The sequence below is a fragment of the Stieleria neptunia genome (assembly GCF_007754155.1).
In the GTDB taxonomy this organism is placed as follows: Bacteria; Planctomycetota; Planctomycetia; order Pirellulales; family Pirellulaceae; genus Stieleria; species Stieleria neptunia.
Genome location: NZ_CP037423.1, coordinates 7,034,637 through 7,092,307, shown reverse-complemented (window position 1 = coordinate 7,092,307; position 57,671 = coordinate 7,034,637). Strand labels below are relative to the sequence as shown.

Here is a 57,671-nt window from a genome sequence, read left to right as displayed (position 1 = left end):
CCAGCGCGCCGTCGACGCGCCGTTTGCGGCCGAAAGTTTCAGTCTGCCGTCGCCGATCGAAACGAGGGACTCGCCCGTTGAGTTTCCCACGACGGGATGCATCAGGTCCAAACCGACGATCGTGGCCGGGTCCAATGCGGCAAGAGGAATCTGCTGGGGCGTGTCAAAGACCATTCGTCGCACAGCCTGGCGAGAAAACTGCAGCGATTGTGGCTGGATTTCTGGCGTCTGGGCAAAGCCATCGATCATCAAGACGCAGTGTAAAATAACGCACACCAGCGCAGCAATCGGCCGGCAGGATGGGGCGACTGTGCAGTTTGTCATGGGAAGCGATATTCCGGGGATAAACAGGGGATCTTGGGCGGGCTGACGCAGGTGGCAACAACATCATGGGGTTCACGATCATCGTCCAGCTGCGTCATTTGACTTCAGTTAAGCCAAATCCGCGACGGTGTGCAAAGCCGCGGTCCTTGACTTGCATCTCCTTGAAGACGCGTTCGCCGAGCACCGGCGTATCGCTGATCCCGTAGGTTTCTCGAAGGCGAACGATCGGCTCGATCATCTGATAGCTCAGCCAGGGAAGCCAAACATCGACACCGTGGCCGCGACCGTGGTCGATGCTCAAGTTGAGGGCTTCGGTGCACAATCCCGATTGGCCGTAGCCCAGTGAGCCGTCGATATCGACGTGTCGACGGGTGCTGTGGAGCAGGAATCGGGCCATCTCTGCATAGTGCGGGTCGCCAGTGCCCAGGTAGACGCGGTACAGCAGAAAGGGAGCCCCGGCGAGATACAGATCGGCGCCGGAATGGCCCGTTGCAATCAGACTGAAGCCGCTGGTCGGGAGGTCCGTCGGAAAAACGAGTTCCGGGTCGTCGCTCGGCAGCGGGACGTTCCAGCAGTACGCCCAAGTCTCTGCAAAATCGGCGGCTTGCGCGGCGGCATCCAGGTAGCGTTTTTCACCTGTCGCGTCCCACAATGCAAGGAACGCATCGATGGCGAGCAAGCCGGCCTCTTTGTCGAGGACGTTTGGGTTGTCAGGCGTGCCGCCGATATACGCAAACTGCTGGTGGATGTTTCGCCAGCAGAAATCACCGGCGCGGATGGCGGCGTCCAGATACGTGCGCGAACCGGTGGCGTGGTGCAGGTCGACCAGAAAACGAATCGGGTGGGTTGTGTTGAACTTGCTGTCGTGCGAAACCGAACCATTCCAGCGGTACGCGCGGACCCATGATCCGTCCGTCTGTTGGTGCTTGACCAACCAGTCACCGAAGTCCCCGCAGAAACGCAGCCACTGTGGACGATCGCGACCGTTGCGTTTCATGACGTCCCAGGCCATCAACGCGCCAACCATCCCGTCCGAAGCGATGCGGAGGAATGTATCGTATTGCCTCCAGTGCGGCTGGGGCCATGTATTGAACCAAACCCGCGGCAGGCCTTCGTCGGTCGGCGACTTTTCCACCCAGAACTCCACCATGGATTCGCCCTGGGCCAGCAACTTCGGGTCGTCATGAATCAGTCCGTGTCGCAGCAGGTGATAGGCGATGGGGAGTTGCTGGCCGACAAAGCCCATTTGGTAGGTGTAGTATTCGGGACTTTCCAGCCGGCCCTCAGGCAGCGCCAGCCGGAATGGGATTCCCGGCGCGCCGTCGACGTCCTTCACCCAGTCGGACAGCAGCTCGAGACTTGCTTGGTAAACGGCGTCCAGATCGACTCGCTCAATCGATGGACGGATTTCACGGAAAACGCATCGCCATGCCGTCCGCATGGCCTGCGGAAAATCGTCCGCGGTTTGCAAGTGAAGCAGCACGGCATAGCGGTGTGAAAATCCTTCGCGGATCGGATGGAACCGTTCCACCAAGCGTTTCGATCCGCGTCCTTCTCGCCCCGGCACATAGCTCCGCTCGCCTTCGGTCGCCGGGTAGGCAAGGGTCACCGCGGTTTGTTCCTGACCCTCGATCCCGAGGCTTGCGACCCGAATTCTCTCGTCGATCACCCTCTGGGCGGAAACATCCGCCCGGCAGGTTGCCCCGTCAGGATTGAGATGAGCCAACGACAGGGCAACGCCGCGTTTCAAATCACGCATCATCACCAACGGCAGCGGCATCCGGTCCTCGCGGATCAGGAATGACTCGTCGGTTTTCGATGTACCAAGAGCCCCCGGACGGGCTTTCGAATTGTCACGGTACCAGATGCCCGGAATGAAGTATTCGTGATCAGCAAATCCTGCCGACGACGCCAACCGGAATCGCGATTGGAAGCCGTCCGCCTTGCCAGGTTGCGAGACCGTTATCTCGCGGGTGAGGCGAAAGGAATCGGGATGCGGACCCGACGCGTACACGTCCCGAATGGAGAAGGCAGCCCCGGAGGAATTCGTGAGCACGGCGGTGCAGAGGAGCTGTCCGTCATTGCGACTCACCATTCGGTAGGCTCCTCGCAACGTGGTGGCTGGTTCGCTGCCGATTGCCAGTCGAAGGTCAATCGGTGTTTCACTCGAAAAGCGTACCGTGCCCATCCGCAGGCCGATGCCACCGGTATCAATCTCCAGCGTGGAGCGACCAGAACGAATCTCTTCTGCACTGGTGGACGTCACCATAAGGGCGAACGCGAGGAAGGTTCCAAGTCTCATGAGGCGGAATTGCATGAAGGAGGCGAATCGACCCCAGTTTAGTTGCTTCGCGCGGGCGAAGCTTGACCTCGCCCCATCCATCCGACGTCGTTTTTTTGCATTTCCCATTTTCGCTCTCTTGGATTTCACGAAGTGTGCGTCGCAGCGAATTCGCGCGCCGCAGTCGGCCGAGGCAATTGCGTGTTCGACCATGCCAGATGCTCCGGCGGCCAACGCGTCTTTCGACGACACGCTAAACTGCCCCGAGGGAAATGCTCATGCCATTCTTTCCGTCGCCCGTCAATCCGCAGGCTCCGAATCCATGATCAGACCATTTTTCGTGTTTCTTGCACCGCTTGGCTGCCTTCTGATGCTGTTGTTCACGTCGTTGACACCGTTTCGGATGATGTCGTTAATCGGTGAAATGATGCAGCCCGAATCGCGTGTCTCAAACGTGACATGGATGGCACCGCTGGGTGGACTCGGCGCGGTGATGTTCGGCCTGGGCATGATGTTCCTTACACTCTTACGGCGAAAACCCAGAATAGTCGCCCGGACGCTACTTGCATTCGCAGCGTTGTTGATGGTTGTCGGCGCGGCATCCAACGCATTCGGTGATTGGTTGATGATGTCCGCGTTCCGCAACTTGGCAACTGCCGAGAGTATCGACTCCGAAGGATTCTTGAGTTCTTTTCTGTCGGCTAAAATTCCGATGTTGGTCGGATATGCTCTACTGCTGGTCGCGACGACAGGCATCGCGGCGGCGGCGACCATGATGACAGACAAAGGGCGACTCGCGCGACGCTCGGTGATGATCGGTGCGGTCAGCTTCGCCGCTTTGTTGATCATGGTCTACTGGGGGCAGGCATCGATACTCCCATTCTCAGAGACCCTCGCGCGAAAATCGGTGGAGCCGAGTGCTTTGGCAGGAAGCATCAACGGCATCCTGCTTTCTGATTTCCTTTTCCAAGGATCGGTCTTTGGTTTCGCCGTGTCCACACTGCTCGTGGCGGTCGCCGGTGGCAAAGAACAGAGCGGTGATTAGAAAAAATGGATGACGCAATGGCACGGGCATGAGTGTTGGTGTGCAGGCTTTAGCCGTCCAGCTAAAGGTGACCGCTTTTCGCACGTACGATGGCCCTTCCGGGCCGTCGTCCGGAGGGCTCGCCCCGACGACCTAGAAAGGACGTCGTACAACCATCCGCTGATCGCATCACACTCCATCGACGAGATCGTTGGTCTAAGTCGCGTTTCGCGTGATTCCTAACCCGGATATTGCATCCGCTGATTCAATTCCCCCTATACGAAGGTCGGTTCTATTCGTCCGTGAACAGCGGCTCGAGCCAACGCGGTCGGTCTGGGGAGGTTGCCGAATCGAGCCGTGTCTTCCATGACTGATCGTCGACAATCGCATCGTCGGTGAACTCAAAGTACGGAAACACAGCTCCACGGCAAAGCAGTTCTTGGCCGTGATCAGGGTACAACACATAGATTGCCTGGGGACGAGCCACCGCGATGTGAACGTGATTGCCATTGGCTTGCGTCAGGACGCTGACGCAACGCATCGCATCGTCGAGTGGATCCGAGGCTGAATGCAATTCGTAGTTGAGTAGAGCAGCAAGTTCTTCGCCGTAGTTTGTGATGAATTGCTCGTCTGCGGCAGTGAGCGATTGATTGTCCAGTTGCTTGCTGGCCAAGTCCCCAAGCCGCTCGCAAATTTCCGCTAAACGCAGCCAACGAACGCGATTTGAACTGCGTTCGCCCCTGAGGATCGCCCCGCGGGCGGCGCGATCGTTCGGCAGCTCCCCTCGTTCGAGGTGGTCGGAGACTTGAACAATGGCGGCCAAGCTGAGCTCGGAAAGTTCTTCGTCCAGTTGGCCAAAACTCAGCCAGTTTTTAGGGTTCGATTCTCCCATTTTCTCGTAGGCATCGTAGACAAACTGACGATCTTCACGCGTCAAGTGTGTCCCTAGTTTATTGATCCCTATCCCTTCCTGCTCGAGTGCGCGAATCAGCATGAAGAAACGGGCGGATTCGTTTAATCGAAAACGCATGTGCTCGTAGCTGATTTCAAAGGCGCCCAGTTCATCCAGCGAGTTTTCGATTCTGGATGCCAATCGTCCGAGGCGGCGGAAGAACTCGGGATTGGGTTCGACGAAACCCGCCCCGACGTGTGATGATTGGTTGAGCACGATGCGGTTCTGCTTCGCTTGCAACGCAAAGGTATGACGCAGTTGGGTCCACCCGCCCAAAACGGTCTGACAGCTCTTCAGCTGCCAGCGTTCGGTCGACATGAATCCCGGTGATGAATCGATCGGATTTAATAACGTGGCGAGGCACTGTAGGTATTCGCCATAAACGGAATCGTCATCGAGCAATCTGCCAAGCGAATCGATTTTGGCAATCGATTCCGACTCGTTCGATTCGGCAAGCCGCTGGCGAGCAAGTTTCGAACCCAACGCGGTGCAGAGGAGCAATCCGACGGACGGCGGAGTCTTCGTCCAATCAGCCGTCGCCTGGAACAAGATTGCTTCGGGAGTTCGATACGCGGACAAGACATGGAGGGACAAGCTTTCAGAGTTACGCGGTGCAAATTCCTCGGCGACCCGATCGTTGATTTTGCTCGGCGGCCCTTTGGCGTCGAGGCGTTGCAAAAGTTTGCTGCGGAGCGTGTCGATCGAATCCGGCGAATCGCTGCGGTCTGGTTGCAGCGAATTCAACGTCTGCAAATTCCAGTCGTCGGTACCACCGAAGAACTCGCGATACGTCTCCGCGAATGACGCCCAATTCGTGCCGTCGGCCGCCTCAGCTATCAGTCTGAACGAAAGCAGATGTTCGTCATCGCCCACGTAAAATGGAATGGTTTGCAACCATCGGACCGACCGGTAGTGACGGCGAAGCACATCGCTGCGGGTGTGGAGTCCCATGGGCGTAAAACGCGAATAGTCGATGGCAAGAAACGACGGTTTGGGTTCGCCGAGCCAGTCGGGCATGGATTGCCCCGATCCGCTTTCCACACGTTCCGTTTCTTCTTGTACGATCCGGCGGATCTCGGAATCGGGTTCATAGCTGGGATCGATCAGCTGACGAGCAACGCCGATGACCGTTTGTGCGCGACGACGGGCCGATCGGTCGACTTCGGAATCAGCGGACCGCCGCGTCACAGCAAGCCGCTCGTCAAGGATCGGCAACAGTCTTTGCAACCGTTCAATCTGGCGAAACTCCAGTTTGAGAATCGAGTCTTCGAGAATCCGATGAAACGCATTCAAGATCGAGTCAGACGTGATGAATACCGGATGGTCTTGATTGGCGTACGCTTGATAGAAGTGTCGGAACTCTTCCGTCGTCACGGCGACTTTGCGCGTCGGATCTTCCTGAAAGACGGCAAGTTCCTCGCGACGCTTCACCGGTTCTTCCCGTTTCATCACATACGAACCGACCAGCGCGGTCTGCTCAATCGCACGGTCTGCGTCTCTCTCGTTGGAGGGATCGAACTCGACCGAGATTCCTCGAAGTCGTTGTCGTTCGTCATCTGAAAGATCGAACTGACCGGCTTCCCAGCGTTCTTGCAAATGTCGCGGAGGCGGACCGAAGACACTGAAGCCGCCGAACCAAAATACCAGCCAGGCGACGCCAAGCACGCCCGCGACGCCGACCAACAGCCATCGCGTCTTGTCGCTGGACTTCCGGTTGACATTGTCGCTCATCATTAGCGATCCCCCATTGTTTGCTTTAGCGTGCCAACGGCATCTCGCGCGGCGGTCAGCGTGGCCAGAAGTGAAATCAGTGATCCAACGGTGGTGGTCATGGGACTTGCCGGAGAGAACGCTGTTGTGGCGTGCTGTCAATCGATCCATTTGATCCGACAGTCAGTATTCTCAACGAGTGCCAGTTTACTGCACAAGTCTTTTGCAAGGGAATCGACGATTGTCTTGGGCAGGTCGCCTTCGATGGTGACCGTCAAGTGTTCCATTTCATCGGTATAACGCACCGGCACACCCTCAATCGTGACCTTCTTGGTCCGCCAACCGTCTTCGTTTTCAGGATCCTGATCAACCGGCGAATGTGGAACCGGCGGCTTGTATAGCGCGTCATACGCCTCCATGTTCGGCTCCGCACCGATCTCATCGGCCAAGTCGTCCTCGCGGTCGAGTCCGGCACCGGGATGTTCGAGCGAGAATTTCCGCATGTCATAGTTCCATAGATGCAGTCCCGTCTGGTCGGCCCGTCCAACTTGGAATCGAATCCACTTTCGCAGGGTCAAACGAGTCCAACGAAAATCGGCAAGCGTCAACGACCAGTCGTCGATACTTTCTAGCAGACCGTCCTCCGTCATGACCTCGCCGCCAGAAATGATGATCGACGATTCGTCTTCACTCAATGTTGCAGTGTGCTTGCTGATCCAGCCGGGGTGATTTCCAGTCGATGCGATTTCGTCGATTTGAAAGTTTTCCGTATCAAGAGCGTAGATTGGAGTCCGGCCGATGTCCCGTTGTTCGGGATAGCCGATGCTGCCGATCAGCAGGATGGTTTTTTCGTCATTGACGAGCGTTGCGGAGTGGAAGTCGGTAGGCCGGAAACTCGTTTCAGGGTATCCATAGATCTGAGTATCCCCATCGGCTTGCTGGACGATGACATCGTTGTAGATGTAAAAGTCTGGATCGTAGAAATCTTCGTGTTCCCCAGCGATCCAGAAGAGACGACCATCTGATAGCTGAGTTCGTGACTGTCCCAGGCGACATCCCGCCCACCGGGGTTCATTGGGAAAGTCGATCGTGCCCAGCATCTTTTTCAGACGCGATTTGAATCGTTCGTTCGCATGATAGGGATCCACGCGACCGCGAAAGAGCCAACGCCAAACAGGGTTGGTCATGTCTTCCGCCGGGAACCGCCCACGTCTCGCCATCTGCCACTGCCGGAAAAGTTTCCGCGTGACGTCGGGGCCCGGTTCTCGGTCTTTGGCTGTTACTTCTTCTTCGTCAAACGACATCGCGACTCCCTCGTCCAGAGGCATCTTCCGACACAAACTCTCAAGCCGTCACGACACGATGCGACTCAAGCAAGTTCGCGGATCGGTTTTGCATTGAGCGCCGTTTCGATGATTTTTGTAGCCTCGCTGGCGCCGTCGACCGAGGCAATCGCCGCTTGAAAGGCGTTGGCTTTTTCGGTGTATTGCGGGTCTTGCAACAACGTTTGCAGAGTCGTGCGGATCTTTGCCACCGTCAGTTTTTGCAGCCCGATGACGCGGCCCAAACCGTGATGTCGAATCCGCGCGGCGACGCCCGGTTGGTCATTGGTGATGGGGATGGCCAACATCGGGACACCATGCGCGATGGACTCGAGCGCCGTATTCAGTCCCGCGTGCGTGATGCACACCGAGGCCTTCTGCAACAGCTCAAGTTGTGGGGCGTAGCCGACGGTGATCGGGTTCCCCGGCAGGTGCGCATACTCGTCGGGAGTGACTTTTGCACCGAGCGAAATGACCAATTGCACCGGCAGCTCCCGGCAAGCCTCGGCAATCATCTCGAAGACCCGGCGAATTTGGTTTTGCAACGTCCCCATCGAGGCGTAGATCAATGGAACCTCGTCCGACAAACGGTCCCAGGGAAAGTCCACCGGCGGACGCGACTCTCGACTATGAAATGGACCGGTGTAGTGAAACGTTTCGTCGATCTGACTGCGGCGAAAGTCGAACTGTGGCGGAAGCTGGGTCACCTGGGCTAACTCTGATCGCAGCTCCGTAATCGACCTGTAGATCGGCAATCGATTCGCCCGCTGGTATTGGTTTGCGATTGCGACAAGCGGTTTTGCCAGGTGGTTTTGTAGACCGTTCAGCAAACGAATCCCGAGCCGATCCAAAGGACCGCGAGCCGGTCCACGGTGGCTGAACACCGGAGGGGCGATCGCGTCGAGATTCATCGGCAGTGCATTCGACAATGTCACAAACGGAATGTTTTCTGAACGAGCAATCACGGTGCCGGCGGGTACAACTTGGTCAATGACCAGCCCATCGATTTGATCTTCCCGAAAGCACATTGGAAGTTCACGCAGCCCAATGGTGATCCGGCGTTTTAGCAGTTCGACGGTGAACCGCACCGCCCGCAACCCCGTCAGATTTCCGAGTTCGCGATAGCTTTCCGCAATCGATTCCTCTCCAAGCTCATGCAATCCATAGGGGCGCACTCGAAAGCCGGCCGCTTCGATCTTCGCCACTCCGTTGACGAGCGTGTAGAACGTCACCCGATGACCTCGTCGCTCCAACTCTTTCGCCAGCGTGATCGAGGGATTGATATGTCCCGGAGACGAAAATGTTACGATCCCAATCTTGCTCACATCATGCCCCTGCGCTGATGACCTGTCATAGTAGGTGGCATTCGGCGGACGGCCCCCGGGCGAAACGTTGCCGCCGTTGGGCCGCGATGCCGATCAGATGATACATCATTTTAGAGCACGATGCGGGGCACGCGAATCCGTGGCAGACCAAGGCAGCAGTCTGTGTGGAGATTCGTCTGCCAGTCGATTCGTCTGCCACCTCTGATGACCGATCAGCATCCTAGCCGATTCCAGTTGTGACGGAATGGCAGAATCATGCGGGGCAGAATGATGAAGACCGTGCGTCACATGCAACATCGCTCTGCCCCGAATCATTCTGCCAAAGATACCGCCGCCGTGGATCCGCAACGTGCACCGCTGGTCTGCCCCTGCGGACAGCCGAACACGGTCTGTCTTTTCGCTCTGTCCGGAATCTCAGGCTAGAGCGGTCCGGACTCTGCGAGTCTGTGAGGGCACTCTAGAGAATCTTCGTAGGCTATACTTCAACTGGAAATCCCACGCTCGGAGACGAGACACATGCGTAGCCTTTGCCGAATTGCAGTCGCTGTTGTGGGGTTCGTGCTCTTCGCTATGGATCAAGCAACAGCTCAACCCCTGATCGAAACGGCTGAGAGCCTGGAAAGTTTCGTCATCAACGCTGACCGTGTTTGGGTTGCGAGAATCATTCGGGTCCGCGACGAACCCATCCCCGGTGGCTCGAGGAAGCCCGGCATCACGATCGCCGTGGAGGAAACGCTCAAATACCCGCTCTTCGAGCAACGCCATGAGAAAATGGGACTGTTCGTCGAACACCCGACGGCACGATTCAAAGCGTTTGAGGAGCGTACGAGCCGATTGCTGATCGCACACAGCGATCATCACCCATTCTCGCCGAAGCTGATTGAGTTGGCGCCGGGTAAGGTCGAACTTTTTTTGGCTGACTTTACCATCCTGCGCAAACCTGACGCGATCGTCCAGGCAGCCAGGGAGATCATCAGCCGCGTGCCACCCCACGTGCGGCAGCTGCATACCGTTCGTCTGATGATTCCAGCGGAGGTGCTGGTGGAATCTAAGCTGGGCCCCTACGGGCAACTCGTCGTACCGGTCGACGAGCAACTGGAGAAACGTGCGATCGGCTTCCTGAAATCCACGAGCTCTTCAAGGCGATCGGAAGCCGCCAAGGTGCTGCGGTACTTTAAGTCCGATGCCAACATCGACCGCCTGCGTATGTTGCTTGCGGACTCTGGGTACAGCCGGCGGATGGCCGACGATCGGACTCGCTCGAAGTATTTCGGCGTCCGCGATGAGGCCTACCAAACTCTCAAGGCCTGGGGAATCGAGGTCGAACGCCCCGTGATTGTCGAGCCCGACAGCCGGCAACCGTGACCGGCACGGAGGCCGATCAGCATCCCAACCGTTTCCAGCGTCACGGAATGGCAGAATCATGCGGGGCAGAATGATGAAGACCGAGCGTTAATCGCAACATTACAATCAGTAAGCACTTAACACGGTTTGAATCGCAGCATCATGACGCGTCTTTGAGTCATTGGCAATCATATTGTCGGTCGGTGATAGCGAGTTGATGCTCTCCTGCAATTCGGCGAGCGCACTTTCGAATGAGCTTTCCGATGGTTGCTCGGCTGCCGCGTTGCCCGTGGTCATGTCGGTCGATGCACCGGGATGCAGCACGGCGCTTGCGCTGTTGGCATTCGACGCGGTCTCGAAGTGACGCGAAAAGTCCACTTGCGATGCCAGGATCGCGTCCACGTCGCCGGGTTCGATCGGCGTCGACGCGGCAGGCACATCGCCTTTGATGGCCGGCCCCTGGCCGAATGGCGATCCGCTCGACCGATCGCCGGCACTGCTGATCGCAAAGAAGTACACGTCGGTGATGTCAGCTGCGGCCGTGTCGAGTTCGATGAGGGGCGGCTGAGCGACGCTGATCCCGGTCATCACGATGCGATTTTCGAGGTTTTCAATCTGGATTCGGGATCGCTTGAGACGTGACGATGCCATGGTATTCTCCGAAGGTTGGTAGTAGCAAGTTCCCGTGATGCCAACTACTGACCGCATTCCAGGTCAATCCTGCGCGCTTTCCGAGAATTTTTTTGGGTCGAGCGCAGAATCTACGATTGGACGCTTCGAAAATCCCGAGCACTGAAACGGGCATGGCTCACCCCTTCGTTTCTGGCAGGTACCGGCCAAAACGTCTCGGTTCCCACGACCTACTCCGTGTACCGAATCACTCATCTCCGAAGGTCCCACCGCACTGCCGTGCGGATCGCCACCGATCACGAAATCACCTGGACGACTTGGGAGCTACATCCCGGCGGGCAGCCCCCGTGCAAAAAGAAATCAGATACATTCAGACATTGCTCCAAGGACGTCCACCCTACGGCCTTCCAAAACCCATTGTTTGAGGAGCGCGGCATTGTTCGGGCCATTGGACCAAGACATCATGAAGATCCTTTTCCTCCACGGCTGGAACAGCGTCGTTGGCGGTGTGAAACCGACGTTCCTGAAGGACGCCGGGCACGAGGTCATCAATCCGGCTCTGGATGACGATGACTTTGACGCTGCCGTACGCACCGCCCAAGCCGAGTACAATCGACATCCACCCGATGTTGTCGTCGGTAGCTCCCGCGGCGGGGCGGTCGCCATGAACATCCAGTCGGAAAGCACCCCGTTGGTCTTGCTCTGCCCGGCATGGAAGAATTGGGGCAGGGCCACGACCATCAAGCCGAACACGATCATCCTGCATTCACGCGTCTACTGGGGAAAGCTGGTCAAAAACGCCTCGCCGTCCCTGTGCTGGTAGCGATTGTGCTAGGCTCAGTTTTCGTCCGACCGGCACTACGAGCGGTAGGACTATACAAATTGAGATTTCAACCACATTGAGACTTCTTCGAATTCCATTCGATGACATGAAAGTTCAGCTCTTGCCCACTGTCACGGCCAACCCGTTTGGAAACGTGCAGAGGCAGGAATCCACGCAGTTTTGGGCCTGTTGGGAATGGTCGTTTGGGCACTCAATCATCAGGGAACCGTGACATGAATCACTGGGAATGCACTCTCGCAGGCCTGCTAGTCGTAGTGTTTGCAGCGACGTGTTCTCGCGCCTGTGACTGGGACACCGAGACCTTGCTTGAGGAACGTTCGCGGTTTCCGACTGCGCTAGAGATCATTCTTGGCAAGTTCCCCAGGCACACTCTTGCATACTACGAATGGCGATTGAAGGATCGGCTGGAAAAGCTGGAATCGGATCCTGAAAACGACCTGATGTTGGATGACGTGGCCGTTTCACTGGAGAAATTGAAACGCTATGACGAAGGGATCGCAGTTGTTAGGAAACAACTGGAACGAAACCCAGATCGCTACGAGTCGCTAGCCAACTTGGGAACGATTTACATTCACGACGGTCAATTGACCGAAGGCTTGAAGTGGATCGAACGGGCAATTGAGGTGAATCCGGACGCACACTTCGGTCGCGAGAAGTACCAAGTCATCTTGGTAAAGTACGTCCTCAGCTGCACAACGGATGATGGCCTGAAGTTGCCACTTGGGCGAGGACGGCTTCAAGAGGACCACGATTACCCGCTCCATGCGAAGCGAACCTTCTACACTTTCTTGCGAAACGAGTTGCATGGAGATCCAAACAAATTTCTTTCCACGGAGGAGTTGCAAGAAGCGACGAAAGGCATCCTCGGGATGATGCGGTTCTCCCAGCACAAATCGCCGATTCTGCTGGAAGCACTGGGTGATCTTCAGCAAGCACATTCGGCAGATCAGCTTGCCTTTCGCGCCTACTCCAGCGCCGCGCAAAATGTCCAAGACGAAGCGGCAAAGCGAGACTACAACGCGTTGGCTAGCCGCGCCATCTCATGGTCGCTGCAATCGCTAAACCAAGGAGCCAGGGTGGAAGTTAGCGAAAAGCTAGTAGCGGAAGATTTTCGTAAGGAGCAAGCCGACGCAAATGCATGGTTTGCGAAACTTGCTGAAGATGAACGGAAATGGATCGCGGCGGGTGAAGCCGTCGATTTGAAGTTCAATGAAAAGTACCGAGCGATTCCCGAGGCAGTCGTGACGGACCGATCTGCCGATGAAGACGCATACGTTTACCGCGACCCCGCGAAAGATACGTTCATTCTGTATGCAACGTTATGCGGGCTGCTGGTGATCACTGCGTGCGCTGTGTTGGCATTGTTTCTCAAACGCGTCGTGCGCTGCCATCGTCAAGATGCGCTTCCGGAGTCAAACCGTTAGTTCGAAATCATCGTTGGGCATGGGCGGCGCGCTGCTGAGACCAACGGGTAATTGCCATCGGCCTTTCACTCAATCCACCAATGAGTCAGTACCTTGCTAGACGACTTTGATTTTTTCGGCGATGTAGGTGGAACCAACAATTCCATGGGCTGTGGAGGGCTAATGATCATGTTCGCCATCGCTGCGTTACTGTTCGTCATCGTTATGGCTTGGATGTCGTGAGAACGCTTTCGTCTTGCTGAGGTTTCATGGACCGAGGCGGATTTGAGTCGGCCGAAAGTCGGGTCGGTCATTCAGACCTCGTCGGAGAAGGGCATCCCGATTTGGATACTCCGGCTTCATCGACCGGAGTTTGAAAACAACGCGCGTCGCCAAAGGCCCCCAGTCGATGATGTTGGAGCTTCAAACTGAATTCGAGTTCGAACCACGGCTTTGCGGCGTCCGTAGACATGCAGGGAGTTAGATTGCAATCGGCCGTTCTGTCGTCGCACGGTTTCATTTGAGCGTTTGTCACGAGAGCGGTAAGGGTCTGACAATTCCGTCTGGGCATTGCCAGGCGACCGCTGCACGGTGCATCATCCGCCCGAGGGCGGGACGACTACGGCTATCGAGTCGAATTTGTCAACATGGTGCGGATCGCGGCCGAATTGGCCAACGATCCAACAGCTGCGCTTAACGAATAGATCCGCAAAGCCTTTGTCAACAGCTTGGACTTCCACCGAGTTCTCCAACTGTTTCGAAATAAAATCGGTCGGCCGTCACGCACCGAACTTGAGCAATTTCGCCGAGTGTTGGCTTCGGAAGTCGATGCCACTGCCGTCACCAAGGATTCCGGATTCGTGCAGTCGGTGTGTTCTGAATGGGTAGTGCTCCGCCGTCAGGCGTCTGGTTCATCTAACGTGCGTTATCTTGAACTTCGTACTCGCTCAAGTAGGCATCGGCAGGCTCCCGCGAATCGGTCGATAACTGGACCGTCCAGTAAGCGATTCTTGTCTTACCAGGCTGCGCTGAACGTGATTCCACGACGGAGGTTAGCTCTACGGCGTTTTGTTGCAGAATTAGCCTATTGCCGCGCCAGCCCAAAACCTTCCAGCCCTGATCGACTAGCAATTTGCGAACAGCCTCCTTGGTTTCTTCGACGCCAACGCTCGTTTCATACGACGCGATGTTATAGTTCAAATTGACAAATTCCGCGCCCGCCGGCACCGGCAGCTTGCTCACGTTGACGTTGCCATTATTCCGCAGTCGCACCAGGACTTTGCCCGGCTCGTCGTGTAATTGGACGGTGACATAGAGGTGAAATCCCGAGCGGACGAACTGCCCTTCGGCGTATCCCGCGGAACTATCGGATTCGGACAACGCCTTCCACTGCCGCTCGAGCAGGTTGCGGCGTTGAAACTCATACTCGTTTCTCACATCAAACGCCTTGAGTCGAGCTTCATAGTCCAAGCAAGCAACGGTTCTCGTCGTAATTTCCCCAGCGTCGGGCAATAGTGGAAATGTCGAGAGATCGATTGCCGCTGCAGCTTCAGCCGCGGTAGCCGGTTTACGCAAATCTTCATCCGGTGGTTCCGCCGCCTCGGCGGCTGACTCTTGCGGTGCTGAATTTGGCACCGCGTTGGCGGCGGATTTCGTCGGCGCTGCGTCCGCCTGCGGATTCACGTGGGGGCCGCACCCAGAGAAGCAGCCAATCATCGACAAGCCCAGTACTAACCCGCAGTATAACTCTGACCGCATCAAGCAATCTCCCTGAAAGTAAGGCAATGCAGCGAAGGGGCTGGTCTACCGATTTATCGCCGCCCGCAACCGGAATACCCCGCACGCTCGCTCGATCGATCGTATCATGTCGCTACAACTCCGTGGCAAACAAGCGGGGGAATACGATGGGGCAGATCGAAGATTCAACCTGACGGTGCGAAGCGACCGAAGTTGTTCACGACTCGGCACCGAGCAATCCAGTGAGTTCTTGCCGGTCAAAACCATCGCGGCGTCGAATTGCCGACGGATGTGATTCTGGACTATTTTCCACCGATTCAGTGCTAACTGCCCGCAAAGACAGCACCCATTGGCTGCATGACCAACGTGCCGGAAGGAATGTAGCGATCGGCTGGGGGCTAAAGTCCTATTGGTCCCATTGCACGATCGTTGCCCCGGCGCGCAAGCTTTATGCAAAGCTGCGGGCGCAACCATCAGCCCGTAAATTTCGCGTATAGTTGGAAGTCGCACAAGAAGAATAGGATCAGCCATGAATCCTCTGGTGTCTGCTTAGCGAAAACCTGAAGTTTTGGCGCCCTGATCGGTCGGTTTTCTCGCCTCGAACTAAAAGTGAAAGGACCCCTCTATTGGAGCACGCATGATCTTTCGCATCAAAGAGAAGTTTTGGTCATGGGGAAATGACTTTGCCATCACCGATGATGGGGGCGAGCCGCTGTATCATGTCGATGGCAAGGCGTTTTCGTGGGGAGACAAGCTCTCTTTCCAAGATAGAAGTGGCAGGGAAATCGCACTGATCAGCCAGAAGTTGCTGTCTTGGAAACCGAGATATCAAATCATTATCGACGGCGCCGTTTTTGCCGAAGTGACGAAGGAGTGGACATGGCTCAACAAGAGATTCACGCTCGATGTTCCAGGCCCCAATGATTTCACGATCGACGGTTCTTTCTGGGCTCATGAGTTCACGTTCGAGAGACAAAACCGAGTCGTGGCTACGGTCAGCAAGAAGCTCTGGGCGTGGACGGACAGCTACGGTGTTGAAATTGATGAGGGAACAGATGAAGTTGCAGTACTTTGCGCTTGCATTGTGATCGACCAAGTTCTGCATGATGAGTCGAAGAACAGTGACTAGACTTTGTCGGTCGATCGCAGCGCGTGTGATTGACCATTGCCCATCCGTGATAAAGGAGAGACTGTCGTGTTGTGGGAACTGTATCAACAATCGCAGATTCGCGATGCCAGCGCAACGGCAAGCAGGGCGGAATCGAAATCACGAAACATCAGCTACGAGATCGCTCGGCTGGAGGACAAAGTCGAATCATTGGCGCTGACGTGCCAAGCGCTCTGGGAAGTCGCCCGTGACCATTCGGGACTCAGCGATGAGCAACTGTTGGCCAAAGTGAGTGAGATCGACTTGCGCGATGGAGTGGCCGACGGAAAGATGGGAAGCGGTACGGAGTCGTGCCGCAAGTGCGGACGCACGATCAGCAAGCGACACATGAGCTGTATGTACTGTGGCGAGCAGATCGCCAAACGGCACAGCTTTCAGCCGTGATTTGCCGGTCGGCGGACTGGCCTTCGCCATTCGCGTTCACCGCTCGAAGAAAAGAGAATCGGTAGACGGAACCATCCCTGTTGAGAGCAACGAGCCTCGCCGGCTGACAAGCCGTTAGACTGTGAGTCGCAATGAAGTTACCGTGAGTGACTGTCGCGAAGCGTACACACAACTCGTCGAGGCGAAAAATCAATGAGAACGACATGCAGAACAATGCTTTCCGCATGCCTGGCGATCGTAACAGCGGTCGTGAGTCTCGTCTCGACGGTGCAGGCGCAACAGGACGTGCACAAAGAACTCATCTTTCCACTGGAAGATTGGCACAATCATGGCTCTTGCATCGTTGAATGCCCCAACGGGGATCTACTCGTTTGCTGGTTCCACGGCAGTGGCGAGCGAAAAAGTGATGACGTGAAGATCCTGGGCGCACGATGGGTCAAGCAATCTGGGAAGTGGACGAAACCGTTTTTGATGGCGGACACACCTGGTTTTCCCGATACCAATTGCTGCATGATCATTGATCAAACGCAAACGCTATGGCTGTTGTGGCCAACGATCCAGGCCAATCGGTGGGAAACGGCGTTGATGAAAATCAAGAAGTCAACCAACTACACGATGCCGAACGGTCCACCGAAATGGGACTCGATGCGTGTGATGCATGTCAAGCATCAGGGTGACTTTGAAAAAATAGTCGCGGCCAAACTGGCCGACGTCGTCGGCGACAATGAACCTGGCGATGAGGCCAAGAGATGGATCGCCGAGATCAACAGGCAAGCCGGCGATAAGCTGACACGTCGAATCGGCTGGTTCACACGCGCCCATCCGCTGATGTTGCAGGATGGCCGGATGTTGGTCGGACTCTACTCGGATGGCTTTTCTTTTTCGCTTGTTGGGATCACAGACGATTTGGGCAAGACGTGGCGATACAGTGATCCTATCGTGGGCGTAGGCAACATCCAGCCGAGTTTCGCGACCCGCAAAGACGGCTCAATTGTCGCCTACATGCGGGACAACGGACCACCCCCAAAACGCGTCCTGGTGTCTGAGTCGAACGACCGTGGTGAAACGTGGGGCAAGGTCGATGATCATCCCACCTTGCCAAACCCGGGAGCAGGCTTGGAATTGATGAAGCTACGCGATGGCGATTGGCTGTGCGTCTACAACGACTTGGAAGACGGTCGACACAGCCTGGCAGTTTCCGTCTCGCACGACGAAGGAGCGACGTGGAGCAACACGCGTCATTTGGAACAATCGCAACCTGGTCAGGGAAGTTTTCACTACCCGTCCGTCATCGAGGCTTCCGATGGCAGCCTGCATGCGACGTACAGCTACTTTGTTCCGACACCCGAGGGCGAACGGAAAAGCATCAAGTACGCAAAATTCAGTAAACAATGGGTTCTGCACGGTGGCGAGTAGGGTGCCCGCAAGCGCGGCATCGTGCGTGACTGCCTCGCCTTCCGTACACTCGATTCGACTTCAATCGCCACGACGTGGCGCCGTCCCGTTAGAATTCTCTTGCCACAACGCTTCGGTGCAATTCTGGCAAAACTCAATTCGATTGGCACGCTCCCAGCCCCAGTTCATTTATGTCCGCATTTACCGCAGAAATCATCGGTACGATGATGCTGATTTTGTTTGGCAACGGCGTCGTTGCAAACGTTGTTCTCGAGCGTACCAAGGGCAACGACGCCGGCTGGTTGACCATCAGCGCCGGATGGGGAGTCGCGGTGTTTATCGGAGCGTTTTGTGCCAACGAATTCAGCGGTGCACATATCAATCCGGCGGTGTCGATTGCAATGCTCGCCGCCGGGAAGCTTTCGTTGGGCTCGACGATCACCTACATCATCGCTCAGATGATCGGCGCGACGATCGGCGCGGTACTGGTTTATTTGTTCTATCGCCAGCATTTTGCTGCGACACGCGATCCGGATGCCATGCTGGCTTGCTTTGCCACCGCGCCGGCGATCCGCAACAACCTCCAATCGTTTCTTTGCGAAGTCGTTGGAACGTTCGCCTTGGTCTTGCCGATCTTCTTGATGGTCACGCCCAGTTTGATCCAGGGTGATGTGCCGGTCGACTCCGATCCGCGACTGGGCCTTGGTTCGCTGGGTTACTTGCCGGTCGCGCTGCTGGTGTTTGGAATCGGCATGTCGTTGGGCGGAACGACCGGCTATGCGATCAATCCGGCTCGCGATCTTGGTCCACGAATTGTCCATGCGTTGCTGCCCATCGAGAACAAACGGGACAGCGATTGGGGGTATGCGTGGGTACCAATTGCCGGCCCGATCGTCGGCGGAACGTTGGCGGCAGTCGCCTTCCACCTTTTAAAGTAAGCTGCGCGGCAGCGCACGGAAACGAAGTGAAATTCGACAGTGCCCGCGGACATCACGCAGGCTGGCGGTCGGAGTCCGTTTGGGATCATGGGACTTGGAGGTAACGTATTTGAATGGGAAGAAACGTCGTACGTTCTCACAAATTGGTCGGGTAATCTTTCGCGCGGTTATCGCGGCGGTGCCTACACAACCAACGCTGCCCTCGGCTTGTCGTCGACGTACCGCATTTGCGAAAACAATCCCTCGACCCAATTTTTCCTAACATCGGTTTTCGTGTCGCAAGTCGCGGCTCGGCCGCCGTTGTTCCCGAACCGAGTTCGTTTGCCATCTTCGGTGCCTTTGGCCTGATGGCGATGGGCTATCGAAGGACGAGGCAGTCGAGGCGATCGCCTAAAATGCGGAGGATGGTCCAGCCGAAGCGGCGAAAAGTGTCGCTCTCGATAGGACCAATAGGACAGATGCGACCTACAAGTCCTATTTGTCGAATTGGTCCCATTGCACGATTGTTCCCCCATCCTCGGAGCAACGGCAAAACAATGGGGGCAAAACAATTTTAGACTCTGATCGTTTTGCCCCCATCGTCTTGCCCATCGTTCGTTGTCCATCGTTCGTTGTCCATCGTTCGTTGTCCATCGTTCGTTGTCCATCGTTCGTTGTCCAGTCGAGCAACAATGACTGACAACTGAGGTCGCCGCGGTTGCATCGACCTGTGAAGGAACCAACGATCGGTTGGAGGATAAAACGTTGACCGACGTGGTCGGTGAGCGGCCCACCGGCCGCAATCCCGGTGGGCGCGTTGGTCCCTTTTGGGCGCCCCGTGACCTTGAATCAAGCGCGCTAAGCCCGGAGCGTTCTGGCGAGGCTTTACTCTTCAACCACCCAGGTTGCTCCCCTGAATCGACCACTTCAGAATGTAAAAGAGTCCGGTCATGAAGGCCGCAGCCAAAATGAAAAACAGGAAAAGACTGCCAACGCTTCGGGGCGTTGCCACCGGGTGATGCAGTCGATTAGTCCACCGATCTCTTGACAGGTGATCCCAATAGTGCCCCGACATATGTGACAATCCCGAATGCAGAAAGTATCGCGCCGTTTGGATATAGATCACAGCAGGTAGCAGAAAATATTTCGCCGGCAAAAAGGCATTGACCCCGATCAAGACCCAGTGCCAGAGTGTCTGCCCAGCGGATTTCGGCTCAGTCAAGATCGCTGCCGATGACATTTCAGACGGGGGAATGTCTAGCGGTTCGAGCACTTGCGACATGTAATGCATTGATTCGTCGCTACGCGTCTTCCAGCCGGTCTGAGTCCCATGGACGGTTCCGTGTTGGTCGATGTAGATCAATCGTCCCACTTCATTAAATTGCATGATTCCCAGGGGGACCTTTGCAACAAGATCGCGTCCGTTGACGACGCAATACGTGACGTCCTTGAGGGTCTGGTCGGCTCGCCCATGGACGACTTGCTTGTCATAGCGAGATGCCGTGCCCGCAAAGCAGGCTTTGGGGGCGCCGAACGTGATCACCGAACGAATGCTGTATTTTGAGCAAAGGTCCATCGCCGCCAGATGTGCCATCGCGCCGCCAAGTGAATGCCCCGTCAGCAAAACATCGTCGAACTGTTTTGAATGATCCGACAACCACTGCGTCAGCTCGGGTTTCAAGCTTCTCCATGCCCAACCAAATCCGAAATGACGGAGCGGCCAGAAGAATGGCCAAAAAAGAAGATCAACAATCCAGTCCACCGCGCTCGCCGAACCGCGGAACGCGATGAAAGCAGTGCGGCCCTCGATGGCCGCAATCAATTGAGCATCAGGAAACCGAGAGAGCGTCAGGATTTTCGTAAATCCGTTATGGTCAAGCGTTTGAGCAGCAAATTCAAGCGGTTCATAGACAAGACAGCTTAGCTCCGTCGCGTTTTGCAGGTCTGCCGCAGTCGGCATGCCGGCGACGGCGGGGGACGCCGCCGGAGGTGCGATCGGAGGAGCAGAATTGTCAGGTTGTGTGCGAATGGTCGTCGTCATCTTCATCGGTGCAAATCGCCTCCATACCGTCGGGTAGAGCCAGGCATCGCGGCTGTGCAATTCCGCACGGATGATTGTCGGTCCTTGTGTTGATTTTGCCTAGGCCGGTCAAATCCTGGAGACGGCCGCGCCGGAGCGTTATGTTAGGATCTGGTCGAGACACATCGCCGGTCTGACGGAGCCGCTCAATTCTCTCGTTCGAGATTGGATCGTCTGCTCAATGGAACTATCTAAGCAAAGAACGCCGGAGCACTTCAAGGTGATGATGTCGAAGACGCAGCGTTTCCTTCACAACAGCATCTTGGTCGTCTTGTGGGTCTGCATCGATTCACAGGTGCTCGCCGATTCATGCGTGTGGTCGAGACAGGAAACCGGGGTTTCGACAGGCGGTCGCTATTCTGTCGTTGTTTCCCCCCCGGCTTGGCCAAACCGGCCGTCTTGGAAATATGTTTGGCGCGATCATGATACGGATGAAACACACAGTGGAGTGATTTCGCAGATCGATTCACATGCCCACCTGAGCGTGTTGGTGTCCGATGACGGCCAACGATTCGCCATCGCTGACCTTCACGCCGGTTTTCGATCCCGGGATCGCATTCTGATTTACGAGCCAACTGGCGAACTCATTCGAAGCCTGGGCATCGGTGACATCTTGTTTTTTCCCGAACGGGATCAGGTGTGGAGTACGGTCAGCCATACGTCGTGGGTCGGGTACGACAAAGCCCGCAAGTCATCGATCTGGATCGGTGAAGATGACAAGAGCCTGGAACTGATGACCAAGGCAGGCGAGACCGCGCGGATCTCATTGCGCGATGGAACCGTCAGGCGTCAGCCGTGGACCATCGAATTGCAACGATACATGCTGTGGCTGTGGTTGACGGGGGCTCTTTTACTGGCACTTGCCGGCAGGTTCATCGGAAGTCGTTTAGGAAATGATGCGGATCGGTTACCGCGACAGATGGCATACGATCTTTGCGCCGCCATGGTCGCGCTGCTGGGCATCTTGGTTTGGACCGTCTGGCGTTTACAGAGCAATTGGTGGTTCTTTCGAGTCGACAATTGGAGCTTCATGCGGTCCGGTGTCTTTGCCGTCATCGGCGCACTATTGATCGTCGTTTTCCTTGGTCCCGGTCGTTGGACGACGAAGCTGGTTTCGGTCAGCATTGGAGTGGCAGCCATTGCACTCGCCGTCGCGTTGACCTATGGGACGTCGTTAGAACCTTTGGCGTTTACCTCGCTGGGCCTTGCCGTTTCTTTGAGCATCCTATCAGTCGTGGTTGCAAGAGTCGGATTCACCATCGACCCCTGCTCGGCAGCGCAAACCGTCACGCTGCGTCGCCAGTTTGGAATCCATCAGCTTCTGTTTTGCATCGGCTTTGTTGCCGTTTGTTTCGCCATCGTGAACCTTCAGGTCTCCGAGCAACTCGTCAGTCACCGCAGGCTTGATCGTGTTCTTGAAGGGATTTTGGTCGCCTTGTTTGCGATTACCGTCGCATGGACGACCTTGACATCAACGCCAGGATCTCTTGTCAGGAGCGGGGCCGTTTTGATTGGTTTAACCGCGGCGATCATGCTTGCACCTCAAGTGTTTTGGCGGCGGGGTTTCGATCTGAAATTGTGGCAGATGGTGCTGTGCTGCAATTCGTTTTTGATGCTGACCCTCTTGGTTTTTCGCGTCCACGGTTATCGTCTGACGCAACGCCCACCCAGGCGAGAATTGACAGGGGATTCTGGAGCGAAATGAAACGTACCCGTCGATCGAACCGATGAATCCACCTCGACTGCAAACACAAGGAATAAGTGGTGGGAATGGGGACCGGAAAATGGTTTAGTTTTGCACGCAGACGAACTTTCACATGATCAACGACGCGAGCTGGGCATTCAATCCATCGATCACGCGGCGTGGTTTGATCGTCATGGCGGCCGTCGTGTCCACGTCTCCCCCGACGCGAATCGCCGTGCTGATCGCCGCCGCGTAGTCGTCTGGCGAGTTTAAGAATGCATAGAGACTCCAGATCACACTTGGAATGACAAACGGTGAGATGCGGTTCCAGTCGCTTTTTGCTCCTGGCTCCAGCCCCAACACCGCAATCCGATCGACAGCCTCGTTCATGGAAAGCTCCAAGAATCCCGACAGTTGTCGCAGGCTTTGCGCGAAGCCCTCATCAACCGTCGCCGTGAATTCCGCCAGTTGGGAAACAAAGGCTGGTGGGTCGATAGTTTTCGATCGCAGAGCCAGATGAACGGCAATGGCAATCGCGACCGCACCGGCCGAGGCCCGCGGATCCTGGTGCGTGATTCGACCCTGGTTGTAGGCAGCTTGAACCACGTGACGCACGTCCCCAAACATCAGCCCAATCGGGCCAGCCCGCATGGCACTGCCGTTGCCAGCTGCCGGCGCCGGCGTTCCGGCTTCGTCCCAAGACAGATCGGCCGCCAGACGCATTGCGGCATGATGGGGCGTCATCCCGCGACCGACGATCCGGTCCTCCACGAAGATCGCGTCGATCCGCTTGGCGTAATCCGCCGGATTGAATTCGCCGCAGTCGACGAAACTCTGAATCAGTTCGCGAGCCAGTTGTGAGTCGTCTGTGTACTGTCCCGACCAAGCGTTCTCGTCCAGTTGTCCCTGCAGCCATGACCGCAACGGGCCGGCAACATAGACCTCACAGTCCTCCCGCGGCCAGCCTTCACGGAGAACCCCCAGCGCGTCGCCCAGGCACTGACCGATGACGCAGCCGCTAAAGTGAATCTTGTGGGGACGACGCATGAATGTTCTCTCCATGCGGTAGGGAGGATGGATCTACTTTCAGTCTATCCGACCGAAACGAAGTCTGCGATCTGGATGATCATTTGGGTCACGGATTGGAGCTGTCTGGAAAATTGAGTCGTCACTGTGACAGTCGAAACCGAGAATCGACTCGGTTTGCACGCGGTTTAGCGATTGGGACCGAACGGTTCGTAACAAGAGAACACTTCCCGATGTTGATAGCGACACAGTTTGCTGGTCATCCAACCGCATGAACGTCTCCTTCAGCTTGGGCAGGGGCTTGCCGCCGCGCGATACGTCCCCCTGAAGGATGGCCGTGCAGTTGTTGTCCTGGAAAATCCAATGGCCGGTCCCACTCAGTTGCTGGCCGTCTAGTTGGCCCCCAGTCACTTTCCAGCCCCATCGAGATGATGTGTCTTTCCAGACAGTTTTGCCTGCTTTCAACGTGTTCGTTGGGCCGTTCGACTGCCAAGCGCATCTCCACCGCCACGCGTCCGGCCGCCACCACTGCTGATTCGCCGTTTCGGCGCAGTTTTGAGGGAATCAGGTCTGGGAGTTGTGAAAACTGCAGCGAAGCGAGTTCGCGAACTCGCAGCGGTCGATGCAACCGACTGCGCGAAGAAATCGCGTTTTCTCTGTTCGGTGCGATCGCACTCCTTCATTCTGGCTCCCTTCTCCCCCGCGGCGAGAGCGAGTGGTGCTCGCTCTCGTCGTGGGGGAGAAGGGCTGGGGATGAGGGGGCACGTCCTTCCATCCGCTCGTCAATCGCCTGCTCGATCCGGCGCCGCACGGCAACAGCATTCCTCAAGACCTCGTAACCGAGAACCCGCACGACGTGATATCCTCCCTCGGCCAAATATCGGTCGCGACGCTGATCATGCTGACGGCCTTCATTGGTCTGATGAGGTTCACCATCAACCTCAACAATCAACTTCAAGGCCACACAACAGAAGTCGACTGTATACGGAGAAATTGCGTATTCGCGCCGAAACTTCTGATTTCGACACCGGCGATTGCGCAACATTTGCCAAACATCCTGAGCAAACTCGTTTGCGCGGACCCGTTGATCGCGGGCGAAGGAAATCGCCTTTGGATCCCTTCGAGCTCTTCTGTTCATGCTGCCCCTACGATTCAAGGGTGACGCCTGCTTGCCCCCTCATCCCCAACCCTTCTCCCCCTTCGATGAAAGCGAGCACGACTCGCTTTCATCGAAGGGGGAGAAGGGAGCCAGTATAGAGGTAGGCCGGCCACCGAGTGGAAATCGCAAATTCGCACTCTGTCCAATGCCGGACGCAGATTGAAACGCCCGCTTTCACCGCATCGGTTGGACCAACCGATGCAGGTTCCCCAACAGGCTTCGGCGCGTCGGTGTCGGAGACCGTTGCAGCAGAGGTGTCGATTTGTCGACGCCAATTCCCCGGCCACTGGCGCGCTGACACGCCGGTCCCGAGTTGCCCAGGAAGGCCTGTCCTGGGTCCGCAGGCGGTTTTCAGATCCAGTGCTTGGAACCCGTGGCAAGTGAGTCGCACGCCGCACTCGGCCGCTTCTAGCTTGAATTCTCGTCGGCATCGGGCGAGACGCCTCTTTTTTCATCACCGCGGCGATGGTACGGAAGAACTTGGGTGACCACTCACCGCTGCGGGGGCCGCTCATCCCCGCATTCTCCTGCAACGAGCAAGCGATGGTAATAGGCCATGTGTGGCGACAGCGCAAACGGATAAAGCCGGTCCTGCGTCTCTGGCCCACGCCGGGACCCATGATTTTCGGTCGCAGGGGCCCGCATAACTGAAGGCATAAGTCGTTTCTGAAGACCGACTTAGAAGTGGGCGTTGAGGGACTCGAACCCCCGACCCCCTCGGTGTAAACGAGGTGCTCTAGCCAACTGAGCTAAACGCCCTTGGGGGGATGCGATGGTTGCCGCGGATCGGCAAGGGACCCTGCGGGGTCGCAGTGGTTTCGCATCGACCGTGGGCGCGCTGCTGGCGCCCGGGTGGTTATGGTTCGGATCGACCGAAAGTTGCCGAGCGGTGACAGAATTCCGCCGATTCAGGCAACGTTTTTCGCGGTCGCGGCTAGCGGCCGAGCATCCGGGCTCGCTTGTTGCGTCGCTCTGCCTGGATCTTCTGGCGGCGACGAATTTCGCTGGGTTTTTGGTAATGCTCGCGGCGACGCATTTCTTTTTTGATTCCGCTGCGTTCGACCAATTTTCGGAATCTTCGGACTGCCTCTTGAATTGTTTCGCTGTCACGGACCATCAACTTAACCATTGTTTCTCCATCTGCATCGTTGGAACCTCTGATTTTGAATTGGAATCGCTACCACACCCAGATCGGCCCCCCAGAGTGTGCCGTCAGCCACACTTGGGTGGATTTCGCGCAGGGGCCAATTGAGAGACGCGGGAGTGTAACGATCGGCACACCACTCCCGCAACGGCCATCCTTTTCGGATTGATCAGAATTCCCACGGTTTCTGCCTTTTTTCTCCCGCCGGCCCCGGTGATTCGCCGCCGGGCGCGACCGGAACGCACAAATCATCGTCGCGGTTGTCCACCGCTCCGGCAGTCCGCCGGAAATTCGGCAGAACTCCGATAACCGGCAATCTTTCCCCAGACGAGCTGACTGGTTTGTTTGGAGCGGCACGCACGATCCTTCCCCCTTTCGTCCGATGGCAACGGTGCGACCGCTTCGTTCGCTCGCCGCGTCGCACCGCATCCGTTGTCCCCCTCGATCCGAAAGTTCTCGCCGATGGCCGTCCCCCCGCATCACTTCGATGACGAACCCAATGAGTCGCAACCGGGTGGATTGCTGGGGGAGCTGGAACGGCGGCAGGACGACGTGCTGGACCAGCTGGACGCACTCGATGCCAAGCTCTCCGAAGTCCTCAAGGGGCTCGAGCCCGCCGCGGAACCGACCGGCGAATCCGCGGCCGAAGTGGCTGGGGGAGACGCTGCCGCACGCCGCAGTGCTCTCAAGCTCGCGCTTGAAGAGGATTCCCTGGAGGATGACGGGCTGCAGGATGACGACGACGATGACTTCGAGCCGGCCGAGGACTGGGCGTAGCGGTTTTGGGGCTGGAGTGCCGATGGATTCAGCCGGTTCACGCCAACGTCGGGGCGGCGGGAGCCCAATGCCATCTACTTTGGCACTAGAGGTGTTAGCGGAACGGCGCGAGCGGGCCGTCGATTTAGTGAGCCGCGACGCGTAAGCGGCCGGGCACTGCGACGAAAGCCCGAGGCCTTACGGCCAGCGGCTCACCATTGACTCTGCAGATCCCGACTAAATCGACAGCCCGCGAGCCGTCCGGTTGCGCTTCAAAAACACCGTGAAAGACCGGAGGGCTCGCGCCCTACCGCTAACAAAAACACCCCGCTTGGCGTCAAAGTAGATGGCATTGGGCGGGAGCCTCCGGTGCATTGCGTGACAAGGCGGAGCCTTGTCACGAGGAGGAATGAGGGGAGCGATGGCAGAATGATTCGGGGCAGAATGATGAGGGCGCGTGGGTAGGGGCGGAGTGCCTTAACCAGTGGGAGAGGCCTGGTAGGCGTCGCGGAGGATTTGCATCGTATGCCTGGGGCGGATCGGCGATCCGCGGCCGCGCAGATGGTTGGCGATCTGTGTCAAGCAGCCAATGTTGCCCATCGCCACCACGTCCGCGTCGGTTGCCACCACGTTTTCGGCTTTTTGGCGTCCGAGTGAATCGGCGATCTCGGGCTGGTCGATATTGTAGGTTCCGGCCGAACCGCAACACAGGTGTCCGTCGGCGATCTCCACCAACGTCAGTCCCGGCACCTGTTCCAACAAACGTCTCGGCTGCGATCGAACGCCTTGGGCATTGGCCAAGTGACAGGCGTCGTGATAGGCGACGCTCTGCGGTGCCGGGGACGCGGGAAACGGTGCGAGCTCACCCAGGCGGATTAGGTAAACCGAGACGTCGCAAACGCGTTTGGTAAATTCCACCGCACGGGCTTCCTCTGGCGTGCCCTTAAGGATCAATCCGTACTCGTGCAGCCCGCTGCCGCAACCGGCGGCGTTGGTCACGATCGCATCGATGTCGCTGGGAAACGCGTCCAGATTCTGCTTGGCGAATGTTTGTGCTTGCCGCAGATTGCCGACGTGCCACGACAGCGCCCCACAGCACCCTTGCGACTTCGGCACGATCACTTCGATCCCGTTTCGGTTGAGCACTTCGATCGTCGCCGCGTTGATGTCGGGATCCAACACCGTTTGGGCGCAGCCGGCCAGCAACGCCACGCGTCCGCGTTGCTCGCCCATCGCCGGGTAGACTTCACGCAGCGGCATCGCCTTGGGGAGCGATTCGGGCAGCAGGTCCAGCATCACACGAATCGGGCTCGGCATCCATCGCGCAAGCGGTTTCATCAATCGCCCGGAGAGGGCTGCCAAGCGGAATCGTTGCGGATAAGGAAGCGTCCACTGAGCCAGCGTGCGTTTGAAACGATCGGCCAGCGTGCGTTTGCGTTTCGACTCGTGGATCGCTCGGAACGGGCTGATCAAATCACCGTAGGGCACTTCCGAAGGGCACGCCGGGACGCACGCCAGGCAGCCCAGGCAAGCGTCCAGGTGTGGTGCCGCGGTCTCGATCGGCAACGTGCCTTCGAGCACCTCCTTCATCAAGATGATTCGGCCGCGGGGGGAATCGGTTTCGCGGCCGAGCTCTTGATAGGTCGGGCAGGCCGACAGACAAAACCCACAGTGCACACAGGTGCTCACGGCGTCGGCCATCGTCTGGCCCATCGCGCCGTGCTGGGACGTCTTGATCTCGTGTCGCATCATTCACCTCCCAGGTTGGGAAAACGTCCGGGCGGGTCCATCGCGTCTTTGATCTTCTGGTCGATGGGGGCGGAGCGGCGAGTGCCCAGCATCCAGCGCCCGGTTGATCCTGGATCGCTGCGGAGGACCAAGCCGGTCATTGCCGAATCGACCAAGAACGAATCGACGTCCTGGAGCATGTCGTCGGCGACGGCCAGCCATCCGATGCTGCCGGCAACGCTGGCGTGCAGGCAGGCTTTGTCGCGACGGTCGTCGCACCAGGTTGCCAGTCGCTGCATCTGCTGCAAGACCATCGGGATTTTGACGACAGAGCGTCGATTCGGTCCGCCAAAGCGAAGCTGCATCAGTGGTGTCCATGATTGGGCGGTTTGTTCATCGGTCATCGGTTCGACGGTGTGCGTTTTCAGGCAACGACGGATGTCGGTCGCGATCGCATCGCAGACGGGTTTGGCGCCGCCGATGCGAACCCAGATCGCACGAGACTCGGATCGGTAGTCGATCGCATCCAGTTCCCAGCGGCCTCGCGCCAGGGTTGCGATCATCAAGGACGCTTCATCGTGGTCGGCGGCTTGCAGCTGATAGGTGTGGAATTCACACGGCCGTGGGAAGACTTTGAAGGTCAGCGCGGTGATCGCCCCCAAGCGGCCGCAGCTGCCGACCAGCAGTTTCGGGATGTCGAATCCCGCGGCATTCTTGACGACTTTCCCGCCGGACTGGATCAGGTTTCCATCACCGTCGACGAATTGGGCGCCCAACACAAAATCTCGCACGCCGCCGTAGCGATGCCGACCGGGACCACTGAGTCCGGCGGCCAGCGTGCCGGCGATCGTCGCGGCGTCACCCGCCGACGCGTCGGTTCCCGCTGACGCGTCGGTCCCGGCCAACAAGGGGTCGAACGGCAGGTACTGGTTCTTCGCCGCCAGGGCCGTGTTGATTTCGGCGAGCGTCGTTCCCGCCAGCGCGGTGAACGTGAACTCCGACGGTTCGTATTCGATGATCCCCGTCAGCGACCGTGTGGTGATCAATTGTGTCGGCGCAGCGAGCGACGAAAGCGCCGGCTTGGTGCGATTGCCGACGACCAGAATCGACTCGCTGTGGCGGACCAATTCTTGCAAGGCTTGGACCGAATCAACGCTGGTGAATTCACTCACGGCTGATCACCCCGGCCTTTTCCAGGGGATGCAGTCCGTGGGACGAGAGTGCAGGTGCCTCCGCGCCCGGGAACATTTTGCCGGGGTTGGCGATCGTTTGGGGATCAAACGCGGCTCTCAATCGATGCATCAATTCCATCGTGGGTTCGTCGTACATTTTGGGAAGAAACTCTCGCTTTTCCATCCCGACGCCGTGTTCGCCGGTGATCGACCCGCCCATCTGGACACACAGGTCGAGGATCTTTCCGGCCAGTGTTTCGGCGCGTTCCAATTCACCGTCGACCGAATCATCGAACAAAATCAGCGGATGCAAATTGCCGTCGCCGGCGTGAAAGACGTTGGCGACACGTAGCCCCGAGTCTTTGGAAAAACCTTCGATCGCTTCCAGTGCGTCGCCTAACCGCTTTCGCGGGACGACGCCGTCTTGGACCAGAAAATCTGGACTCAGTTTTCCGACGGCTGAAAACGCACTCTTGCGACCGGCCCAAATCCCGGCGCGTTGGTGGTCGTCGGCGGCGACGACGGTTTCGAACGCGTCGGTCGCGGCGATGATCGATTCGAGTTGCTTCTTTTCGGCATCGATTTTTTCACGCGGTCCTTCCAATTCGACGATCAACACGGCGGCGGCCCCCTTGGGATAGCCGCACTGGGTCGCGGCTTCGGCCGCTTCGATCGCGAGTGCTTCCATGATTTCCATCGCGCCGGGCAACAGCCCCGAATCGATGACCGCCGAAACCGCATCGCCGGCCGCACGCAGGGATCGGTAACCGACCAGCACCGTGTGAAAACACTCCGGTTTGGGCAGCAGACGCAGCGTGATTTCCAACGCGACCCCGAACAATCCCTCGCTGCCGCAGAACAGTCCCGTGAAATCCGGGCCGACCGATTCCAGGGACTCGCCGCCGAAGCTGACGATTTCTCCGCTGGCCGTGACCGCTCGAATCCCGATCACATGGTTGGACGTCATGCCGTATTTCAGGCAGTGGGCACCGCCGGAATTGAACGCGATGTTGCCGCCGATGGTGCAGATTTTTTGGCTGGACGGATCCGGTGCGTAATACAGGCCGTGTCGCGCGGCGGCCGCCGAGACCTGCAGATTGATGACACCGGGCTGGACGACGGCGATTCGATTGTCGGGATCGACTTTGATGATTTGCCGCAATCGATTCAGCGAGATCACGATGCCGTCAGAGACGGGCATCGACCCGCCGGAAAGGCTGGTGCCGCTGCCACGGGCGACGAAGGGCACCGCGTGCTGGTCACACCAACGCACCGTCTGGACGACTTCTGTTTCGTTTTGCGGGATCACCACCGCCAGCGGCCGACAGCGAAACGCGGTCAGCCCGTCGGATTCAAATGCCGCCCGCGACGCCGCGTCTTCGCTGAGCCGACCGGGCGGCAACAGGTCGCGAAGCGTTTGCAGGTGGACCGATGACATGGCATTTAAACCGGTGGGGAGGGGGCGGCGGGGATCGTTGGACGACGTCTTTTCCGGGGCGTCGGGGCGAGCCCTTCGGACGACGGCCCGGAAGGGCCGTCGTACTTGCGGAAAGGCGAGCCTTTCGGACGACGGCCCGGAAGGGCCGTCGTACTTGCGGAACGGCGAGCCTTTCGGACGACGGCCCGGAAGGGCCATCGTACTTGCGGAAAGCGGTCGCCTTTGCTGGACGGTTCTTAAAGGCAGGCTTCCAAGGCGGCCAGCAGGGTCAGGATGTTCTTTTGGGAAGCGGACTCGCCCATCAATCCGATCCGCCAGGCTTTGCCGGCGAACACGCCCAGGCCGCCGCCGATTTCAATATCAAACTCATCGAGCAGTCGCCGACGGATGGCGGCTTCGTCGACGCCTTCGGGGACCGTGACGCAATTGAGTGTGCACAGCGAATGGTCCGGGATGTAACACAGGCCCAGTTTTTGCAGCCCGTCACGGAGCAATTCGTGCATTTCGCGGTGGCGTGCGATGCGTGCGTCCAAGCCTTCTTCCAACACAATCGCCAACGCTTCGCGGAGTGCGTAGACCATGTTGATCGGTGCGGTGTGGTGATAGGCGCGCCCGCCGCCGCCGGTGTAATAATTCTTGAGCATCGAAACGTCCAAGTACCAGGATCGGGACTTGGTCGACCGCGCCTCCATCCGCTCGATCGCGCGGTCGGAGAACGAGACGGGGGACAATCCGGGCGGACAGGAAAGACACTTTTGTGTTCCGGAATAAATCGCGTCGATGCCCCACTGGTCGACCCGAACGTCGTGGCCGCCCAGCGAGGTGACCGCGTCGACGGCGAACAGCATGCCGGCATCGTGCAACAGATCACCGACACCGCCGAGGTCCTGCAGGGCACCGGTGGAGGTTTCGGCGTGGACCACCCCCAGCATTTTGGCCTTGGGGTGGGCCGCAACGGCTTCGGCGAATTGGTCCAGCGAGAACGATTTTCCCCACGGGATTTCGACGGCGTGGACGGTCGCACCGCAACGTTCCATGTTGTCTTTCATGCGGCCGCCGAACACCCCGTTGATCATCACGATCGCTTCGTCGCCGGGTTCGAGCAAGTTGACCAAAATCGTCTCCATCCCGGCCATTCCGGTCCCGGAGACGGGAAAGGTGAGCGCGTTTTGCGTACGGTAGACCTGTCGAATCATCTCGCAGGTTTCGTCCATGTACTCGATGTATTGGGGGTCGAGGTGCCCGAGCGTGGGCGCGGAAATCGCTTGCAAAATACGCGCCGGCACCGTGCTGGGGCCTGGCCCCATGAGCAATCGTTGTCGAGGATGAAGTGGAGAGACCATCTTGGTTCTTGACAGGTTAAGGGCTAGCTGGCAAAGACATCGCTGAGAATTCTACGCGAAACCCGTCTCGGCTTCGACCTCCGAACCCCAGGACACCGCTACCGATGAAAAACGAGACCGAACGAATCACCCATCTGGAAGTCCAGTTGGCCCACTTGCAGCGTCAATACGACGTGCTCAACGACGTCGTGACGGAACAATCGATGTTGTTGGACCGCGTCAACAAACGCATCGCCAAGTGGGAACAGACCGTCGACCGGATCAAAAATGCGACCGAGTCGGCCGCGGATCCCCTGGATGAAAAACCGCCACACTATTGAACCGCCACGCGATGGAGCCGTCGTTCATCAGCCGTCGTCGATCGGTCGTTGTCCACCTGCAGCGGATCATCATTCGCGAGGCGAACGCAAGGCCAAGGCAACCTCGGGACGACGTTGTGAGAAGGCTTCGATGCCGTCGATCGACACGTCGGTGCCGGTCAAGCCGACCGACGTCAGGTGGGGCGCCTCGGTGAGCCGCAACAACGCTTGGTTGTCCAGGTCGCTGTCGCGGAACGAGAACCCGGTCGTCAACGGCAGCGCGACTTCGGCGGCGGCGGGCAGTTTGACATGGCAATCGACGAAAAACAGATTGGTGGAAAGCTGACCCAGCGTGTTGACCGCTTGCGGCGTGAGCGTGGCATACTGCACCTCGACCCCGTCAATGCTCCAGTCGTGATGCGGGCGATCGCAGTTTCCGAAACGTGGCTTGATCAAGGTCACGTAATCCAGGTTTTTGATTCCGCGGAGTGACTTGATCAATGCATCGTCGACGACGGCGTTGGTCAGCCAGACGCGTTCCAGATGTCCCAGCAACGCGATTTCTTTGGCAACCGAGCGGTGTTGGCAATCGTAATGCAGGTCGACCAGCCGCGGAAATTTCGCCGCCGCCGTCAGGGCTTCGCCGCCCAGGTAGCCGCCTTCGACATGCAGCGTCCACAATGCGTCGGTCGCGCCGAGTCGAGACAGCGAGTCACCGTCGACGTCAAACGCCGCTTCGTCTTGCGACGCCAACCCGAGCCACCTGACTTCATCCAAACACCAACGGTCGATGTTTTTTTCAGAGAACGATTCGTTGGGAATCGCAGCGCGATGCGCCCGGCCCGACCAGGCTTCGCCGAACAGTTGCTCCAGACGGTTGGGCAGATACAAGCCTTCTTCATCCAGATGCCAAAGCCCCATTTCGACTCGCCCGCCAAACTCCCGGACTTCACTGATCATCCGCTGGCGAACTTGGATTCGTTTGATCCCCTTGCTGTAGCCCCCAAAACAAAGTGCGGTGCAGGCGGCGGCGAACAGCGCGGTCCGGATGGAAACTTGTTTGTCACCGATCAGCATGAAGGTCATCGCGATCCAGGCCAGCCCGAACAGTCCGGCAAACATCATCGACAAACCGTAGACCGTCCAGCCGGGCGGATATGAACTGGCGTAGCCGACCAAGGCCGTCAAGGAGATCCCGCTGAGCCCCATCAGCGTCGGGTGCCGACCGAGGAACTGCCGCAACGCGCGGCCCAGACGCGTTGCTTTGAACCAGATCGCCAGGGTGGCTAAAAACAGCAGCAACCCGAGCGTGCTGCTGCCGGCGGTTTGGGTTTCAAAGGCTTGACGCATCACGATCGAACTGGCTCCCGGGCCAGCCAGTTCGGTCAGCACCGCGGCCGGTGCGTGCCCGGAGACAACGGCCTTGGGCGGTTTTGAGTGTTCCGGGGTGATCACCGGTGCGTCGGCGTACTTCGCAACGTCGCCGAATTGATCATCCAATTCAAAACGAATCCGGTTCAATTGCATTTGCGAATTCCATCGGTTGGCGGCCGTCACCTGTTTGGGAAACCACAAACCGGTCGCCGAATCGAATTGAAATTCATCGATGTCAATGGTCTTCACTTCCGGCACCCGATCGCCGGCCGGAGTCTCATAGATCTGGCGGAGCGGCAGCAGGCAGCGGTCCTTGGCCAGGTAGACTTCGCAATCGCTAATCATGTCCAGGTCTTCGTTGTTGATCCCGTACCAACGCAGCTTCCAGCACGGATGGCCGTCAAGCTGGACCTCTTCCACCTCGGGGTCACCGATCACGGTTTGCGGCGGAAACGGTCGAACCTCGTAGTTGTCCAGAAGCAACCACTCGAGATGTCGCGAGTAATGAAGCTCGACCAGAACACTGTGTGGCAACTTCGGCGTGCCGTTGCGTTCATAGACGTTGCTGCTGGTCGACAGCGGGCGATTGATCACACCCTGGGAGAATCGAATCCGTCCGACTTGACCGTCAAAGGCAAAGACCATCCTCTGCAGAGATGGCTCAACACGTTCCGAACGAAACCGTTCTCCCAGACGCAGAAAGTCGTCGCGACAAGAATACTGGGACGTTTGTTTGGACCAGTCGACCGTTTGCGAGCCGCCAGCCGTCGGATCCTCCCGCACCGTCTTGAACACCTCGATCGTGCGTTTCAGCCCCCAGCCTTGATAGGCTTTGCGCACGTCGTCGACTTCACGTCTCAGCCGACCCAGATTGTCGGCCAACGCTCGCGGAGCGTCTTCGGTCAGGTGGGGGGCGACGACCGCTGGCCGTGCATTCACCGACGGAGCCGCCGACGATTCAGGTGTCGCCGACGAATCAGGGACTGTTGTGTCTGCGATCGCGACCGCGCCGGTCGAAAGCCACAACGCCAAGCAAGCGATCTCGATCCGTCGCCCCAAGCGGCAACGCGGTGAAGCATTTTGCCCCGGAGTTTCTTTCGATTTTAGCGGCAGGGCGCAAGCCCTCCGGTCTTTCACGGTGATTTTGAAACGCGACCGGACGGCTCGCGCCGTTCCGCTAACACCTTTAGAGCCAAAGAAAGGGGCATTGGGCTCACGCCCTTCCGCACGAAAAGTCGAAGGTTGGCTGAACATCATGGCTCGCAGGTTGTCTCGTGCGAATTGTTCAAAAAGCGGGAGAAGGTTGGTACACCATAGCGAATGGGCCACCGCCGAGGCAAAACAAGAGGGGGGAAATTCGGCAAGAATGTGTGAAACCGCAACCGCGTCATCACGCTGCGATCGGTCGATGTCCTGCATGACGTGGATCGCAGCAGGTAGCCGACGGCACGACCCCGACGGGCAAAAACAGCAAATCAATGCTTCTCCGCGTTGACTACCCGGTTCCCGATAACGCCGAATGAAACACTTTCACCGGACAAAATCCATCGCCACGTTCGGCCGCAATTCTCGAAACGCTTCTTGCCCGGACCGCGTGACGTTTCCGCTGCGGATCGACAAATGCTCCAGTTGCGGCAGCGCGGAGAACTGCATCAACATCTCATCGGTCAGATTGCACTGATAGAAGTAGAGCCCTTTGGTGTGCGGCATGACCGGAAGCTCGTTTCGCGACAGGCTGAGCGTGCTGCTTGAAAACGCCAGCGAGCTGTGAAACGCACCGAGCGCCGACAGCGTGCCCGTCTCGATCGTGCTGCCTGAGATATAAACCACATCCACCGCCGGTGTCGCCGAAGTCGAAAAATCGGATGCAAACACCGGATCGGTCAGATTGAGGTGAAACAGTTTCGGCAACGCATCGATCCGCTCGATAAAGACGTCATCGAATTTGGGGTTGGTCAGATAAAGGTTTTCCAGATTCTGGAACTGCTTGATCTGGCTGTTTAATGGGGCACCATAGCAGTCGAACGCCAGCGACTCGATTGCGGAAAACTTTGCCAACAACTCAAGTCCACGTGAATCGATGGTGCCGCCGTAGACGCCAAAGTCATCGAGTTGGCTGTCGGGATCCATCGCGGCGATCGCATCGGCATCCACGGCCATCCGTTGGTTCTTCGCGTCCAACAGATAGATCTCGGAGAGTTCGTCCAGGCACCAGGATCGCACGGCGCTCGGGGTGAACGCTTCGATCGGAATGATCGCGTCGCTGACGCGATCCCACGAGGTGTCGAAAAACGCGAAGGACCATTTGGGGAGATGCACCGTGGGTTCGGTGTTCCTCAACCGATCCATGTTGACGCTGCCGCCTGCCGCTTCAATTGCGTGAATCATTCGCGCACGACTGCGAGACCGATTGATGCCGGTCGTCCAGCCGGCAAAGACCAGCGACAGACACAGCGTCAGCCACAGCAAGGTCTGCAGACGGATCGTGCGTTCGGCCGCGAGGGCGGCAACGAACACGGTCCAGATCAGCCCGGAAAGACCGGCGACGAAGAGGCCGATCCCGTGACGATACCAGCCCGTTTGGAAGTAGGCGGTGACCAGGATCGACGCGAGATAAACCGTGCCGGCAACCCAGAAGACTCTGCGACGCTTTCTGGCCCAGTCCGCCAGCGGCCTGCTGGGACGCACGACGAGGTAAAACGACAACGCGGCGATGCCGATCAACAGCAACGCCGCGTTGAAAACTGCGATCGCCGTCAGCGCGTCGAGATGGACAACAAGGCGATAACGCATTGCAATTCAGTACGAGCGACTATTCCTTCTTCGCCAGCTCGAAACCTTTTTTGAAGGCTTTGTCGTTGTAGATCAGCTTCAGCTTGGCTTCGTCATCTTCGGCGCCTTCCGCTTTGCCTTTGCAGTTGTTGCAGCAGAACGCGACTTTGGTGCCGGCCAACTTGATCGCCGTCGACTCGTTTAATTTACCGCCGCTAAACGGGCATTTCTTTTGCACGTACTGCTTGGTCGCGACCAACTGATGGTTGGCTTTGACGGCGTACTTCTCGGTGTCCTTGGCGAACTTGCCGGCGCATCCGTTGCAGCAGAAAAAGACTTTGCCGTCTTTGTAGTCGGCCGACTTGCTGGCGTCGGCGGCTTTTTTCGCCACCACGCACTGGATGTCTTTCAGGTCAACGTCGGCGGTCAATGTGGTGGCGGTCGCGACGAGCAAAACGGCGGCCGCAGAGGCTAAAAATCGCTTCATGTCTGGACTCGATTTTGGGTAGGAAATGGGCAGATTGGCAGACCGATCGACGGCCCAGCCGCTTTCCACGATACGCAACTTCTCGGGCGAAAACCAATGCTGAGTGCGATCCGAAGGCAAAAAAACGGTGAAATTGGTGATCCGCCGGTGCTCCGGTTGACTCGTGGGGGAAGCGTCTTGATTGCCGGTTGGGAGGTTGGGAGGTTGGGAGGTTGGGAGGTTGGGGGAGTGGGGCGCTGGACGCTTCCCGGGTCGCAAGCTGGAAGCTTACGCCACTGGTGGAGTGGGGCGCTGGACGCTTCCCGGGTCGCAAGCTGGAAGCTTACGCCACTGGTGGAGTGGGGCGCTGGACGCTTCCCGGGTCGCAAGCTGGAAGCTTACGCCACTGGTGGGGAGAAGGCGTTGATTCGATCGGCGATTCCGGGGTGTAGCCACGTCGGCTTGCGCGCCGCGGCGCATCCTTCGGTCACACGCAGCAGCGCCGATGCAAGTTGTCGGCGTGCGTCGGGCTCGGTCGCGGGAACCCGCTCGCACCTGCGTGAAACCGCGGGCGCCAACCGACAGGCCACCGAGTCGGCATCAAATTCACTGCGATAACTGACCCATCGCAAGATCAACACGGTCGCGACCAGACTGAGCACGCTGCCCAGCGTTCCCGCCCAGTCCGTCGCCCACGTCGCCCAGGCATCCTGCATCAGCCCCCGCTCCAGCCCCGCCCCGAGCAACCACGCGGGGACCAACGCCGTGATTCGCAGCGGCACGTGAAACCGTTTCGCATGAGCCACTTCGTGCAGAATCACCATGGCAAGCTCTTCACGCGCCAGATCTCGCACCAAACGATCACTCAACAGCAACACGCGAAAACGCCCCAACAGCCCGGCGATCATCGCGTTGTGGGTCTGCTGGTTGGTGTCCCACATCACAATCTTGCATCGCCGGATGCCGCCGGCGGTGACGATGGACTGGATCCATTGCTTGGTGGCATCATCGATCGGACGGGTCGGAAACACACGCCGCACCAAAATCGGGATGCCGGCCACCATCACGACACCCAACGCCACCCACGCTGCCCAGTTCGGGATCTGTTCCCCGACGGCCGTCAGCGAGACCAGATCGATGATCGCCAGAAAGCCGATGATCGGTGCGATCAGCCATCCGACGCTGCTCCGCAGCGCCGAAAACGTGGACGTCAACGTCGCCCACCACCCCCGACGCGCCACACCCATCCGTGCCGCAAACCGCGATTCCCCGGCCCACAAACCGGCCATCATCGCGATCGCGGGAACCAACAATACCATCGACTGCAGCGCCAACGAGTGCTGAATCAGCGGCAACCGGTCCAGGTTCCGCCCCAGCCCGAATCCCCCCAGGCAAAGCAGGATCAGCCCCAGCGAGAACCAGCGAAAACACTCGGTTTGACGCTCAAACCAATCGTAGCCCACCGTCGCGTCGACCTCCCCCTTGTCGATCAGCCCGGCGACCAACCGCACCGCCAGAAAACAGAGGACCCACCAAGCGAGAATCACCAGCCCGGTGAATCCGACCGCCTGCGCGAAGGACTGATTGGATTCCGGCAGCGAGCCCAGGCTGAGCGAGAGAATGACGGCCAGAAAGTAATAAAGTTGCATCTGCTGCGTGTTGAAAAGCCAAGGGGGGAAAGGTGGGATAGGCTTCCAGCCTGTCAAAGTACGCACGACAGGCTGGAAGCCTATCCCACGGTTCAAACGCGACAGGCTGGAAGCCTCTCCCACGAGTCGCCAGCAGTATGGTTGCGATGGCGAGGTGCGCGAGTCGTGTTTTTTGTGGTCTGGTCGGATTTGATCCCCGGCAGTGTCCATCTGTGCCGGTCGATTCCGCCTGACCGCCCCGAACTCGCGGGAAAACCTCTCATTTCGCCAGATTGACGTGCCCGCTAGACTACGGGGAAAGGAATGCCGTCTTCTACTGACCACGAATTGCCCCGAATGTCGACGACCGAAATCAAGGTCAAGGGTGCCCGCGAGCACAACCTCTGTGACGTCAATCTGACCCTGCCGCGCGGCGAACTGGTTTGTTTTTCCGGTGTCTCGGGCAGTGGCAAGTCGTCCCTGGCCTTTGACACGCTGTACGCCGAAGGCCAACGCCGCTACGTCGAGTCGCTCTCGAATTACGCCCGGCAATTCATGGGGCAAATGCCCAAACCCGATGTCGACCTGGTCAGCGGCCTGAGCCCCTCGATCTCGATCGCGCAAAAATCGACCGGCAACAATCCGCGCAGCACGGTCGGCACGATCACCGAGATCTACGACTTTTTACGCGTCCTGTTCGCCCGTGTCGCGACGCCGAATTGCCCCAATTGCCACGTCCCGATTGCCGCCCAACCGTCCGACGCCATCACGTCGCGGATTTTGGACCTGGATCCCGAAGAAACGATCTGGGTGCTGGCGCCGCTGGTCCGCGGGCACAAGGGCGAATTCAAAGACCTGTTCGAAGACTTGCGTAAACAAGGGTTCACCCGGGCGCGCGTGGACAACGAGACGATTCGTCTGTCGGATCCCCCTCCGCTGGACCGGTCCCGTCGCCACGACGTCGAAGTGGTCGTCGATCGAGTGGGCATCGATGATCGCGACCGCGGACGGATCAACGAAGCCGTCGATCAGGCGCTGAAACTCGGCGATGCGTCGGTGATCGTGTCGTTGTCCGAGCCCAACAGCGATTCGGCTCGACCGGCCAAAGAAGACATTCTGTTTTCCTCCCGCTACTCCTGCGGATCGTGCGGTGAAAGTTTTCGCCCGCCGACGCCGCAACTGTTTTCGTTCAACAGTCCCCAAGGGATGTGTGAAGCCTGCGACGGACTCGGGCACCTGTACACATTTGTGCCCGAGATGATCATCCCCGACGAATCCAAGTCGATTCGCAAGGGCGCGATCACGTTGCTGGGCCAATGGGGCGACATCGGTCGCTATCGACGGCACATCTACAAAGGCTTCGCCACCGCGATGGACAAGCTGCTCGAACTCGAACCGGGGTCGATGCTGGAAACGCGCTGGCGCGACCTGCCCGCCGAAGCACAAAAGATGTGGCTGTGGGGCAGCGACTCGACGTACCAATTGACGTGGCGTGGCGGCCGAAAGAGTCGCAAGTACACCGGGTCGTTCGACGGTTTTATTCCCGAGCTTCTGGATCGCTATCGCACGACCAAGAACAAGATGCAATTGCGGCATCTTGAAAAGTTCATGAACACGATCGATTGCGTCGATTGCGAAGGCCGTCGGCTGAATCGACAAGCCAGCGCGGCGACGATCACAACGACAGCGGACGCCTTCCAAGATCGTCACTCGCTGTCGCTGCCCGCATTGTGTGAATTGTCGATCGATGAGTTGAGCCAGTTTTTTGCCGACATCAGTCTGGGAGAAACCGACGCCAAGATCGCGGCCGAAGCGCTCAAAGAAATTCGCACGCGGTTGGGTTTCCTGCTCGGTGTCGGGCTGGACTATCTGACACTCGGGCGAACCGCGCCGACACTCTCCGGTGGCGAATCGCAACGGATTCGTCTGGCCGGCCAGATCGGCAGCGGGCTGGTCGGCGTGTTGTACATCTTGGATGAACCCTCGATCGGATTGCATGCCCGCGACAACGATCGGTTGATCGAAACGCTGGTGCGGCTCCGCGATGCCGGCAATACGCTGATCGTCGTCGAACATGACGAAGACACGATGCGGGCGGCCGATCGCATCGTCGATTTTGGCCCAGGACCCGGTGTCCGTGGCGGCGAGATCGTCGGCATCGGCGTGGCCGACGAACTGGGGACGAACAAGCGTAGCGTCACCGGCCAGTTTCTGTCCGGCGACCGCGAGATCGCGATCCCCGAATCACCGCGGCCGATCGACGGCGAAGCCCAATTGACGATCCACGGCGCTCGATTTCACAACTTGCGAAACGTCGACGCGACGATTCCGCTGGGCACCGTGACGTGCGTGACCGGGGTATCCGGCAGCGGAAAGAGTTCCTTGATCGGCGGCATTCTGGAACCCGCCCTCCGGCGTGAGCTGAACGGTGCCGAATGCGAACCCGGTGACCACGATTCAATCAGCGGCCTGGAATTTTTGGACAAGACGATCGCGATCGATCAATCACCGATCGGACGAACGCCACGCAGCAACCCGGCGACGTACGTCAAAGTGTTTGACGAGATTCGCAACCTGTTCGCAAAACTGACCGAGGCGAAGACGCGCGGTTACACCGCCAGCCGATTCAGCTTCAACGTCGATGGCGGACGCTGCGCCGCCTGTGACGGCAACGGTGCGTCCAAGTTGGAAATGGATTTTTTGGCCGACATCTGGGTCACCTGCCCGGTTTGCGGCGGCAAACGCTACAACCGCGAAACGCTGTCCGTCCAGTTCAAAGGCGCCTCGATCGCGGACGTGCTGGAGATGGACATTGCCCAGGCGCTCGAGCTGTTTGAAAACGTTCCCAAGGTCGCCGAAAAATTGCAAACACTGGTCGACGTCGGCCTGGAATATTTGAAACTCGGCCAACCGTCCCCGACACTTTCCGGCGGCGAAGCCCAGCGGATCAAACTTTCCCGCGAACTCAGTAAACGAGAAACCGGCAAGACGCTTTATGTGCTGGACGAACCGACGACCGGATTGCACTTTGCCGACATCGAATTGTTGTTGCGGGTGATTCACGGGTTGGCCGATCGGGGCAATACCGTGGTGATCGTCGAACACAACATGGACGTCATCAAGACGGCCGACTACGTGCTCGATCTGGGCCCCGAAGGCGGGGCCGGGGGCGGAAAAATCGTCGCCGCCGGACGCCCGATCGAGATCGCCAAGAACATGGACAGCTACACCGGTGCGGCATTGGCCAAGGTGATGGGTGTCAAACGTCGCAAGCCGGCCAAGCATCACGCGACCGCCGCCAGAGCATCGGCCGCGCTCGCACCACCGCCGGAAAAGGCCAAGACCCACTTGGTGGTCCAGTCCGCTTCGGAACACAACCTGAAATCGGTGTCCGCGGAAATTCCCCGCGACGCGATGACCGTGTTTTGCGGTCCCAGCGGCAGCGGCAAGAGTTCGATGGCGATGGACACGATCTACGCCGAAGGCCAACGTCGCTACGTCGAATCGCTTTCGTCGTACGCCCGGCAGTTCATCGGCCAGGTGCAAAAACCCAAGGTCGAACGGATCGAAGGGTTGTCGCCCGCGGTCGCGTTGGAACAAAAAAATCTCGGGCATTCGCCGCGAAGTACCGTCGGCACGGTCACCGAGATTTTTGATTTTCTACGGATCTTGATGGCTCGGTTGGGGACGCGACACTGCCCGGATTGCGGCGTGGAAGTCGGCACGCAGACTCCCGAACAGATCGCCGAAAAAGTTCTGTCGATGCCCGAAGGAACGCGAGCCCTGTTGTTGTCGCCGATCGAGGTGGTGGCCGGTGAAGCGTCCAAAGACACCTGGCAATCGCTTCGCAGCCAAGGTTTCCAGCGGATTCGCATCGACGGAAAAACGGTCGCACTCGACGAGGCACCGGCGCTCGACCCGCGGAAACGACAAACCGTTCAAGTTGTTGTCGACCGGATCGCGGTCAATGACGAAGAACGCTCGCGGATCAGCGACAGCGTCGAACAAGGATTGTCGCTGGGGATCGGCGTGATCCAAGTCGCGATCGCCAATCCGGATCGCGACGAACAGCACTGGGAAACGATCACGCACAGCCAACATCTCGTTTGCGGCGATTGTGGTCGGTCCTTTCCCACGCTGACGCCACACCACTTTTCGTTCAACAGTTCGGTCGGCTGGTGTCCGCAGTGCGAAGGGCTGGGCAAGCAAACGGGAACCAATCCCGCCGCCCTGATCGATTCGCCTCGCAAAACGCTTGCCGAAGGCGCCTCGCTGCTGTGGCCGAGTGTCGATCAAGAGGTCTCGTTGTGGTTGTTGCGGGCGCTGTCGCGACAGACAGGTATTCCGATCGATGTCCCGTTCGACGAGCTGACCGCCACGCACCGCCGACTGCTGTTTCACGGTCTGGGCGAACGCTGGATCGAAGTCCGGCAGAGCGATGCGAAACCGAATTCAAAGTCGACCGCCAAGTTGTTCCGGTTTCGTTTCAAAGGGTTTTATCCCGCGCTTGAAGAAGCCTCGCGTTTGACACCTGGATTGCGCGGCAAACTGGAACAGTTCGTCGACGACATCAATTGCAGCGCCTGCGACGGGTCACGATTGAGGGAAGAGTCGGCGGCTTGCAAGTTCCGCGGTTGGACGATGGCCGATTTGGTTCACATGCCGTTGGATCGTTTGGATGGTGTCGTCACCGATTGGAAACTCGATCGCCGCGAGAAAAAGATTGCCGGCGAACTGGTGCGTGAAATCCAATCACGCGTGCGTTTTCTGTTGGATGTGGGGTTGAACTATTTGACGCTGCATCGCGGTGCGGCGACGCTGTCCGGCGGCGAAGCGCAGCGGATTCGATTGGCCGCCCAACTCGGCAGCGGATTGTGCGGGGTGCTGTACGTGCTGGATGAACCCACGATCGGGCTTCATCCTCGTGACAACTTGCGACTGCTCTCGGCACTGCATCGATTGCGAGATTTGGGCAACACGCTGTTGGTGGTCGAACACGATCGCGACGTGATTGCCGGCAGCGACTACCTGTGCGATTTCGGGCCCCGCGCCGGTCGGCATGGCGGCCGAATCGTAGCCGAGGGTCCACCGACAGGATTGTCTCCGATCGAACAAAGCGTGACGGCCGGATACATCAACGGCACCAAGCACATTCCGTTGCCGTCCGTGCGACGCCCGGTGATGACCGACGGCGGCAAGCCATTGGTCGATTATTTGACCCTGATCGGCGCGTCGGAAAACAACCTGGATCACGTCGATCTAAAATTGCCGATGGGAGTGTTGACGGTCGTGACCGGGCCCAGCGGCAGCGGCAAAAGCACGTTGATCGAGGGCACGCTGTACCCGATTCTGGGCAAGCGTTTGCATCGGCTGCGGATGAAACCCGGACGCCACGAAAAAATCGAAGGCCTGCGGCACGTCGACAAAGTGATTCGTGTCGATCAATCGCCGCTGGGAAACACGCCCAGCAGCAACCCGGCAACCTACACCGGCGTGTTCGATACGATCCGCAACCTGTTCGCGTTGATCCCCGAGGCGGCCGAGCGAAAGTACACGCCGCGAACGTTCAGCTTTAACGTCTCCGGCGGACGCTGTGAGACATGCGAGGGCAGCGGCCAACGCAAGATCGAGATGCATTTTTTGCCCGACGTTTGGGTGCCCTGTGAGGAATGCGGATCGCGGCGCTACAACGACGACGTGTTGCAGGTGAAGTATCACGGCAAATCGATTTCGGACGTTTTGGCGATGTCCTGCGGCGAGGCGGTCGAGTTGTTCGCCGCCGAACCACGCATCACCCGCGTCTTGCAGACCCTGTGTGACGTCGGCTTGGATTACGTCACGTTGGGCCAGTCCGCACCGACGCTTTCCGGCGGCGAAGCACAACGCGTCAAGCTGGCGTCGGAACTCGCGCGCCCGGGCACCGGCAAAACGTTGTATCTGTTGGACGAACCGACGACCGGTTTGCACTTTGACGACATCGCCAAGCTGCTGGACGTGATTCAGCGTCTGGTCGACTTGGGCAACACCTGTGTCGTCATCGAACACAACCTGGATGTCGTCAAATGCGCCGATTGGGTGATCGACATGGGGCCTGGTGCCGGTGTCGATGGCGGCAAGATTGTCTTTGAAGGCACGCCCGAGCAATTGGCCGCGACGGCCAAACGCCGCAACGGCGAACCGGTTTCCGTCACGGCGTCCTTCGTTGCCGAGGCGCTCGATCCGTCCACCGGAAAATCGAAACCGGCTGGCGAGTCGGTCGCCGAGTCCAGTGCCGGGCAATTGCGGATCGATGCAGCCACGTCTCCCGCAACCAGTTCGCTCGCGTCGAAAACGGCGTCCAAATCGAACGGTCAAGCGAAAAAGGCGAAACCGAAACGCAAGAAGAAGAAACACGACGCCAGCACGATCTGGAAAACGCTGGGACGAAAATGGCATTCGATGCCCAAGGGGTTTGACGACAACGCCACGCCCGACTGGCCGATCAAACTGCCCGACCGTCTGTTCGACCAAATTGAAAAGATCGGCGGCGAAGATTGTTTGCGGATGTCGGCCGCCAACCGCGTCGATGTGGTTGGCGCCGACGGCGACGTCAAACTGTCGATCCGCACCCGTGACCTCGATGCGGTCAAGATCGTTGCCAATGAGCCACTCGATCCGGCCGAAGCCGACGAACTCGGTGACGCAAAAATCACCGTCTCACGCGACGAACAAGCCACCACGCTGGCGATCAATCGACTCGGCCAAGCCACCAAACCGGCCCTGCGCCGATTCCTCAAGCGAACGTTGACGTCGTGATGCACTCCAGCGGGACGCGTCACAGCTTGTCGATTGAATCGGGATCTGCGGAGTCAATGGTGAGCCGCTGGCCGTAAGGCCTCGGGCGGGCGCGGAAATGCCCGGCCGCTTACGCGTCGCGGCTCACTAAATCGACAGCCCGGTCAGCGAGCGGCGCGAGGGATCGAGCACGCGCCACTGGCTGACGCCACGTGCTGGGATGAATGACGCAACCTACCGACTTACTGCCTTACGATGATTGCTCCGATTTCCGCCGACGACCTGGAACGCTGCGAAGACGCGCTGCGCATCGCATTGGCCCACGGGACTTGGGACACCGCCTTGGCCGCCAAGATTCGGTCACTGGTCGGCGAAGATCTGGCTGCCGTCGTCCTGGTGTCGTTGAATCTGCAATCGAAAGCCCGGGCGAAACTCGGAGATGGGATTTGGTGGTGCACCGAACGATCGCTCAGCCAAGCGACGCCCGCTCCGGTCGCCGAGTTGAAGGCGCGTTGGATGAACTCCGGCTCGGTACTCGACGGGTGCTGTGGCCTGGGGGCTGACACGTTGGCGATCGCCAAGAGGGTCGGGTCTGGCGATGTCCCGGTGACCGCGGTCGATCGCGATCCGATGATGGTCGCGATGACGACGGAGAATCTGCGGATGAATGTGCAGTCCACGGTAACGCAGGTTGCGGTCCGCTGCGATGACGTCGCCACGGTGCCCATTGCCGCCGATGCGACGGTTCATTTGGATCCCGATCGACGTGATGACGCTGGTCGCAAGGTACGCCCCGAAGATTATTCGCCGACGTGGGATGTGGTGGAGGAAATCTTGGACCGCTGCGCCGCCGGGATCGTCAAGCTGGCGCCTGCCGCAGTGATCGAAGACCGCCCGGAGCGGCATCGGCTGTGGATTTCACTCGGCGGCAGCGTCCGCGAGCAAACGTTGTTGACCCGGCAGGCGATCGACCGGGCCGCCGCATGTTTCGGCCACCCGCTGATCGAAGCTTCACGCACCTCCGTGGTGGTTCGCACCGATGGCGGCGCGGTGACCTACACCGGCGATGGGGACGACCGGGCGGGCCGCCGGGTCGAGAAGCCGCTCGACTACTTGGCCGATCCCGATGCCGCGATCCGCGCCGCCGGACTGACCGAATCGTTTGCCGGACAACACGGCTACAGCATGATCGGCGGACCCAGCGGTTTTCTGACCGGCGACACCGCGATCGAGAGTGACTTGGCGATCTGCGAACCGGTGATCTGGTCCGGTGCCTGTGACGACCGCAAGTTGCGCAAAACCTTGCGATCGATGAATTGTTATCCCTGGCGGGTGAAGACCAGGGGCGTGTCTCAAAATCCCAACGTGCTGGAAAAACGTTACCGACCCTGTGGCGAGCGACCGGTCACGCTGTGGATCGGGAAAGGATCCCGACGGCAATTCGCGGCGATGAGCGTCCCGCAAGCGTCCGGGCACCGTCACCGTTGATGCTCCTGCGGCCATCGCCGCAGGAATCCTTTCCCCAAAAACTTTCCCACTTTCTCTGTCACATTTCCCCCGAACCTTCGACTGCCCTTTTGAAGACCGTGAACTCGGTCGTTTTCGAGTCGCATTCACTCTTTGAAGGTTGGTTGTCATGTTTCGAGCGGTCAAATACTCCGTCGCCGCATTCCTGGCGGTCCTGGTCGGCGGCGTCCTGTTGTTGGGGCCGGGGTTTTTTAGTTACCTCCGGACGTCGGCACGTTCGGTCCGTGATTCGGTCCAAGAAACCGTTCCGGTCGAGTTTGAACTGCGCCGCGCCCGTGATCTGATCGAAGCCATCTTGCCGGAGTTACAGGCGCAAGTGCGGATGATCGCCCAGGAAGAGGTGGAAATCTCGGCCCTGCAAAGAGACGTCTCCGAAACCGAAGCACGCCTCGAAAACGAACTGGCAACGCTTTCAAAGCTTCGCGATCAGATGCGAACACAGACCGTGTCCTATCAAGTCGGCGGCCATCGCCTGACGCGATCTCAACTCACCGAACAGCTTTCCAGGCGACTGGACCGCTACAAGACGGGACAACTCGCACTGGCCAGCAAGGAACGTCTGTTGGAAAAACGAAACGAATCGTTGACCGCGGCGCTCGCGTCACTGGATTCGATGCGTCACCGGAAAGCCGAATTGGAGCAGAAGGTCGAGGCCCTGGCCGCGCAATCTCGGTTGGTTCAAGCGTCCAAGTTCGAATCCGGAATCCACGTCGACGGCAGCGAACTGTCGCAGGCCGATCAGTTGCTGAAACAGATCGAAATGCGATTGGCGGTCGCCGAACGAGTCTTGGATCATCAGCAAGACGTCTTTGCCATCGAACTGACCGACGAGGGGCAAAGCGAGGCACAGATTCTGGCTGACTTTGACGAGTATTTCGACGACACGGAGAACCGAAAAACAATGGTCAGCGTTGGCGACCAGTAAGGTGCTCAGGGTGAATCAACTTCCCCGTTTTGGCAGGCGTGGGTAACGACACATTTTTGAATAACCCTCCCGGAAAACGCTGTGAGGCATTTTTCCCATGTGTTTCTTGGGGTTCTAGCGGCAGGGCGCGAGCCCTCCGGTTCTTCATCTCTGCCACAACACCGGAGGGCTCGCGCCCTGCCGCTAAAAAATGATTCACAGCGTTGCCTCCCGGGCCGCTGGCACCTCACGTCCGACACTCCCTAACAGGGATTCCAGTATCGTGCTCCACCTTCAACTCAAACGAATCCAGACCGCGATCACCGCAGGGCGATTGGATGAAGCGTTTGAATTACTTGTGGCCACGCCGCAGCGGGAGCACCGTGACGGACAACGTGTAACGGACGTGCTGATTAAAAAATTTGTGGATCGGGCACACCAACATCTCGATCAACAACGATCCGGCGATGCCCGCAGTGATGCGGACAAAGCACAGCGTCTGGCGGGGCGCACGGACGACGTCGCGAATTTGGTCCAACGTGTTGCTCAAATGGAATCGGAACACCGTTCGCGGGACGCCGCTGAGCAGGCGTCTGCCCGAGCAGCTAAAATCCAGGCTCAGTTGGGACACTTCACTTTAGGACAGAATCTCTTGCCGACCGGCCCCTCCCAATCCAGGCTTGCCGCGGAAATCGAACGCAAACGCGCGTTGGCCGCCGCTGCCGCCGATCGAATCGAACAGGCGATCGAGACGGGGGATTGGAGCGCGGGGATTGCGATCGTCAAATCGCTTGATCCAGAGCTTCAACACCATCGACTGGTGGTGATGCAAATCAATGCCATGCTCGAACCGATCCGCGCGCAAATCGTCGGCGACTTGGAGAGCGGTCGATTGGATCGCGGCAACGATTGGTTAGCGCTGGCGGTCGTCGTGGCGCCCACGGATGCTCGCCTGAATGAGATGCGAAGCTGTTTCGATCGATGCGTTCGGGCGTGCGAGTTAGTCGATCAAGCAAACTATGTGGAAGCCGAACGCGAACTCGCCCTGGTCGACCAGATCGTCCCGGGCACGCGTTGGATCGCAGAGACCCGCACGACGCTCGCCGAGCTTGCCCGCCAGTCCGCGGGCGTGCGTTCGGGGCCACTGGGCCTACTCGACGGCACCACCCCACCCCACCAAACTGCCCCTTCTGCCAAAAAGGTGTCCGACACCTTTTTCCACACCCCATCTGCTCAAAGCGCCCTGTTTGCCAAAAAGGTGTCGGACACCTTTTTGGGGGTTTGGGTGTTGCGGGTCGATGGGTTGGGGGCGGTGTTGTTGCTCGATGCGGATCGGATTTCGGTCGGTTCGGCTTCCCGATCAAAGCGATACGATCTGCCGCTGATGACCGAGGGGCCCTCGTCAGCGTTGTTCATCCGTCGGGCGGGCGAAGACTACTTTGCCGAGTCGGACGCCGAATTTGGTGTCAATGACCAGCCGACCAGACGGCGGCTGTTGGCCAACGGTGATTCGATCGGCTTCGGGCGACGGGGCCGATTGAAGTTCCGCAAACCGGTTCCCGCGAGCGGTTCAGCGTTGCTGCAGTTGTCCGGTGCGGGACTGGCCAAGCGAGAGATTCGCTGTGCGGCGTTGATGGCGGACTCCTTGCTGTTTTCCCCGCGGGGCGGACACTTTTCGATCTCCGGTTGTGAACGCCCGATCGTTGTTTTTCGCACCGCAGAAGGTTACGCGATCAAGTACGCCGGATGCGGAGGCGAGACCAGCCCACTGGTGGCCGATCGTTCGGTCTTGCTCGGCGAGACGCGGTTCACGCTCAATCAAATCACCTTGTCTTAGGATCGCCGCATGCCAGCTTTTCACTACCAACCGGGCGATCGGCCGCTGGAGGGGTTTACGATCGGGCACGCCCTCGGCCGCGGCGGATTCGGCGAAGTCTACTTTGCGACCAGCGATGCCGGCCGCGAAGTCGCTTTGAAAGCGGTGCAGAATTACGAGGACGTCGAACTGCGCGGGATCGGGCACTGCATGAATTTAAAGTCGCCGCATCTGGTGATGATTTTCGATGTCAAACAGGGAGTCGACGGAACGCCCTGGGTGATCATGGAATTTGTCTCGGGCGCATCGCTGCGCGAGATCTTGGATGCGTCGCCGGAGGGGATCGGGCCGGAGCAGGCGTTGTTCTTTGTTCGCGAATTGGCCAAGGGCATCGACTATCTGCATGAAGCCGGAATCGTGCACCGCGATTTAAAGCCGCACAACATTTTCTTCGAAGACGGCATCGTCAAGATCGGCGATTACAGTTTGAGCAAAGTGATCACGGTCAGTCACGCCAGCGGTCATACGATGACCGTCGGCAGCGTGCATTACATGGCGCCGGAAATCAGCATGGGCCGGTACGACAAAACGGTCGACCTGTATGCGCTCGGCGTCATGCTGTTCGAAATGCTGACCGGCAAACCGCCGTTTGTGGGAGAAAGTGTCGGCGAGATTTTGATGAAACATTTGGCGGGCGAAGTCGACGTCAGCGGATTGCAAGAACCCTTTGCCGGCGTCGTGCGAAAAGCGATGGACCGAGATCCGGCAAAGCGATTTCAGTCGGCTTGGGAAATGGCCGCGGCACTCGGCTGCGAGACGACGAGTGTGACGGACGATTCGATTCCTGCCAGTTTGTCGCTGGTCGGGCAAAGATCACCCTCTCCATCAGCTTCGATACCGCCGCCAATCGAATCGATCGGTGTCGAAGACCTGGCCGATACCGTCGGCACGGCGCACGCGATCAGCGATACCGCCGAATCGGAAACGTTGTTCGATGAACCCGTTCGCCATGAAGTGCTCGCGGCGCGGGTGCGGCGGATGGCCGACGTCCGGTACTTGGCCCGCGTGGGACTCTCAATCGGTGCAACGCTTCTTTTGATGACGGTGGCATTCGCAGCCACGGATGACGTTTCTGGGGCTCTCGATGCGTCGACCGCCGTGCTGATGACGCTCGGGATTTGGCTGATTTCGATGTTATTGGCCATCGCGCTCGTTCTTGTCGAACCTCAAAAGCCCCGCGTTGTCACCGCATTGGTCTCCCGACTCTGGTTGCTTGGAATTTGGTTGTTGGTCTATTTTTTCATCGCCAACTTCCTGAACAATCTGTCCTCTTACGAGGTTTTCGTCGGATGTTGGCTGGGGACACTCGTGGCGACCATGCTGATGGATTGGCGTTCCTTCCGGGACCCGCACCGCGCCCAACGCGTGATTGTCACACGCACCTTGGTTGCCGGTGCGATCGGCGGTTTGGTCTCCGGAGCGAGTGGTTGGGCATTGGGGATGTATGTCGTCATTCTGGACTTCGCCATCCTTTCGATGGCCGCCACGATGGCGGCGGCGATCACCGTTCAGTTGACGTCGATTTGGGTGGAACCAGACCAGTTTTCACCGAACCGCCATGAGACGACCGGGACAGCTGCGTCGGTCGATGACACCCCGTCCGAGGCACATGGTTTAGATCCCGCCAATTCCTCCACACCACCAACTGCCGAGCGAGTTTCATGATGATTGCGACCTTTGCCCTGTTGATCATTGCCGGCTTGTACCTGGCGATTTTGATCTTGACGATCGTGTTTTCCATCAACGCAAAATCGACCGCCGGTCGCGTCGGATCGATCTTGGCCGGACTGTTTTTGCTGTTGGTGGTGCCATCACTTTTTCTGGTCGCCACGTTTACCCTGCGGATGGAATCGAACCAAGAGGGGCCCGGCAGCAGCGGATCAACGATGACGGTTGCGACGGGATCCAAGCCGTCGCCGCGATCGGTCGACGCGACTGTTCCCGCCACGCCACGGGGGGACGTTCCTGCCGCGGTTGCGTCCAATCCCGAGCGGCCTGTGCCGCCGCCGATCGTTGAGTTGGCCGAGGAACCGTCGGCAGGTGAACAGACGCCGGGGCAATGGCGAACGACTGGTACGGAAGCGTTCACGGCAAACGTTTATCCCAGTTACTCCGCGGCAATCAGGCCGCTGACTGCCGGACTGCGAGAAAGACTCGCAGAGAAACAAGTGCTCCAGCGCGACGAGAACGACGACGTGATCGATCCCCAAACCATTGTCGTCAGCGCGTCGGGGCCGAGCGTCGAGTCTCTGGTCCCCCCAATCACCGAACAGCTTAGCAAGCTGTTTCCCGGCGTCGTCGTCCGGTCGGTCGGCACCGTGCCAGCGGAACCCACCGAGAATCAGCTTTCGGTTCATCTGATCGTCTCTGCGGCGAGCTCGCAACCGGCGACATGGGATCGTCAACAACGGATCGAGAACGGATTGTTGACCTGCACCATGCAATCCGCACAGCACCAAACCTCGTTTCAGGCCTTTGTCACCGAAAAGCCTTGGGTCGAATCGTTGGATCAGTTCGTTTCGATGTATCCGCGACGCAATTTTGTCGTCGGCTACTCCGGCGAACTTCAGTCTTCCGAGGGGCAAGCACGCAAACAGGCGTTGTCCGATGCGGTTCGCCAGGCCGCGATCGATTTTCGCGGCAAGCCGTATGCGATCATCGACGAGCGGCATGTCATCGATCGATTCGCTCAGCGACTTTCGCGTTCCTACGGTGACGTTTGGCGGGAGGCCGTCTTGGTCGAAGTGCCTGATTCGCAGCAGGTCAGCAACGCGAGAATGACGGCCGCAGAAGCGTTTCAACGATCTTCGATGGGCAAGCTTTCGAAGGCCGTCGGAATGCTGGTTCTGGTCATCGTGACCGTTGTCATGTGCCTGGGGTTGAACTGGGTCACCCAAGGTTATTATCGCAGCCAGGTCATGTTAGGATTGGCGAGCGTCGTGATCATGGGCTTTCTGCTCACCGTCATGTTTATCAGCTGACCCATTCAATGAACGAAGTCGACGAACATCTCCTGGAATTGGTCCGGGCGGGGGATCAAGAGGGGTGGCGACAGTTCGTGGATCGTTTCCAGCGTCGCTTGATCGCTTTTGCGGTCAAGCGTGTGGGAACCGTGGCGACCGCCGAAGATTTGGTTCAAGAAACGTTTGTTTCGTTCTTGTCGTCGCGAGAACATTATCGAGCTGAGGGTGAACTGGAATCGTTTCTGTTTCAGATTCTGCGTTATCGCATCATCGACCATTACCGTCGCAGTGGCATCCATCGTGAGGTTCCCGTTTGTGACTTCATCGGGTCCGATGCAAGTGACGTCGTCGCCGACGCGGTCTCCACCGAACCCGGCGTCAGCTGGTACGTCCGTCGCGACGAGCAAGACGAACGAGCGACCCGGGCGCTCGCCGGCGCGGTGCGTCGCCTCGCTCAATTCCTTCAATCGGGCGAGCGATTCAAAGAGTTGCAAATCGCCGAAGGATTGTTCTTCGCACGGCGACGCAACCGACAGTTGGCCGCGGTGATGGACTGCAGCGAAAACGAAATCGCCGTGGTCAAACGACGTTTGATCGGACGACTGCGCGACGACTTGAGCCGATCGGCGGAGCCCTTGGGGGACTGGGGAAACGACATGACATTGGCCAGTGACCTATTGAGTCGCGTCTGGGAATCGCAGCGTCCCAGTTGTCCCAAGCGAAGTACGTTGGGCAAATTCACGCTCGGGATTCTGCCACCGCCGTGGGCAGACTACATCGAGTTTCACGTCCGAACCCTGGGGTGCTCTTTTTGCCGCGCCAACCTGGACGAACTCAATCCGCAGACGGCGGCGGAGGATCACCAGGCTGCCCGCGACCGATTGGTGCAATCCACCATCGGCTTTTTCAGTGCGTCGGTGGGGCCAGATGATCAGATTCCCCAACCTGAATAACACCGTCACCACGGATTGAAACGGGAAAAAGTAATAAGGGATTCAGCAACCGTTGACGGTTAAAGAGACCGTCCAGCTTAGGGCTAGCGCGAAACGCGACAAATCGGAAGGGTCTGACCGAATGGGGGATAGGTGGTCGGCGGAGCGGTGTACGACGTCCTTTCTAGGTCGTCGCGCAGAGCCCCACGGGCGACAGCCCGGAAGGGCCATCGTACATCAGAATATCGATCGCCTTAAGCTGGACGGTCTCTAAAGCCTGCAAACCAACACGTATGCCCAAACGATTCCGGTCACCGTTTGTTTCTTCTCGGGTTCAGAGGCAAGACATCGGCCCGCTCGGCGTAAGCCTGCCACATGGCGGCCAGCTTTGCCACTCGCTGGGGTTGTTCGTCGGCCAGATTGTGTTGCTCGCTGCGGTCGGCGGCGATGTTGTACAGTTCCCAGTTTCCCTTCACGCCCTTGGCGACCAATTTGTAATCACCGACTCGAATCGCACGATTGCCTTCGTGTTCCCAGTAGATCGCTTCGCGTTCGACCGGTTTTCCGTCAAACGTCGGCACCAAGCTCTTGCCTTCCATCGGCTTGATTTTTTGACCGCCGTGGAAAACGGTCGGATACTCTGCGCCGGCAACGTCAACGGCGGTCGCCATCAGATCGACCAGATGCCCGGGCGTGTGTTCCAGTTCGCCGTGACGGGTGAGCTTTGCCGGCCAGTGAACAATCAGCGGCGTCGAGATGCCGCCTTCGTGGGTCCAGTGTTTGTATTCTCGAAACGGCGTGTTGGAGACGGTCGCCCAGGCGCGTCCGTAACCGATGTAGGTGTCGGCCGGTCCCGCCATCACCCCCTTGCCCGCGCGGACCGGGAATCCGTCACGCGTTTGTTTGGGTTGCATGTCGGGTTGCAGATAGTCGTCGGGCAACGCGGGCAGGGACGCCGTTTGACTGCGTTCGTTGCCGTTGCCGCCCCGGCCATAGCTTTCGGCGCAGCCGCCGTTGTCTTGGAAGAAACAAATCAGCGTGTTTTCAAACTCGCCGGTATCGCGGAGCGCGTTGAGGATCCGCCCGATGCCCTGGTCCATGTTGTCGATCATCGCGGCGTAGACTTCCATGTTGCGTTTGTCCCACTCCCAGTATTCGGTTTCTTTGGCCCTTTCAGGGATCGGAAACTTCGTCGTCGCATTCGGATCGATCACGCCCAGGTCGATCATCTTTTGGTAACGCGCCGTGCGGATCGCGTCGTACCCGGCATCGTATTTCCCCTTGTACTTTGCGATGTCTTTTTCCAACGCATGCATCGGCCAGTGGGCGGCGGTGAAACTGACGTACATGAAAAAGGGTTGATCGCCGGTTTCGAAATGATGTTCGTTGATAAAGCGAACGGCGTGATCGGCGATCGCGTCGGTGTAGTAAAACGTGCCGTTGGTTTGATCGTCCGGACCGTATTCGGGATCGGCGGCGGGCGAGATGTATTGGTTGTCACGGGTCAAGGTGTTTGGATCAAAGAAGCTTCCGGCGCCGTGGATGGTGCCGTAAAAGCGGTCGAACCCGCGCTGCCGCGGCCAGTTGTGTTTGTCGGCTTCGTTTTCCGGCCGGATCATTTTGGTGACGTGCCACTTTCCGGACAGGTAGGTCCGGTAGCCGGCCGGCTTGAGGGCTTCGGCCAGTGTGACGCAGTTGCGATTCAGATCGCCGCGGTATCCGTCGTGGCCGCGATCATTCATCATGTGGCCGATACCGGCTTGGTGCGGATACAATCCGGTCAGCAGACTCGCCCGCGTCGGGCAGCAGCGGGCGGTGTTGTAGAACTGGGTATAACGCAGCCCGTGTTCGGCGAGCGCGTTCAAGTTCGGCGTCTCGATCTCGCTGCCGTAACACCCGATATCCGAATAGCCCATGTCATCGGACATGATGTAGATGATGTTCGGACGATCGGCCGATTGGGCAGGCAGACGCCCCACACCAAGGATGGAGGTGAGCAGTGCGATCCCGACCAGGCTTGCAACGGCCATGGATCGGTTGTGCAACCGCCTGGCGACCGATCGCGTCAACCTGCCAAACATCTGTGTCATGTTGGATTCCTGACTGGCAACGCTGTGAAGCATTTTTTTCATGTGTTTCTTGAGGTTTTAGCGGCAGGGCGCGAGCCCTCCGGTTCTTCATCTCTGCCACAACACCGGAGGACGCGCGCCCTGCCGCTAAAAAATGCTTCACAGCGTTGCCTGACTGGGGCATGCGGCTGAGCGACGCTGGTGTCTGTTCCAGGCTGCGTCCGTGGGGGGGAGATTTGGGGCTGGATAGTCTCCTTGGTCTGATCGGCGAAGTCAAATGTCGGAGTTTGGGTTCGCGATTGGGCTACCGGAATTGATATTCGGCGCTGTTCTTGTCGAAGTCTTTCGGTGTCAAACCGACGTTCAGCTGTAGATCACAGTAGGCATAGCGTTCGATCAAGACGGGCTGACCATCGTCTTCGCTGGGCCAGTCGTACGCTTCAAACCGAGTCGGCAAATGCAGTTCTTTGTCGATGTAGACTTTGGCACAATGAAACGGCAAATCGTCGCGCCGCTCGGGGTGGATGACTTCAAAGAGTTTGCAGCGGCGTCCATCGACGTCGACATCCTCGACCACGTTGGTCTGGCATTCGCCGCCGGCCAATTCGACGCTCCCGAACTCGATCATCCGTTCGACCAGACGCTGGATTCCGAAATCGTGGATCGTGTACCGACTGTTTTGCGTCGCCATCTCGCTGGTCGGTTCAATCAGTGCGGTGATGAACGCCAGCCGAGATCCGCCTTTGCGGACAAGCATTTTGCCGTCGTTTTGACCGTCGATCCAAAGCACCTCTCGGCCCTTGATTGATTTGGGTGCTTCGTACTTGAGATAGATGCTGATCGAGCCATTGCCGTCCGCGCCCGGATCATCGTGATGTTTGACTTTGGCTTGGCAGCACTTGACACTTTGAAGTCGTCCGTCGATCCGTTCCTGGGCGATCAGCGTGCAGGTGTAATCTTGGATGTCGCGACGACAGCGTTCCAAGCTTTCTTGTCCCTGAATCAAGATTGCACGTAGCGGGTTCAGCGAATCGGTTGGGCGAGCGGTGGCCTTTTCGATCCCGACACGCTGCGGGTTGGAACTGACGGTGTTGGAGCGAACCAAACGGGTTGACGGTTGCGGCGGCGTGTCTTCGGCAGCCGGCGGGGTGGTCGTCAGTGCCAACAGTGCGACCGCGGGCAACCAATGCGCGGAGGGAGACGGTTTCATGATTCATGGCTCCAGTTGTTCAATTTGCGTTGCAGGTCTCGATTCGCATTTCCACGCCACAAGCAAGTTGACTGCAGTTGATCGGCCAAGCTGGTTGATTTCGCGTCAACCACGCAGCCTCCAGATGTTCTACGAATGCTAGGCGAATCGGGATCGGAAACGCTTGGGGGGGAAGGAAACGGAAAAGGAAACGACGTGCCGAGATCACTCGGGCGATGATCGCACCCTTCGGCTCGTCCCCTATGCAACTGGCGTGCCCGTATCGCATCGAGAAGTGCAACAGCGAGCCATTGCGACGGGTGATCCTTCAAGACGACCGACCTGTGGCTACACTATCGTGCGTCCGAAGCACCCGTTCGCGTCCTGCCAACCGATCCATGAACTTTCATTGCACCATGCCGTCCCGCTTTAAGATTCTGCTCGCCTCCTTGCTCACGTTATTGTTTGTCGTCGCCGCGGTCCCCAGCGTCGCCGCCGACCTGGACACGTCGCAAGAATGGGCCGTTGAGAACTACCCCGCCCCGAGTCGCCAACAGTCGATCGACTGCGACACCGGAACTTGGATGAACCTGGATGTCAGTCCCGAC

General features: G+C 58.4%; 43 protein-coding genes and 1 tRNA gene (2 of these 44 cut by a window edge). 21 read left to right on the top strand and 23 right to left on the bottom strand.

Annotated elements, in window-relative coordinates:
* A protein-coding gene (locus Enr13x_RS24650; protein ID WP_197455329.1) for a hypothetical protein crosses the window boundary here: on the bottom strand, positions 1-324 show its start. Its footprint begins 1,281 nt before the window's first position; only the first 324 of its 1,605 coding nucleotides appear in the window; its start codon is at positions 322-324; the stop codon falls past the left edge of the window.
* Positions 325-418: 94 nt separating this feature from the next.
* Positions 419-2,626: a hypothetical protein gene (locus Enr13x_RS24645; RefSeq protein ID WP_145389481.1), complete on the bottom strand. Its 2,208-nt coding sequence runs from the start codon at positions 2,624-2,626 to the stop codon at positions 419-421.
* A 13-nt stretch (positions 2,627-2,639) separates the two neighbouring features.
* Between Enr13x_RS24645 and Enr13x_RS24640 the strand changes: the two genes are divergently transcribed.
* The gene (locus tag Enr13x_RS24640; protein WP_145389480.1) at positions 2,640-3,650 is read left to right on the top strand and encodes a hypothetical protein; all 1,011 of its coding nucleotides are present in this window, start codon (positions 2,640-2,642) and stop codon (positions 3,648-3,650) included.
* Between the two features lie 271 nt (positions 3,651-3,921).
* On the opposite strand, the gene Enr13x_RS24635 is transcribed toward Enr13x_RS24640, so the two are convergent.
* The 3 genes from Enr13x_RS24635 to Enr13x_RS24625 all read right to left on the bottom strand — a co-directional run bounded on the left by Enr13x_RS24635 (position 3,922) and on the right by Enr13x_RS24625 (position 8,938).
* Positions 3,922-6,315 carry a DUF3160 domain-containing protein gene (locus Enr13x_RS24635; protein ID WP_197455328.1) on the bottom strand — a complete coding sequence of 798 codons (2,394 nt, stop codon included), beginning with the start codon at positions 6,313-6,315 and terminating at the stop codon, positions 3,922-3,924.
* 134 nt (positions 6,316-6,449) lie between these two features.
* Positions 6,450-7,595 (bottom strand): hypothetical protein, encoded by a 1,146-nt coding sequence (locus Enr13x_RS24630; RefSeq protein WP_145389478.1) that lies wholly within the window; start codon positions 7,593-7,595, stop codon positions 6,450-6,452.
* Between the two features lie 65 nt (positions 7,596-7,660).
* Complete coding sequence (locus tag Enr13x_RS24625; protein WP_145389477.1) at positions 7,661-8,938, bottom strand: glycosyltransferase; 1,278 nt, start codon at positions 8,936-8,938, stop codon at positions 7,661-7,663.
* A 516-nt stretch (positions 8,939-9,454) separates the two neighbouring features.
* On the opposite strand from Enr13x_RS24625, the gene Enr13x_RS24620 reads away from it, so the two are divergent.
* A complete protein-coding gene (locus Enr13x_RS24620; RefSeq protein WP_145389476.1) occupies positions 9,455-10,303 on the top strand; it encodes a hypothetical protein in 849 nt (282 codons plus the stop codon).
* Between the two features lie 105 nt (positions 10,304-10,408).
* Here Enr13x_RS24620 and Enr13x_RS24615 read toward each other — a convergent pair whose 3' ends face one another.
* Positions 10,409-10,933, bottom strand: coding sequence for a hypothetical protein (locus tag Enr13x_RS24615; protein WP_145389475.1), 525 nt, complete (start codon positions 10,931-10,933; stop codon positions 10,409-10,411).
* Positions 10,934-11,375: 442 nt separating this feature from the next.
* Here Enr13x_RS24615 and Enr13x_RS24610 point away from each other — a divergent pair, with 442 nt between their 5' ends.
* Positions 11,376-11,735, top strand: a complete 360-nt coding sequence (locus Enr13x_RS24610; protein WP_197455327.1) for an alpha/beta fold hydrolase — start codon at positions 11,376-11,378, stop codon at positions 11,733-11,735.
* Positions 11,736-11,968: 233 nt separating this feature from the next.
* A complete protein-coding gene (locus tag Enr13x_RS24605) occupies positions 11,969-13,180 on the top strand; it encodes a hypothetical protein (protein WP_145389474.1) in 1,212 nt (403 codons plus the stop codon).
* An 894-nt stretch (positions 13,181-14,074) separates the two neighbouring features.
* Here the strand turns inward: Enr13x_RS24605 and Enr13x_RS24600 are convergent.
* A complete protein-coding gene (locus Enr13x_RS24600; RefSeq protein ID WP_231743759.1) occupies positions 14,075-14,842 on the bottom strand; it encodes a hypothetical protein in 768 nt (255 codons plus the stop codon).
* Positions 14,843-15,023: 181 nt separating this feature from the next.
* On the opposite strand from Enr13x_RS24600, the gene Enr13x_RS38205 reads away from it, so the two are divergent.
* The 6 genes from Enr13x_RS38205 (at position 15,024) to Enr13x_RS39890 (ending at position 19,338) form a co-directional block, all read left to right on the top strand.
* Entirely contained in the window at positions 15,024-15,191 is a 168-nt protein-coding gene (locus tag Enr13x_RS38205) for a hypothetical protein (RefSeq protein ID WP_197455326.1), read from the top strand.
* Positions 15,192-15,533: 342 nt separating this feature from the next.
* Complete coding sequence (locus Enr13x_RS24595; protein ID WP_145389472.1) at positions 15,534-16,025, top strand: LURP-one-related/scramblase family protein; 492 nt, start codon at positions 15,534-15,536, stop codon at positions 16,023-16,025.
* A gap of 66 nt (positions 16,026-16,091) precedes the next feature.
* Positions 16,092-16,448 carry a hypothetical protein gene (locus tag Enr13x_RS24590; protein ID WP_145389471.1) on the top strand — a complete coding sequence of 119 codons (357 nt, stop codon included), beginning with the start codon at positions 16,092-16,094 and terminating at the stop codon, positions 16,446-16,448.
* Positions 16,449-16,661: 213 nt separating this feature from the next.
* Positions 16,662-17,864, top strand: coding sequence for a sialidase family protein (locus Enr13x_RS24585; protein ID WP_145389470.1), 1,203 nt, complete (start codon positions 16,662-16,664; stop codon positions 17,862-17,864).
* A 170-nt stretch (positions 17,865-18,034) separates the two neighbouring features.
* Positions 18,035-18,781 carry an MIP/aquaporin family protein gene (locus tag Enr13x_RS24580; RefSeq protein ID WP_145389469.1) on the top strand — a complete coding sequence of 249 codons (747 nt, stop codon included), beginning with the start codon at positions 18,035-18,037 and terminating at the stop codon, positions 18,779-18,781.
* Positions 18,782-19,008: 227 nt separating this feature from the next.
* Positions 19,009-19,338: a PEP-CTERM sorting domain-containing protein gene (locus Enr13x_RS39890; RefSeq protein ID WP_145389468.1), complete on the top strand. Its 330-nt coding sequence runs from the start codon at positions 19,009-19,011 to the stop codon at positions 19,336-19,338.
* 314 nt (positions 19,339-19,652) lie between these two features.
* Here Enr13x_RS39890 and Enr13x_RS24570 read toward each other — a convergent pair whose 3' ends face one another.
* Together Enr13x_RS24570 and Enr13x_RS24565 are read right to left on the bottom strand one after the other, a co-directional pair.
* Complete coding sequence (locus Enr13x_RS24570; protein ID WP_145389467.1) at positions 19,653-20,807, bottom strand: lipase family protein; 1,155 nt, start codon at positions 20,805-20,807, stop codon at positions 19,653-19,655.
* Positions 20,808-21,306: 499 nt separating this feature from the next.
* Positions 21,307-21,498, bottom strand: coding sequence for a hypothetical protein (locus Enr13x_RS24565; RefSeq protein ID WP_145389466.1), 192 nt, complete (start codon positions 21,496-21,498; stop codon positions 21,307-21,309).
* A gap of 162 nt (positions 21,499-21,660) precedes the next feature.
* On the opposite strand from Enr13x_RS24565, the gene Enr13x_RS24560 reads away from it, so the two are divergent.
* Entirely contained in the window at positions 21,661-22,545 is an 885-nt protein-coding gene (locus tag Enr13x_RS24560) for a hypothetical protein (protein WP_145389465.1), read from the top strand.
* 108 nt (positions 22,546-22,653) lie between these two features.
* On the opposite strand, the gene Enr13x_RS24555 is transcribed toward Enr13x_RS24560, so the two are convergent.
* The 4 genes from Enr13x_RS24555 to rpsU all read right to left on the bottom strand — a co-directional run bounded on the left by Enr13x_RS24555 (position 22,654) and on the right by rpsU (position 25,838).
* A complete protein-coding gene (locus Enr13x_RS24555; RefSeq protein WP_197455325.1) occupies positions 22,654-23,571 on the bottom strand; it encodes an ADP-ribosylglycohydrolase family protein in 918 nt (305 codons plus the stop codon).
* Between the two features lie 658 nt (positions 23,572-24,229).
* On the bottom strand, positions 24,230-24,688 hold the full coding sequence (locus Enr13x_RS39885) for an endonuclease domain-containing protein (protein ID WP_145385343.1): 459 nt from the start codon (positions 24,686-24,688) through the stop codon (positions 24,230-24,232).
* Positions 24,689-25,394: 706 nt separating this feature from the next.
* Positions 25,395-25,468: transfer RNA gene (locus tag Enr13x_RS24545), tRNA-Val, on the bottom strand.
* A 175-nt stretch (positions 25,469-25,643) separates the two neighbouring features.
* Complete coding sequence (gene rpsU, locus Enr13x_RS24540; RefSeq protein ID WP_094417928.1) at positions 25,644-25,838, bottom strand: 30S ribosomal protein S21; 195 nt, start codon at positions 25,836-25,838, stop codon at positions 25,644-25,646.
* Positions 25,839-26,315: 477 nt separating this feature from the next.
* Between rpsU and Enr13x_RS24535 the strand changes: the two genes are divergently transcribed.
* On the top strand, positions 26,316-26,630 hold the full coding sequence (locus tag Enr13x_RS24535; protein ID WP_145389463.1) for a hypothetical protein: 315 nt from the start codon (positions 26,316-26,318) through the stop codon (positions 26,628-26,630).
* A 456-nt stretch (positions 26,631-27,086) separates the two neighbouring features.
* On the opposite strand, the gene Enr13x_RS24530 is transcribed toward Enr13x_RS24535, so the two are convergent.
* From Enr13x_RS24530 to Enr13x_RS24515, 4 genes are all read right to left on the bottom strand, one after another.
* Entirely contained in the window at positions 27,087-28,361 is a 1,275-nt protein-coding gene (locus tag Enr13x_RS24530; RefSeq protein WP_231743758.1) for a (Fe-S)-binding protein, read from the bottom strand.
* Complete coding sequence (locus tag Enr13x_RS24525; protein ID WP_145389462.1) at positions 28,358-29,509, bottom strand: FAD-binding protein; 1,152 nt, start codon at positions 29,507-29,509, stop codon at positions 28,358-28,360. Before Enr13x_RS24525 ends, Enr13x_RS24530 begins: the two co-directional genes overlap by 4 nt.
* Positions 29,502-30,947: an FAD-binding oxidoreductase gene (locus tag Enr13x_RS24520; RefSeq protein ID WP_145389461.1), complete on the bottom strand. Its 1,446-nt coding sequence runs from the start codon at positions 30,945-30,947 to the stop codon at positions 29,502-29,504. The genes Enr13x_RS24525 and Enr13x_RS24520 overlap by 8 nt, the downstream gene beginning before the upstream one ends.
* 236 nt (positions 30,948-31,183) lie before the next feature.
* The gene (locus Enr13x_RS24515; RefSeq protein ID WP_231743757.1) at positions 31,184-32,254 is read right to left on the bottom strand and encodes a pyridoxal-phosphate-dependent aminotransferase family protein; all 1,071 of its coding nucleotides are present in this window, start codon (positions 32,252-32,254) and stop codon (positions 31,184-31,186) included.
* Between the two features lie 140 nt (positions 32,255-32,394).
* On the opposite strand from Enr13x_RS24515, the gene Enr13x_RS24510 reads away from it, so the two are divergent.
* Positions 32,395-32,610, top strand: a complete 216-nt coding sequence (locus tag Enr13x_RS24510) for a SlyX family protein (RefSeq protein ID WP_145389459.1) — start codon at positions 32,395-32,397, stop codon at positions 32,608-32,610.
* 69 nt (positions 32,611-32,679) lie between these two features.
* Here Enr13x_RS24510 and Enr13x_RS24505 read toward each other — a convergent pair whose 3' ends face one another.
* The 4 genes from Enr13x_RS24505 to Enr13x_RS24485 form a co-directional block, all read right to left on the bottom strand.
* Positions 32,680-34,902, bottom strand: a complete 2,223-nt coding sequence (locus tag Enr13x_RS24505; RefSeq protein ID WP_145389458.1) for a hypothetical protein — start codon at positions 34,900-34,902, stop codon at positions 32,680-32,682.
* 591 nt (positions 34,903-35,493) lie between these two features.
* Positions 35,494-36,756 (bottom strand): leucine-rich repeat domain-containing protein, encoded by a 1,263-nt coding sequence (locus Enr13x_RS24500; protein ID WP_145389457.1) that lies wholly within the window; start codon positions 36,754-36,756, stop codon positions 35,494-35,496.
* Between the two features lie 19 nt (positions 36,757-36,775).
* Positions 36,776-37,222, bottom strand: coding sequence for a hypothetical protein (locus Enr13x_RS24495; protein ID WP_145389456.1), 447 nt, complete (start codon positions 37,220-37,222; stop codon positions 36,776-36,778).
* A gap of 377 nt (positions 37,223-37,599) precedes the next feature.
* Positions 37,600-38,850, bottom strand: coding sequence for a M48 family metalloprotease (locus Enr13x_RS24485; protein WP_197455323.1), 1,251 nt, complete (start codon positions 38,848-38,850; stop codon positions 37,600-37,602).
* A 336-nt stretch (positions 38,851-39,186) separates the two neighbouring features.
* Between Enr13x_RS24485 and uvrA the strand changes: the two genes are divergently transcribed.
* The 7 genes from uvrA to Enr13x_RS24450 all read left to right on the top strand — a co-directional run bounded on the left by uvrA (position 39,187) and on the right by Enr13x_RS24450 (position 53,826).
* Entirely contained in the window at positions 39,187-45,624 is a 6,438-nt protein-coding gene (gene uvrA / locus Enr13x_RS24480; RefSeq protein WP_145389453.1) for an excinuclease ABC subunit UvrA, read from the top strand.
* Positions 45,625-45,858: 234 nt separating this feature from the next.
* A complete protein-coding gene (locus Enr13x_RS24475; RefSeq protein ID WP_145389452.1) occupies positions 45,859-47,091 on the top strand; it encodes a class I SAM-dependent methyltransferase in 1,233 nt (410 codons plus the stop codon).
* A 148-nt stretch (positions 47,092-47,239) separates the two neighbouring features.
* On the top strand, positions 47,240-48,055 hold the full coding sequence (locus Enr13x_RS24470) for a signal peptide-containing protein (RefSeq protein WP_145389451.1): 816 nt from the start codon (positions 47,240-47,242) through the stop codon (positions 48,053-48,055).
* Between the two features lie 262 nt (positions 48,056-48,317).
* Positions 48,318-49,871 (top strand): hypothetical protein, encoded by a 1,554-nt coding sequence (locus Enr13x_RS24465; RefSeq protein WP_145389450.1) that lies wholly within the window; start codon positions 48,318-48,320, stop codon positions 49,869-49,871.
* A gap of 9 nt (positions 49,872-49,880) precedes the next feature.
* Complete coding sequence (locus Enr13x_RS24460) at positions 49,881-51,575, top strand: serine/threonine-protein kinase (protein ID WP_145389449.1); 1,695 nt, start codon at positions 49,881-49,883, stop codon at positions 51,573-51,575.
* Entirely contained in the window at positions 51,572-52,891 is a 1,320-nt protein-coding gene (locus tag Enr13x_RS24455) for a hypothetical protein (protein WP_145389448.1), read from the top strand. Before Enr13x_RS24460 ends, Enr13x_RS24455 begins: the two co-directional genes overlap by 4 nt.
* 8 nt (positions 52,892-52,899) lie before the next feature.
* Positions 52,900-53,826 (top strand): RNA polymerase sigma factor, encoded by a 927-nt coding sequence (locus tag Enr13x_RS24450; RefSeq protein ID WP_145389447.1) that lies wholly within the window; start codon positions 52,900-52,902, stop codon positions 53,824-53,826.
* Positions 53,827-54,116: 290 nt separating this feature from the next.
* Here Enr13x_RS24450 and Enr13x_RS24445 read toward each other — a convergent pair whose 3' ends face one another.
* Positions 54,117-55,937 carry an arylsulfatase gene (locus tag Enr13x_RS24445; RefSeq protein ID WP_231743756.1) on the bottom strand — a complete coding sequence of 607 codons (1,821 nt, stop codon included), beginning with the start codon at positions 55,935-55,937 and terminating at the stop codon, positions 54,117-54,119.
* 241 nt (positions 55,938-56,178) lie between these two features.
* Positions 56,179-57,084, bottom strand: coding sequence for a DUF1571 domain-containing protein (locus tag Enr13x_RS24440; protein ID WP_145389446.1), 906 nt, complete (start codon positions 57,082-57,084; stop codon positions 56,179-56,181).
* A 377-nt stretch (positions 57,085-57,461) separates the two neighbouring features.
* Between Enr13x_RS24440 and Enr13x_RS24435 the strand changes: the two genes are divergently transcribed.
* Positions 57,462-57,671, top strand: partial view of an amidohydrolase family protein gene (locus Enr13x_RS24435; protein ID WP_145389445.1) — the beginning only. 3,252 nt of this gene lie beyond the right edge of the window; the window shows 210 of its 3,462 coding nt (coding positions 1-210); it begins with the start codon at positions 57,462-57,464; its stop codon lies beyond the right edge, outside the window.

Excerpts from the sequence above, each read along its gene's own strand:
- Enr13x_RS24645 (WP_145389481.1), bottom strand. The coding sequence starts at position 2,626 with ATGAGACTTGGAACCTTCCTCGCGTTCGCCCTTATGGTGACGTCCACC.
- Enr13x_RS24640 (WP_145389480.1), top strand. The coding sequence starts at position 2,640 with ATGAAGGAGGCGAATCGACCCCAGTTTAGTTGCTTCGCGCGGGCGAAG.
- Enr13x_RS24635 (WP_197455328.1), bottom strand. The coding sequence starts at position 6,315 with ATGATGAGCGACAATGTCAACCGGAAGTCCAGCGACAAGACGCGATGG.
- Enr13x_RS24630 (WP_145389478.1), bottom strand. The coding sequence starts at position 7,595 with ATGTCGTTTGACGAAGAAGAAGTAACAGCCAAAGACCGAGAACCGGGC.
- Enr13x_RS24620 (WP_145389476.1), top strand. The coding sequence starts at position 9,455 with ATGCGTAGCCTTTGCCGAATTGCAGTCGCTGTTGTGGGGTTCGTGCTC.
- Enr13x_RS24615 (WP_145389475.1), bottom strand. The coding sequence starts at position 10,933 with ATGGCATCGTCACGTCTCAAGCGATCCCGAATCCAGATTGAAAACCTC.
- Enr13x_RS24610 (WP_197455327.1), top strand. The coding sequence starts at position 11,376 with ATGAAGATCCTTTTCCTCCACGGCTGGAACAGCGTCGTTGGCGGTGTG.
- Enr13x_RS24605 (WP_145389474.1), top strand. The coding sequence starts at position 11,969 with ATGAATCACTGGGAATGCACTCTCGCAGGCCTGCTAGTCGTAGTGTTT.
- Enr13x_RS38205 (WP_197455326.1), top strand. The coding sequence starts at position 15,024 with ATGTCGCTACAACTCCGTGGCAAACAAGCGGGGGAATACGATGGGGCA.
- Enr13x_RS24595 (WP_145389472.1), top strand. The coding sequence starts at position 15,534 with ATGATCTTTCGCATCAAAGAGAAGTTTTGGTCATGGGGAAATGACTTT.
- Enr13x_RS24585 (WP_145389470.1), top strand. The coding sequence starts at position 16,662 with ATGCTTTCCGCATGCCTGGCGATCGTAACAGCGGTCGTGAGTCTCGTC.
- Enr13x_RS24580 (WP_145389469.1), top strand. The coding sequence starts at position 18,035 with ATGTCCGCATTTACCGCAGAAATCATCGGTACGATGATGCTGATTTTG.
- Enr13x_RS24570 (WP_145389467.1), bottom strand. The coding sequence starts at position 20,807 with ATGAAGATGACGACGACCATTCGCACACAACCTGACAATTCTGCTCCT.
- Enr13x_RS24565 (WP_145389466.1), bottom strand. The coding sequence starts at position 21,498 with ATGGCTGACCGTACTCCACACCTGATCCCGTTCGGGAAAAAACAAGAT.
- Enr13x_RS24560 (WP_145389465.1), top strand. The coding sequence starts at position 21,661 with ATGCTGTGGCTGTGGTTGACGGGGGCTCTTTTACTGGCACTTGCCGGC.
- Enr13x_RS24555 (WP_197455325.1), bottom strand. The coding sequence starts at position 23,571 with ATGCGTCGTCCCCACAAGATTCACTTTAGCGGCTGCGTCATCGGTCAG.
- Enr13x_RS39885 (WP_145385343.1), bottom strand. The coding sequence starts at position 24,688 with ATGAACAGAAGAGCTCGAAGGGATCCAAAGGCGATTTCCTTCGCCCGC.
- rpsU (WP_094417928.1), bottom strand. The coding sequence starts at position 25,838 with ATGGTTAAGTTGATGGTCCGTGACAGCGAAACAATTCAAGAGGCAGTC.
- Enr13x_RS24535 (WP_145389463.1), top strand. The coding sequence starts at position 26,316 with ATGGCCGTCCCCCCGCATCACTTCGATGACGAACCCAATGAGTCGCAA.
- Enr13x_RS24530 (WP_231743758.1), bottom strand. The coding sequence starts at position 28,361 with ATGATGCGACACGAGATCAAGACGTCCCAGCACGGCGCGATGGGCCAG.
- Enr13x_RS24520 (WP_145389461.1), bottom strand. The coding sequence starts at position 30,947 with ATGTCATCGGTCCACCTGCAAACGCTTCGCGACCTGTTGCCGCCCGGT.
- Enr13x_RS24515 (WP_231743757.1), bottom strand. The coding sequence starts at position 32,254 with ATGGGGCCAGGCCCCAGCACGGTGCCGGCGCGTATTTTGCAAGCGATT.
- Enr13x_RS24510 (WP_145389459.1), top strand. The coding sequence starts at position 32,395 with ATGAAAAACGAGACCGAACGAATCACCCATCTGGAAGTCCAGTTGGCC.
- Enr13x_RS24500 (WP_145389457.1), bottom strand. The coding sequence starts at position 36,756 with ATGCGTTATCGCCTTGTTGTCCATCTCGACGCGCTGACGGCGATCGCA.
- Enr13x_RS24495 (WP_145389456.1), bottom strand. The coding sequence starts at position 37,222 with ATGAAGCGATTTTTAGCCTCTGCGGCCGCCGTTTTGCTCGTCGCGACC.
- Enr13x_RS24485 (WP_197455323.1), bottom strand. The coding sequence starts at position 38,850 with ATGCAACTTTATTACTTTCTGGCCGTCATTCTCTCGCTCAGCCTGGGC.
- uvrA (WP_145389453.1), top strand. The coding sequence starts at position 39,187 with ATGTCGACGACCGAAATCAAGGTCAAGGGTGCCCGCGAGCACAACCTC.
- Enr13x_RS24475 (WP_145389452.1), top strand. The coding sequence starts at position 45,859 with ATGATTGCTCCGATTTCCGCCGACGACCTGGAACGCTGCGAAGACGCG.
- Enr13x_RS24470 (WP_145389451.1), top strand. The coding sequence starts at position 47,240 with ATGTTTCGAGCGGTCAAATACTCCGTCGCCGCATTCCTGGCGGTCCTG.
- Enr13x_RS24460 (WP_145389449.1), top strand. The coding sequence starts at position 49,881 with ATGCCAGCTTTTCACTACCAACCGGGCGATCGGCCGCTGGAGGGGTTT.
- Enr13x_RS24455 (WP_145389448.1), top strand. The coding sequence starts at position 51,572 with ATGATGATTGCGACCTTTGCCCTGTTGATCATTGCCGGCTTGTACCTG.
- Enr13x_RS24450 (WP_145389447.1), top strand. The coding sequence starts at position 52,900 with ATGAACGAAGTCGACGAACATCTCCTGGAATTGGTCCGGGCGGGGGAT.
- Enr13x_RS24445 (WP_231743756.1), bottom strand. The coding sequence starts at position 55,937 with ATGAAAAAAATGCTTCACAGCGTTGCCAGTCAGGAATCCAACATGACA.
- Enr13x_RS24440 (WP_145389446.1), bottom strand. The coding sequence starts at position 57,084 with ATGAAACCGTCTCCCTCCGCGCATTGGTTGCCCGCGGTCGCACTGTTG.